Source organism: Arthrobacter sp. zg-Y916 (assembly GCF_020907385.1).
GTDB lineage: Bacteria > Actinomycetota > Actinomycetes > Actinomycetales > Micrococcaceae > Arthrobacter_B > Arthrobacter_B caoxuetaonis.
Genome location: NZ_JAJJOD010000011.1, coordinates 1 through 57,435 on the forward strand (window position 1 = coordinate 1; position 57,435 = coordinate 57,435).

Below are 57,435 nucleotides of genomic sequence, written 5' to 3' on the forward strand. Positions count from 1 at the left end.
AGCACGCCGCCAGCGTTCATCCTGAGCCAGGATCAAACTCTCCGTAAATGTGTTACAGACACACAACCGGAGCCAAGGAAAATTGGCTGCACAGTCATGCACTAAATTCGAAACCAGCTAAAAAAGCTGCTCCAGCCCACGGGGTGGGCCGAACAGCCAGTTCAACCAATCAAAATAATTGGTATCAATAAACTTGGCACACTATTGAGTTCTCAAACAACAGGTACTTCCGGCACCGGGAGAGCTGATATTCCGTGGAATCTTGTGCTCTCCGTCGCTCCGGAGCAACTTTTCTATCTTAGTACCGCTGGCCTGTCGGTGTCAAACCGGCTTCTCGGCCCTGCGGCGCGCTTCCCGATCTCTCGTTCTGCGCGGATATCAACTATAGCACGGTTTTGGCGGGCTCGGATCTACACCCGAACCCGCCAACGGCTGGGGCTGTTCGTCCCCTGCGAGACCCGCTATGCCCGGGGCGTCAGGTAGAGGACGCCCAGCGGCGGCAGCCGGAGTTCCGCCGAAGCGGGCTGCCCTTCGTAGGCGCCCTCAGTTGCAGTAACCGTCCCCATGTTCCCGACGCCCGAGCCGCCGAAGTCGGAGGCATCCGTATTGAGCCGCTCCACCCAGTCACCTGCCCAGGGCAGGCCCACACGGAAGCCTTCATGCGGGTTTCCGGAGAAGTTCGCTATGCAGACGAGCGGGTTGCCCTGATGATCCCAACGGATGAAGGAGAGGACGTTGCGTGCGCCGTCGTTCTCATTGATCCACTGGAACCCGGCCGGCTCGTTATCCCGGTCGTACAGCGCAGGCGTCTGCTGGTAGATCCCGTTCAGCTCCTTGACCAGCAGCTGCACCCCGTGGTGCTGCGGCGTTTCGGTCAGGTACCAGTCCAGTCCGTACTGTTCAGACCATTCGGCTTCCTGGCCGAACTCAGTCCCCATGAAGATGAGCTGCTTGCCCGGGTGGGCCCACTGGAACGCCAGGTAGGCGCGGACGTTGGCGAGCTGCTGCCACCGGTCCCCCGGCATCTTGCGAAGGAGCGAACCCTTGCCATGCACGACTTCGTCGTGGCTGATGGGCAGCAGGAAATTCTCGGTGAAGGCGTAGACCAGGGAGAACGTGAGCTTGGCGTGGTGGTACATGCGGTTGATCGGGTCTTCCGACATGTACTCCAGGGTGTCGTTCATCCACCCCATGTTCCATTTCAGGCCGAAGCCGAGTCCGCCGGTGCTTGTCGGTGCGGTGACACCCGGGAACGCCGTCGACTCTTCTGCGACCATGACGATTCCGGGCACCCGGCGGTAGGCGGTGGCATTGACTTCCTGAAGGAACGAAATGGCTTCCAGGTTTTCGCGGCCGCCAAACGCATTGGGACGCCACTGGTCTGCCGGACGCGAGTAGTCGAGGTAAAGCATGGAGGCGACGGCGTCGACCCGCAGCCCGTCGATGTGGAATTCCTCAAGCCAGTAAATCGCGTTGGCCACGAGGAAGTTCCGTACTTCGTTGCGGCCGTAGTCGAAGATGAGCGTGCCCCAGTCCGGCTGTTCACCGCGCATCGGGTCGGGGTGTTCGTAGAGCGGCTGTCCGTCAAAGTTCGCCAGGGCCCACGAATCCTTGGGGAAATGACCCGGAACCCAGTCGAGGATGACGCCGATGCCCGCCTGGTGCAGCGTATCGACCAGGTAGCGGAAATCGTCCGGGTGCCCGAAGCGGGACGTCGGTGCGAAGTAGCTGGTGATCTGGTAACCCCAAGAACCGCCGAAGGGGTGTTCGGCCACCGGCATGAACTCGACATGGGTGAATCCCTGCCAGTTCACATACTCCGCCAGCTGGGTCGCCAGCTCGCGGTAGTCCAGTCCCAGTCGCCAGGAGCCCAGGTGGACTTCGTAGACGCTCATGGGGGAATTATGCGGATCCCGCTGGGCGCGGGCCTCCATCCAGGCCTGGTCTTCGAAACGGTAGGTGGATTCAACAACCCGGGATCCGGTCAGCGGAGGGGCTTCGGTCCCCTTGGCCATGGGATCGGCCTTCTCGCGCCAGACCCCGTCCCTGCCCAGAATCTCGTACTTGTAGCGCGAACCCGGTTCCACGTCCGGGATAAAGATCTCCCAGACTCCCGTGCTGCCCAGTGAACGCATCGCGTGGATCCGCCCGTCCCAGCCGTTGAAGTCACCCTCCACCCGGACTGCCTGCGCATTCGGAGCCCAGACGGCGAAACTGACGCCGTGGACTTCACCCAGAACCGAGCTGTAATGATGCGGGTTGGCTCCGAGGACCGTCCAGAGCTTCTCATGCCGGCCTTCGCCGATGAGGTGCAGGTCCATTTCGCCGAGGCTGGGCAGGAAACGGTACGGATCATCCACCGTAGTGGCGGGCAGTCCTTCATAGCTGACCTCCACCCGGTAATCGGGAACCTGGCCGGGGGCGGGTGCTGGCAGGGTTCCCGCCCAGATCCCGTTGTACTCGTGGTGCAGCGGCACACGGCGGTCCGGCGTCACGGCCGTGACTTCCCGGGCCAGCGGCCGCAGCGTGCGGATGGTTACCGTGCCGCGGTCGTCAAGGTGGGCACCGAGCACCGCATGGGGCTGGTAATAGCTTCCGTGTGAGACCGCCGCCAGCACGTCCTCCGAGACGGGCAGCGGCGCTTTGGCACCCGCATCGTTCCCGGCTGCTGCGGTATCAGGGACGGCGGGAAGTTCCGCTTCTGCACCTCCCGGTCCGTGGGCGAGCGCCGTGCCGGCTGCGTTGTCGGGCACAGCCGGAAGGGCCGGCTCCGCAGGAGCCGCCGGAAGGGCCTGCTCCGCAGGAGCCGCTGGAAGAGCGGGTTCCCCGGCAGCAGGCTTCTCGGGTTCAGGGTTGTGTGTCGTGTTCACGGGGCTCTCTTCCTGGCCTTTCGTCGGATCCTGCTCCAGCTGGAGTTCTTCCAGCACGTTGCGGGCTGCGGTGGCCGGCACCTCAATCCATGCCGGGCGGTTGCGGATCTCGTAGACAACTTCGTACAGGGCTTTGTCCAACCACAGGGCGAGGAAAAGCGGATCCGACTTGTGGACCGCTGTTCCTGTCTCTTTCTCGTAGCCGCGGAGGAAAGCTTCGGAGGCCGCCTGCGCCCACCGGCCGGCTTTGGCGCGGCGGCCGGAATTGCCGCTCGCTTCTTCGGGGCCGGAACCGGTGCTTCCGATCACGGCCACCGCGGCGGCGTAGTCAATGGACCGGAGCATTCCGACGACGTCGCGCAGGGCAACGTCCGGGACGCTTCGCTCGGCGGCCGGGCGCAGCGGCTCGCCTTCAAAGTCCAGCACCGTCCAGCCGCGCTCTGCCGAATACAGCACCTGGCCCAGGTGGTAATCGGCATGGATGCGCTGGAGATTGGGAAGTGTTTCCAAGTGCTCCAGGCTCTCCAGCAGGCGCTCCACGGTGGCGCCGTAGGGCCCGACGTAGCTTCCTGCTTCTTCCCATTCCCAGCGGATCCTGCGGATCAGGGAAGCAAGGAACTCCGCCCGTTCTGCCGGCGTCGGCTTCCTTGCTCCGAACGCGGCGTCGAGCTGTGAGTGGATCCGGCCGGTGACGGCGCCAAGTTCTTCAGCCTCGGCCGTAAAATCCCGTCCCGCCACGGCCGCGGAGGACGCCGTCCGCCACGCGTCTTCGCTGTTGGGGATGAATTCCCGCAGTACGCTCACGTCTCCGGTGGTCCAGGCAGCAGTTTCGGCGTCGTACACGTCCAGCCAGCTTCCGGTGAGCCATCCCAGGGTTGCCGGGACATCGTGCGAACCGCCTTCGGTGAGTTTGGCGCTGACGAGGACGTCGGGGCTCTCACCGGCTGCCAGCACCCGGTAGAACTTCACGATGACCGGAGCCTGCGGCGTCGAGGCGATGACCGAGGTGTTGGACTGCTCCCCCTTGAGCACCTGGATGGACAGCGGTTCGGTGAACGCGTCCCAGTCGGCGAAGCCGCCCATTGCGTAGCCGTGGGTGCGCCCGTCCAGGGAACTTGCCTGCGACCGCATCGTCTCGAGCCAGGCCGTCACGAAAACCGGGTCCGCTGTCCCGTCATAGAGCCACTGCCGTCCGGCGCCGGCTTGTTCAACCGGGCCGAGCAGCGCAGTTTCCAGTTCGGGTTCCGGCTCGCTCCTCATGGTGATGGGAACACTGATGACGTCGACCCCGCGTCCGGATTCAACGGCGACGAAGTGCACGTGGAGTTCAACGAGTCCCTCTGGATCCTCCAATTCGATGCCGCCGACGCGTTTGAGGGTCACATCCCGTCCCTTGGCCGGGAACCATCGCTGCCGGGGCAGCCAGGCAGTGAGAAGTTCGGGCAGGGTCGGAATGGTCTCTGTCATTTAGGTGCGGCCTCCGAGGCGACGATGAGCGGAAGAGCTTCGGTCTGCGGGGAGCTGGTGTTGGACTTCGCAGAGCGCAGCCGGAGCCAGAAGAAGTCATGGCTCCCGAGCGTGAGGGTGAGCACACCGTCCTCACCGAACGCCGGGAAGGGGGTGCCGCCGAAAGCATCCCGCAGGCCCCTGTTTGCGAACTCCGGGAGCTGGACCGTTGCCGCCACCGGGTGCTGGGAGAGGTTGAAGATGCAGAACATCGTCTCCCCTGCTTCGCCCTCGGGATTGTCCTCCGGCAGTTCGCGGAGGAACGCCAGGACAGCTTCACTGTCGGTCGGCACGTTCCGGTAGGACCCCAGGCCGAACGAAGGATGCACCCGCCGGACCATGATCATCTGGCGCATCCAGTGCAGCAGCGACGACGAGCTGGCGAGCTGTGCTTCAACGTTCACGTGGTTGTAGTGGTACACCAGCGACTGCACCACCGGCAGGTAGACCTTGCCAGGGTCTGCTGTGGAGAATCCCGCATTGCGGTCGGGGTTCCACTGCATGGGGGTACGGGAAGAATCCCGGTCCTCGAGCCAGATGTTGTCACCCATCCCGATCTCGTCCCCGTAATAAAGGAACGGGCTGCCCGGAAGCGAGAGCAGCAGCGCATGGATGAGTTCGATCTCGGAGCGCGAGTTGTCCAGCAGCGGCGCCAGCCGGCGTCGAATACCAATGTTGGCCCGCATCCGGGAGTCCGGCGCGTACCAGCCCAGCATGGCCTGGCGTTCCTCATTGGTCACCATTTCGAGCGTCAGCTCGTCGTGGTTGCGCAGGAATGTTCCCCACTGGCCGCCCTGGGGGATTTCCGGGGTTTCTTCCATGGTCTGCACGATCGGTGCGGCCTTCTGGTCCCGCAGCGCGTAGAACAGGCGGGGCATGATCGGGAAATGGAAGCACATGTGGCATTCCGGGCCGGTCTCGTCGCCGAAGTACTCCACGACCTCATGCGGCATCTGGTTGGCTTCAGCCACGATGACCCGGCCGGGATAGTTTTCGTCCACCATGGTGCGCAGATCCTTGAGGAACCGGTGCGTTGCCGGCAGGTTCTCGCAGTTGGTGCCGTCCTCCTCAAAGAGATAGGGGATGGCGTCCGCACGGAAGCCGTCGATTCCCTGGTCCAGCCAGAAACGGACGACGTCGAACACCGCCTCCACGACTTTGGGGTTCTCGAAGTTCAGGTCCGGCTGGTGGCTGAAGAACCGGTGCCAGTAGAACTGGCGGCGTACCGGGTCAAAGGCCCAGTTCGATTCCTCTGTGTCCACGAAAATGATGCGGGCATCTTCGTATTTCTGATCGGTGTCGGACCACACGTAGAAGTCGCCGTAGGGGCCTTCCGGGTCATTGCGGGATTCTTCGAACCAGGGGTGCTTGTCCGAGGTGTGGTTCAGCGGAAGGTCGATGATGACGCGCAGGCCGCGGGCATGGGCTTCGGCAACCAGCCGCTTGAAGTCGCTGATGGTGCCGAACTCGCTCAGCACGTCGTAGTAGTCGGAGATGTCGTATCCGCCGTCGCGCAGCGGAGACTTGAAGAACGGGGGCAGCCAGAGGCAATCGACGCCGAGCCACTGGAGGTAGTCCAGCTGGGAGATCAATCCGGTGAAGTCGCCGTTGCCGTCTCCGTTCGAATCACGGAAGCCGCGTACCAGGACTTCGTAGAAAACCGCCTTGCGGTACCAGTTCGGGTCATTGGTAAGGCCGGGTGCATGCAGCTGGAATGGATTTACCACTACTTTGCCCTCCGAACCGAAAGGATGTGCGCGGGTTCGTAATGCGCGTCAAGCCGCACATAGTTGTACTGTCCCCAGCGCCAGCTCTGTCCGCTGATCAGGTCGTCAACCCAGAAAGTCCCGTCCTCGTTGAAGTCCTCCGGGTCCAGGTGCAGGGCGTCAAGATCCAGCGTTACGGTGCACTCCCGTGCACTGTGCGGATCGGTGTTCACAACGATGATCAGTGTGTCCTTACTTCTCGGGTCGGATAGCCGTTCCTGTTTGTGCTTGGAGTAGACCACCGTGGCTTCGTCCGTGCTGGAGTGCACGGTCAGGTTCTGGAGGTCGCCAAGCGAGGGGTGCGCACGGCGGATCTGGTTGAGCCGGGTGATGTACGGGGCAAGGCTGCGGTCCTGTGCCTCGGCCAGGGCGAAGTCGCGCTGCTTGAACTCGAATTTCTCGTTGTCCAGGTACTCCTCGGCACCGGGCCGGGCAACGTGCTCGTACAGCTCAAACCCTGCATACATCCCCCAGAGCGGGCTGGCCGTGGAGGCCAGCACCGCACGGATCTTGAACGCGGGCGGGCCGCCGTACTGGAGGAACTCCGTCAGGATGTCCGGGGTGTTCACGAAGAAGTTCGGACGGAAGAACGCGGCGGTTTTCCGCGAGATTTCGTGGAAGTATTCCTCGATCTCGGCCCTTGTGTTCCGCCAGGTGAAGTACGTGTAGGACTGCTGGAAACCGGCCATCCCCAGTGCGTGCATCATGGGCGGGCGGGTGAAGGCCTCCGCCAGGAAGACGACGTCCGGATCTTCCTCGTTGACGGTGGCAATCAGCCATTCCCAGAACCGCAGCGGTTTGGTGTGCGGGTTGTCCACCCGAAAGATCTTGACGCCGTGGCTGATCCACATCCGCACGATCCGCAGGATTTCACGGGACAGGCCTTCGTAGTCGTTGTCGAAGTTCAGCGGATAAATGTCCTGGTACTTCTTCGGCGGGTTTTCCGCGTAGGCGATCGTCCCGTCGATGCGGGTGGTGAACCACTCCGGGTGTTCCTTCACCCACGGATGGTCCGGCGAGGCCTGCAGCGCCAGGTCAATCGCTACGTCCAGTCCCCGGCGCCCGGCAGCGTCAACGAAGTAGTCAAAGTCCTCGAAAGTGCCCAGGTCAGGGTGGATCGCATCATGGCCGCCTTCCGGGGCGCCGATGGCCCACGGCGAACCGGGGTCATGCTCTCCTGCTACCAGGGTGTTGTTCGGACCCTTGCGGTGCGTCGTGCCGATCGGATGGATCGGGGGCAGGTAGATGACATCGAATCCCATGGCTGCCACGCGGTCCAGGCTGTGGGCAGCGGTCCGGAACGTTCCGGATGTCCAGGATTGGGTCGCGGGGTCGAAGGAAGCACCTTCTGAACGGGGGAAGAATTCGTACCAGGCGCCCCGGCCTGCACGCTCCCGCTCAACGTTGATCGGGAACCTGTCTGACGAGGTCACCAGGTCACGAATCGGTTCGCGGTCCAGCACCTGTGTCAGTTCGCTCCGGCCGGCAGCCTCCAGCCGGACGCCCGGGTTCTGGGCTGTGTCGCGCATGGTCCCGGCGGTTTCGCGCAGTATCCGGGCATCCTCTTCGGGCCGCCCGTCAGCTGCGGCATCGAAAAGTGCGGCGCCTTCAGCCAGCATCAGTTCGACGTCGACACCGGCATCGATTTTCACCTCGGCATTGTGGTGCCAGGTGCCGTAGAGATCTGCCCAGCCTTCAACGGCGAAGGAGAAACTGCCCACGGCCTCCGGGCGCAACTGGCCTTCCCACCGGTCAAGCCCTTGTCCCACAGGGTGCATCCGGTGCCGCTGCACCTCGACGCCCGCAGCGTCATACAGTACGGCAGTCGCCCCGACCAGATCGTGGCCTTCGCGGAAGACAGTCGCCCCGATCACGAGGTCCTCCCCCGGGACCGCCTTCGCCGGAAATCGGCCGCAGCCGACTACGGGAGACACATTGAGGATCGGAATCCGGCCAAACCGGAGTTCCTTGGCGGGCTGGACATCAGATGGCAACGCGCTGGAAGTGGTCACAGACTAGACGTTAGCGACAATCAGGACAGATTGCTAAGGGCACATACCTTTTGCCCCCATCGGCACAGGTCAGAGCGGGGTCACGTGAATCCCCGCAGGTGAGGGGCGCAGGCGGAAATCCGGGGTTAATCCGCACTGCTTTTACGTGACACAGAGCACGTTTGAGCTGATCTGCGCTAGCGTAACGTGGGTGAAGGCAATCCGAAGGTTTACCGTCCGTACTGTCCTCCCCGAGAGCATTGCTCCGCTGGCAAGGTTGGCCAAGAACCTCCGCTGGAGCTGGCATCAACCCACGCTGGAGCTCTTCCATGACCTGGACCCGCAGAACTGGGAAGCCAGCGGCCACGACCCGATCCGTGCCCTGGGAGCAGCCAGCCGCCAGACCCTGGAGCGCATCGCTGCCGATCCGGAACTGGTTGAACGCATCCGGACCCTGGACGAGGGACTCGAGCACTATCTGAGCGCCCCGCGCTGGTACCAGTCGCTGGGCGAAGACGCTCCCCGGTCCATCGCTTACTTCTCGCCCGAGTACGGCATCAGCGCTGTCCTTCCCCAGTACTCCGGCGGTCTCGGCATCCTCGCGGGAGACCACCTCAAGGCTGCCTCAGACCTTGGCGTACCTCTGGTTGGCGTCGGCCTGCTGTATCAGGCTGGGTACTTCAAGCAGTCCCTGTCCCGGGACGGATGGCAGCAGGAAACCTACCCGGTCCTGGACCCCAACGGGCTGCCGCTGACACTTCTGCGTGAAGAAGACGGCACACCTTCCCGGATCAACCTTCCGCTGCCCAACGGCCGGCACCTCATGGCGCAGATCTGGCGCGCCGACGTCGGACGCGTCCCCCTGCTGCTGCTGGACGCGGACGTCCGCGGCAACGACGACGCCGCCCGCGGGATCACCGACCGCCTCTACGGAGGCGGCGGGGACCACCGCCTCCAGCAGGAGCTCCTGCTTGGCATGGGCGGGGTCAAAGCGCTCCGGGTCTTCGAACGCCTGACGGGGGCGCCGTCTCCGGAGGTATACCACACCAATGAAGGCCATGCCGGTTTCCTCGGCGTCGAGCGCATCCGGGAGCTGATGGATACCGGGATGGGCTGGGAAGAAGCCCTTACTGTCACCCGCGCGTCGACCGTCTTCACGACCCACACCCCCGTTCCCGCCGGCATTGACCGCTTTGACCAGGCGGAGGTGCGGCACTTCCTCAGCGCCGGCCTCGCCCAGTCCGTTCCTACGGACAAAGTGCTCGCATTGGGGGCAGAGGACTACGAGGGCGGAGATTCCGGCAAGTTCAACATGGCCGTTATGGGACTGCGCCTGGCGCAGCGGGCCAACGGCGTAGCGAAACTCCACGGCGAAGTCTCCCGCCAGATGTTCTCCGGCCTGTGGCCCGGCTTCGATGTCTCGGAGGTTCCCATCACCTCGGTGACGAACGGCGTGCATGTGCCCACCTGGGTTGATCCGCAGCTTACCGAACTGGCCAAGCAGCAGTTTGGCATCGCTTCCGTCCATGACCGGGACTGGGCACGCGCCTATGAAGTTCCCGACCAGGAACTCTGGGACCTGCGGCGCCGGTTGCGCAGCAATTTGATCGAGGACGTCCGCGGCCGTGTCCGCGCAGCGTGGCTCAAGCGCGGCGCCGCCGACGCCCAGCTGGGCTGGACCGACGAGGTGCTCGATCCGGACATCCTTACCATCGGGTTTGCACGCCGGGTCCCCACCTACAAGCGCCTCACCCTGATGCTGCGCGATCCTGCCCGGCTCAAGGCCCTGCTCCTGCACCCGACCCATCCCGTTCAAATTGTCGTTGCCGGTAAATCGCACCCGGCGGACGAGCAGGGAAAGCGGATGATCCAGGACCTGGTGCAGTTCACCGACGACCCGGAGCTGCGCCACAGGATCGTCTTCCTGCCGAACTACGACATCGCCATGGCGCGGACACTGTTCCCCGGCTGCGACGTCTGGCTGAACAATCCGATCCGTCCGCTCGAAGCATCCGGGACGTCCGGCATGAAGTCCGCCATTAACGGCGGCCTGAACGTGTCCATCATGGACGGCTGGTGGGACGAGATGTACGACGGCGACAACGGGTGGGCGATCCCCTCGGCCAACCCGCGGGAAGGGACGCACACCCGCGAGCTCTACACCGCGGACCAAAGGGACGACATCGAGGCTTCGGCCCTGTACGACCTCTTGGAAAACACGGTCGCTCCCCTGTTCTACGGGCAGGAGCCTCCGGGCGACGCCGGTGCTGCCGGGCCGTCGGACGCGCCGGCGGACTCCCTGCCGCGCGAGTGGCTGGAAATGGTCAAGCACACGCTGGCTGAACTCGGGCCCCAGGTGTCTGCCTCGAGGATGCTGAAGGACTACGTGAACCGACTGTACCGGCCGGCCTGCGACTCCGGCCGCACAGCCGCAGCGAACCAGTACCAGGCGGCAAAGGAACTTGCGGCGTGGATCCTGAAGGTCCGGGACGGCTGGTCAGGCGTTTCCGTGGAGCACGTGGATTCGATCGGCATCTCCGACGCACCGCAGATCGGTGACAGCCTCACCATTCAGGCGTACGTCAGCCTGGGCTCGCTCAAGCCCTCGGATGTGGTGGTGGAGGCCGCCTACGGCAAGGTCTCCAGCACGGACAAACTGAGCGATCACCAGTTCCTCGACCTGCAGGTCGCCGAGGATCTCGGCTCGGGCCGGTACCTCTATTCGGGAACACTGCACATCGAGGTGGCGGGTTCGTTCGGCTACACCGTGCGCGTCCTGCCGGAACACTCCGGCCTGGCCTCCAAGGCGGAGCTGGGCCTGGTCGCGAACGCCTGACCGGACTGGCGGAGCCTCAGAGACGGTAGACGCTGATGGAATTGGCAGCGACGCGGTCCTTCTCGCCGCCGGACAGGCGGGCGCCCCTGCGGCGCCCTTCCGGATCCGAAGTGGCGAGCAGCAGGTCGTAGAACTGTCCCTGGTTGGCAGCCGCAACTCCGCTGGCACGCAGCGTTTCCATGTCCGGCAGGACGACGTCGACGGGTTCCGTCTGTCCGTTGATGACCACGAGTCCGACGCGTTCACCCCGCTCCGATCCAAGCAGCAGCTGCAGCACCCGGCAGGATGGGTCGTGCCAGGCGGCGTCGGACATCGGCTCCCCGTCTGCGCTGAACCAGAGCAGCTGCGCAGCCCGGGCGTCGTCGGGGAAGGCATAGGGCTGCCGGGCCAGGAATTCCCGGCGCAGCCGCAGCAGCCGTGCCGTGGCCTCGAACATTCGGCGGGCGTCGTTGCCGTGGTCCCAGGGGAACCACGCGGTCTCGTTGTCCTGGCAATAGGTGTTGTTGTTCCCGTGCTGGGAGCGGCCTACCTCGTCGCCGGCCGTGATCATGGGAACACCGAGGGAAAAGAGCAGGGTAGCCATGAGGTTTCGGGCTGTCTGCGCCCGGTGTTCCTGGATCTCCGGGTCGTCAACCGGTCCTTCGCAGCCGTGGTTCCAGCTACGGTTGTGGTTCGATCCGTCCCGGTTATCCTCGCCGTTGGCGTAGTTGTGCTTGTGGTCGTAGGCAGTGAGGTCGGCCATGGTGAAACCGTCATGGGCCGTGACGAGGTTGACCGAGGAGAGCGGGGTCCGGTCCGAACGGGCGAAGAGGTCGGCGGAGCCGGAAAGGGCACCACCGAGGCGTGCCAGCGATCCGGCGGGTTTCCCGGCGGCCAGCGCCGCCTGGTCCTCCAGCCAGAAATCCCGGACGGTGTCGCGGAAATGGTCGTTCCAGTCGGCCCACCCGGGCGGGAAGTTCCCGGTTTGCCAGCCGTCCGGACCCAGGTCCCAGGGTTCGGCGATGAGCTTGATGTCCTGCATCACGGGATCGGCAGCGAGTGCCACCAGCAGGGGATGCCGGCGGTCAAACCTGTTTTCCTCATCCCGGGCCATCGTGGGCGCCAAGTCGAAGCGGAATCCGTCCACGTGGTATTCGCGGACCCAGTGACGCAGCGAGTCGAGCGTCATCTGGACGACCCGCGGTTCACTGAAATCCAGGGTGTTGCCGCAGCCGGTGGTATCCAGGTAGCGGCCCTCGGCATCGTGGCGGTAATAGACCTTCTCGCCGAGTCCGCGCCAGCAGAGGGCTGGCTCGTCCGGACCGCCCTCGGCAGTGTGGTTGTAGACGACGTCAAGGATGACTTCCAGGCCCGCTGCGTGCAGGGCCTTCACCATGGCCTTGAACTCGTCTTGGACAGCCTGCGGCCCGGCGGCCTGCGCGATCGCAGTGGCATAGCCGGTGTGCGGGGCGAAGTAGCCCAGGGTGTTGTAGCCCCAGTAATTCGCCAGGCCCAGCTCCCGCAGGTGCAGCTCGTCGATGTGGAAGTGCACGGGCAGCAGCTCCACGGCTGTGATTCCGAGGTCCAGCAGGTATTGGATCGTGGCGGGATGCCCCATGCCCGCGTAGGTGCCGCGCAGTTCCTCCGGCAACGCCGGGTTGAGCATCGTCTGGCCGCGGACATGCGCCTCATAGATCACGCTGTCCCGCCACGGCGTGTGCAGCTGTCCGTCGCCGTCCCAGTCGAAGCCGGACTTCGTGGCTACGGAAAAGTACAGCGGACGGCCCTCGGCGTCCTGCTTCGTGTCGATGCCCCGCCCGTACGGGTCCAGCAGCAGCTGGAACTCTCCGGGCGCGGCAGGGAGGGGTTCTCCACCGCCCCAGAACCCATAGCGGATCCCGGGGGTGAATCCTTCCGCCCGGCCGTGGTGGATTCCGGCAGACTTGCTGTCCAGCCGCCGGGACACCCATCCCCCCGGCACCGTCTCGTACCAGATGTCCACAGACTCCAAGCCCGGTGCGTACACCGAGACGTTGACGGCACCCGGAACGTCCGGGACGCCGGCAACGCCTTCATGGACTCCCAGGGGGAATGCCTTGGAAACCCGTTCCGAGGGAATCTGTTTACCCCCAGTGACGACGTGTGCCATGTTGCCTCTCCGTCGCTCCGCAGGGCTTAGGCGGAGCGCTGCCGTGAAACTTCGTAAAGGGTGATCCCGACTGCCATGGAGGCGTTCAGGGATTCCATGGCGGAGTCGATCGGGATGGAAACGATCTGGTCGCAGTTCTCCCTGACCAGCCGGGACAGGCCCTTGCCCTCAGAGCCGACCACGATGCAGACCGGCTCCTTGGCCAGCGCCAGGTTGGGAAGGGAAACGTCGCCGTCGCCGTCCAGGCCCAGGACAAAGATGCCCATCTTTTTGAACGTCTTGAGTGTGTTGTTCAGGTTGCTGGCGCGGGCAACCGGCACACGGACGGCAGCTCCTGCGCTGGTCTTCCAGGCAGAGGCCGTGACGCCGACGGAACGGCGTTCGGGAACGATCACGCCGTGGGCGCTGAAGGCCGATGCGGAACGGATGATCGCTCCGAGGTTCCGGGGATCGGTGATGCCGTCCAGCGCCACGAAGAGCGGCGCGTTTTTGATGTGGCCCTTCTTCCAGGCCTGGATGGTCTCTTCGGCAAGGTCCGTGGGGTCCGCGTACTCGTACGGCGGGATCTGGAGGACGAGGCCCTGGTGCACGGCCTCATTGGTCATCCGGTCCAGTTCCGGCTTGTGCGTTTCCATGACGGGCAGGCCGCGCTCGGATGCCATCTTCAGGGATTCGCGGACGCGGTCGTCCATGTCGATCCGCACGGCCACGTGCAGGGCCTTGGCCGGGATGCCGGCACGCAGCGCCTCAACCACCGAGTTGCGCCCGGTGACCACTTCCTCGGCGACCTTTCCGCGCGCGGGCGCGTTGCGGCCGCCGGTGCGCTGTCCGCCGTGCTTGGCGGCGGAGCGTTCAGCCAGCTGCTTGCTCTTGTATGCCTTGTGGTAGGGGCGGTCTTCAGCCTTGGGCGTCGGTCCCTTGCCTTCGAGGGCCTTGCGTCCGAGGCCGCCGGTGCCCTGGGAAGGGCCCTTTTTGGCTTTGCGAATCGCGCCGGGTCGTCCGTGGTTGGCCATGGGTAATACACCTTAAGTAGAAGAAAGCACTACTTCTAGTCTACGCAGGCCGTCCAATCCCGTGTGCCGGACCCCGTGGGTGTTAGCCGAGAGCTAACGCCTACCCCTGTTCCAGTGACCAAAGGGCGCCGTCGGCGGTGTCTTCCACCACAATCCCGGCAGCCGCAAGGGAGTCCCGGATCGCGTCGGCGCGTGCCCAGTCCTTGGCTGCCCGCGCGTCGCCGCGCTCACGCAGGAGGTCCTGGATCAGGCTGTCCAGGGCCGAGTGCTCAGGCCCGGATGCGGCGGCCGGTGCCTGGACGGCGTCCAGGCCGAGTACACCGGTCATCGCACGGACCTGCGCCAGGGAAGTGCGGGCGGTTTCGAGGTCCGCCGCTGCCAGCGCCGTGTTGCCGGCACGGACAGTGTCATGCAGGACGGCGAGTGCCTGGGGGACGTTCAGGTCATCATCCATTGCCGTTCCGAAGGCTTCCGGCAGGTCTGCTGCACTGCCGCGCACTTCCCCGAACTTGGCTTCTGCCTTGGCGATAAACCCGTCGATCCGTTCCACGGCCGCCGCAGCTTCCTGGAGCGAAGTGGGCCGGTAGTCCAGCACGGAGCGGTAATGGGCCTGGCCGAGGTAATAGCGCACGACGCGCGGGGAGGCCTCGGCGAGCATCTGCGCCGGGCTGATCGTGTTTCCAATGGACTTGGACATCTTTTCACCCTCGAAGGTGACCATGCCGTTGTGCATCCAGAAATTCGCGAAGCCGTCGCCTGCCGCCTGGGACTGGGCCATCTCGTTTTCGTGGTGCGGGAAGCGCAGGTCCAGGCCGCCGCCGTGGATGTCAAAGCGCGGGCCAAGGTACTTCGTGACCATGGCCGAGCACTCCAGATGCCAGCCCGGGCGGCCGCGGCCCCAGGGGCTGTCCCAGGCGGCCGTCTCGGGATCGGTGTCCTTGTGACCCTTCCACAGCGCGAAATCGCGCGGATCCCGTTTGCCGCGGGGATCGGCGTCGGGCGCTGCCTGCATGTCATCGATGTCCTGGCGGGTCAGCGAACCGTACGCCGGCCAGGAGCGTACGTCGAAGTAGACATCACCTGAGTCATCCAAGGCCGGGTAGGCGTGCCCCGCGTCAATGAGCCGCTGGATCAGGGCGTGCATTTCGGGGATGTGGCCTGTTGCCCGGGGTTCGTAGGTGGGCCGCTGGACGCCCAGGACATCGTAGGCCCGGGAGAACTCCTGCTCGAACCGGTAGGCCAGTGCCCACCAGGGTTCATCCGGTATGACGCCGTCCGCGGGTTCGGCACCAACGGAAGCCGCGGCCTTGGCCAGGATCTTGTCATCGATGTCAGTGACGTTGCGGACGGCAGTGACACGGAAACCGCGGGCCTGCAGCCAGCGGGTCAGCTGGTCGAAGGCAATAGCGGAGCGGATGTGCCCAACGTGCGGCAGGCCCTGCACCGTGGCCCCGCAGTAGTACAGGCTGACCTGCCCGGGAACCAGGGGCTCGAAGTCCCGGAGGCGGGCAGTTGCTGTGTCATAGAATCTCAGGCTCACTGCTCTAGGCTACCGCGTGCCGTGTTCCGCCCCTCCCCAGTGTTAAGGCGTCAGGCCTGAACGACGACGGCGGTAGCCACGGCGGCGATTCCCTCGCCGCGGCCGGTGAAGCCCAGGCCGTCCGTCGTGGTCGCCGAGACGCTTACCGGAGCTCCCGCCGCTTCGCTGAGCACTGCCTCAGCCTCGGCCCGGCGCGGGCTGAACTTGGGCCTGTTGCCGATCAGCTGCACCGAAACGTTCCCGATCCGGAAGCCGGCTTCCCGGACCAGCCGGGCCGCCTCAGCCAGGAGAACCGTTCCGGAAGCTCCGGCATATTCCGGCCGGTCCGTTCCGAAGTGCAGTCCCAGGTCGCCGATCCCGGCGGCGGAAAACAACGCGTCTGCTGCGGCGTGGGCCACCACATCGCCGTCGGAATGTCCGGCAAGTCCGCGTTCGCCCTTCCATTCCAGGCCCGCTACCCACAGCGGGCGGGGCGAATCCTCAGGGGCGAACGCATGCACGTCGGTCCCGATTCCGGTGCGGGGCAAGGCAATCACGGTCTAGTCCTCCTGCATGCTGGATCCGCCTGCAAGTACCGCTTCGGCAAGCAGCAGGTCCAGGGGGGTAGTGATTTTCATGGACATGGCGGAACCTTCCACCACGTGCACCCGAACGCCCAGGCTTTCGACCAGCATGGCATCGTCCGTGATGGCTGCTGCCCGTTCTTCGGTGAACTCCGTGGCTGCCGCGTGCGCGCGGCGCAGCAGGTCTGCGTCAAACCCCTGAGGTGTCTGCACCGCCCGAAGCGAAGCCCGGTCCGGCGTAGCCGTCACGCGGGCCGGTGCCAGTGCGGCCTCCTCGGAGGATGTGGCTTCCACGGTTTTCACTGTGTCCGTTACGGGAACGGCTGGAATGACCGCCTGTGCGCCGGCTGTCAGTGCCGACGCCACGCGATGGAACACCTGGGCGGGTGCCATCGCACGAGCCGCGTCGTGCACCAGGACGAAGTCGATGTCGGCGGGCAGCGAGTTCAGGGCAGCGCGGACCGAGTCGGACCGGGTGGCGCCGCCGTCGACCACCGCCACAGGGCAGCTGAGCTGTGACGCTGCGCAGAGAGCACGGAGGACCGTGTCGGCAGCCGGTACGGCAACGCTGATGAAGGAGGCGACGCCGGAGGCATCCACGCCCCGCAGGGCGTGCGCCAGCAGCATTTCACCTGCCAGGGGAACCTGGGCCTTCGGCATGCCGTAGCCCAGGCGCTGGCCGGAACCGCCGGCCACCAGGATGACGCCCACTCGCTGCGGGACGGGATTGGAGTCTGACACGTACCAAGCCTAGTGCCCCGCGGCGTCAGTCCAGCGGGACCGGACCCGTTGACCGGCCCGGGCAGCGCAAACACGTGTCCTTAAACGGCAGAAGCCGGCCCCTTGGGGCCGGCAACTGATAGCCAGGGTCTAGCTTGCCAGGACTTCGTCCAGAACAGCGGCCGCCTGGTCTTCGTCCGTCTTTTCCGCCAAGGCGAGTTCTGAAATGAGAATCTGCCGGGCTTTCGCGAGCATCCGCTTTTCACCTGCGGACAGCCCGCGGTCGTGGTCGCGGCGCCACAGGTCGCGGACGACCTCTGCAACCTTGACTACGTCGCCCGAAGCCAGCTTCTCCAAATTCGCCTTGTAACGGCGGGACCAGTTGGTGGGCTCTTCTGTCAGTTCGGCACGCAGGACATCGAAAACATGCTCGAGGCCTTCCTTGCCCACGACGTCGCGCACTCCAACGAGGTCAACGTTCTCTGCCGGTACTTCAATGGTCAGATCACCCTGTGCCACCTTGAGCTTGAGATACATTTTCTCTTCGCCCCTGATGGTCCGCATCTTGATCTCTTCGATCTTTGCGGCACCGTGGTGAGGGTAAACAACTGTTTCGCCAACCTCAAAAACCATGTGGACTTTCCCCTTTCCCGAACCCTACTTTAGCATGCAAGCGACACGCCGAGAAGAGTTTTCGCAGGTCAGGGGCACGAGCCCAAAAACTGAGTAGTATTCGGCCTCCCGCACGTAGCCTACTGAGTAGTTCCGTAAAGGCCCCTGACGTCGCGAAATCCATGTTTTTAGCTGATTGCCGATAGGCTATGAGCAAACGTTCCCCAGGTCCTCCGACCGCCACACATCAGGAGTTTGTGCTGTGAGATTCACATCCAGGAACCGGACGCGCAGTGCTGCCGCCGCCGGTGTTATCGCGCTGTCGCTGCTGGGCGCCACCGGCTGCAGCGTCGTGAACGATCAGGCAACCACCATGGAGTACTCCCCGTCCGACGGAATCGTCCAGGACCTCGGAGACATCCAGCTGCGCAACATCCTGGTTGTCAGCGACGGAGACGGTGAGCCCGGGCGGCTGCTTGGCACCGTCGTCAACGATTCCTCTGACCCGATGAACTTCGAACTTGAGGTCGGCGGCTCGACCCTGACGTGGAATATCCCCGCCGGCGGCAAGGTCGTTTATGACGACGCCCCGCAGTCCGAGGTCCTCGTCGAAACCGTTGCCGTCCTGCCCGGCACCGGCATCCGCGCCGAAGCCACGGCCGGCACGGAAACTGCCACCCTGAACGTTCCCGTGGTTGACGGCCAGATCGAGTACTACCAGGACTACCTGCCGACTCCTGAACCGACTCCTGCGGAGACCCCGGCCGGCGAACCGACCGAGACTGCTGCTCCGTAGCCAGTACACAGTTTGCATTTGGAAAGGGCCCCGTCCACTGCCGGACGGGGCCCTTTCCATGTTCTCCCACTTGCGCTCCGGCCGGAGCGGTCACGCCTCGAACTTGTAGCCCAGCCCGCGGACGGTGACCAGGTGCCGGGGAACGGAAGGGTCCGGCTCGATCTTGGCGCGCAGCCGCTTCACGTGCACGTCCAGGGTTTTGGTGTCCCCCACATAATCGGCGCCCCAGACTCGCTCGATCAGCTGGCCGCGGGTCAGGACGCGGCCCGAGTTCCGCAGCAGCATTTCCAGCAGCTCGAACTCCTTGAGCGGCATGGGCACGTTGACCCCGTCGACGCTCACCACGTGCCTGTCCACATCGAGGCGTACATGGCCGGCCTGGACGGCAGCTGAGGCGAAGTCCCCGGCGTCGCTGCGGCGGCGCAGGACCGCACGCACCCGCGCCAGAAGCTCTCGCGAGGAGTAGGGCTTGGTCACGTAGTCATCGGCACCCAGCTCCAGCCCCACCACCTTGTCGATCTCGGCATCGCGTGCGGTCAGCATGATCACCGGCACGTCGGAGCGCTGGCGCAGCTGCCGGCAGACCTCGGTCCCGGACTGGCCGGGCAGCATCAGGTCCAGGAGCACCAGGTCCGCCCCTTTCCGGTCAAACTCGGCTACGGCGTCGAGCCCGTTATCCACCACCGCGACCTCGAACCCTTCGCGTTCGAGCAGGTAGGACAACGGGTCGCTGAAGGACTCCTCGTCCTCCACAATCAGGATCCTGGCCAACTTACTCCTTGCCTGCCCGTGCGGGCTCGGCCTCGGTCCGGGGCGGAACCTCCGGACTATCTTCGCTGTCTGCTGCATCCAATTCCGGAAGCTTCACGGTGAAAGTCGATCCCTGGCCCGGCTGCGACCAGAGGTCGACCTCCCCGCCATGGTTCGCTACGACGTGCTTGACGATGCTCAGTCCGAGCCCGTTGCCGCCGGTATTGCGGGAGCGTGCGTCGTCGATGCGGTAGAAGCGTTCGAAAACCCGCTCCTGGTCCTCAGCGGCGATGCCCGGTCCGCGGTCCGTCACCGTGACCTGCGCCAGCCCGTCCCGGGAACGGATTCCGACGCCGATTTGGCTGCCCTCGGGCGAGTACCGGATGGCGTTGTCGATGAGGTTCCGGAAGGCAGTCGTAAGCATGGGCCCGTCCGCGTAGACGGGATTCTCCGCGGCGCCGCCCACAACCACCGTGATGTTGCGCTCTTCGGCGGCAAGCCGGTTCGCCTCCACCGCATCGTTGACGAGCTCATTGATATCCGCCGGCTCGGCGTGGTCCACGACGTCGGTGCCCTGAAGCCGTGACAGTTCGATGATGTCCTGGACCAGGGCGGACAGCCGGACGGTTTCCTTCTGCATGCGCTTGGCGAAGCGGCGGACAGCTTCTTCGTCTGCTGCCGCCTCGTCGATCGCTTCCGAGAGCAGGGAGATCGCGCCGACAGGTGTCTTGAGTTCGTGGGAGACGTTAGCCACGAAGTCGTTGCGCATCTCTTCGGTCCGGGTGGCCTCGGTCCGGTCGTCGGCGAGGATCAAGATGTATTCCTCGGCGATCGGCGCCACGCGCAGCTGCAGGATCAGGCTGCCCTGGCCCAGGGGACCGCGTTGGAGTTCCACGTTGCGTTCCTCGATGACGCCGTCGCGGCGCACCCTGCCGGTCAGTGCCAGGACGTCGTCCTGCACCAGGGTGTGCCCGCGGACCAGCCCAAAGGCGTAGGCGCCCGGGCTGGCCCGCACAACGCCGTCGATCCCGTCCACGACGATGTAGGCACGGCCGAGGACGCCGAGGATTTCGGCAGCACCTTCGGACAGCGCAGGTTCGTCCACCTCAGCGAGTTCGCGGCGGTGGCGCTGGCTGGAGAAGTATGCGACGACGCCGAAGACGCCAACGGCCAGGCCGAGGATGCCTGAGAGCAGGCCCAGCAGTACAGGGTTCACAGTCCTAGCTTAGGCGGACGCCGCCGGACCGGCAGATGCTCCAGTGGCATTCAACCAAGCGTTAAACTAACGTTCACTTCAAGAGGGCCGACCGTTAACCAGAGGCAGGCACCATGAATGGAGCCGTACCGGCAGGTGTGGCGGCCCTGTAAGAGTTCATCGAAAGGACGCATTAAGTGCGCAAGGTTTTCCAGGCCGAGCTTCACCAGATTGGCGAGGAGCTGACCCAGATCTCACAGCTCGTCACGGAGGCAATGAAGAAAGCCACGCAGGCGTTCGAGACGGCAGACACTGAGCTGGCACAGGATGTTATCGCCGCCGATGCCCGCATCGATTTCCTGCAGAATGACCTGGACGAGCGGGCCATCGATGTCCTGGCCCTGCAGGGTCCGGTAGCCAGTGATCTCCGCATGATCGTCGGTTCCCTGCGGATGAGCGCTTCCCTTGAACGCATGGGTGATCTCGCCCGTCACATCGCCCAGCTCGCGAGGCTGCGCTACCCCGCGAACGTGGTTCCCGCCAACATGGTCGAGACGTTCATGGAGATGGCACGCCTGGACATTGCCATCTCCGAGCTGCTCACCGAACTGCTCGAGACCCGCAACCTCGAACTGAGCAAGGACATTTACGCGCACAACACCCGGATCAACGAACTGCACGCCGGTGTGTTCAAGGCCGTGGCTTCTCCCGACTGGGACAACTCCCCCGTCACGACGGTGGACCTCACGCTGGCCAGCCGGTATTTCGAGCGCTTCGCCGACCACGGCGTCTCGGTGACCCGCAAGGTCAACTACCTTGTCACGGGCGAGTGGCAGCCCATCTCTGAGGGATCCGTCTAGCCCTCATCTTCATCGAGATACAGAAACTGCCCGTATGAGAGCTCATACGGGCAGTTTCTGTTATCTCGCGTAATACGGGGCTACTTTTTCTGCTTGCCCTGGTTTGCAACCGCCTTGATCGACGCCGCCGCCGCCTCCGGATCCAGGTAGGTGCCGCCGGCCTTGACCGGCTTCAAGTTCTCGTCGAGCTCGTAGACCAGCGGAATGCCGGTGGGGATGTTGACCGCGGCAATGTCGGCGTCGGAGATGCCGTCCAGGTGCTTGACCAGGGCACGCAGGGAGTTGCCGTGCGCTGCGATCATGACAGTCTTGCCGGACCGGATGTCCTTGGAGATCTCCTCCTCCCAGTACGGCAGGAAGCGCTCCAGGACGTCCTTGAGGCACTCGGTGCGCGGCAGCTCATCCTTGCTGAGGTCGGCATAGCGTGCGTCGTTGGCCTGGGAAAAGTCGCTGTCGTCCGGCAGGGGCGGCGGCGGGGTGTCGTAGGACCGGCGCCAGAGCATGAACTGCTCCTCGCCGTACTCGGCCAGTGTCTGCGCCTTGTCCTTGCCCTGGAGGGCACCGTAATGCCGCTCGTTCAGGCGCCAGCTGCGCTTGACATCGATCCAGATGCGGTCGGCTGCGCCAAGCGCAATGTTGGCCGTGTTGATGGCCCGCTGCAGCCTGGACGTGTAGAGGATGTCCGGGAGGATGCCGTTCTCGACGAGCAGTTCACCGCCGCGGAGGGCCTCTTGCCGGCCCAGGTCCGTGAGGTCCACGTCCACCCAGCCGGTGAAGAGGTTCTTTTCATTCCATTCACTCTGCCCGTGGCGCAGAAGGATCACTTTGTAGGTCATAAAAGCATCGTATCGTCAGTGCGCGGAGCGGGGCAGGGCCGGACGTAACCATTGCACTTGAGGCAGGTTTTTGCGCTGCGCCGGGAGGACACGGGATGCCGGCAGGGAGGCTGAGGGGGATGGAAGCGGTCAGGACCACCGTTCGCCGGACGGTAACATTGTTTGGTGAAAATCCCCCTCAAACCCGTGGGAAATGTGACGCGGGGCACTACAAATCCCAACCGTCTCCGGCGTGTGGACCGTTGGCTTGCTGGTCCTGAAGCATGGCGTTTGAGGCAGGCGGCGGATCCCCTGGTCATCGACCTCGGGTACGGGGCCGCGCCCACTACGGCCGTGGAACTTCATACCCGCATGGGAAGCGTGCGTGCCGATGTCTCGGTCATCGGAATTGAAATCGATCCGAACCGGGTCCGGGCTGCGAAGCCGCTGGAACGGGAGGGCCTGACGTTTCGGCAGGGAGGCTTCGAACTGCCCCTGGACGGCCGGCGCCCCATCATGGTCAGGGCCTTCAACGTCCTGCGCCAGTATGCGGAGCACGAATACACCGCCCACTGGGACATGGTCCGCAGCCGGCTGGCTGAGGGCGGCGTGTTCATCGACGGCACCTGCGACGAGATCGGGAGGCGGTCCACCTGGGTTGTCCTGGACAGGCAGGGGCCGCTGTCCCTGAGCATCTCCCTGCGCTTCGGATCCTTCGAACTGCCCTCTGATGTGGCCGAACGGCTCCCCAAGGCGCTGATCCACCGCAACGTTCCCGGCGAAAAGGTGCACGCCTTCCTGCAGGCGATGGACAAAGCCTGGCTGGACGCCGCTCCGATGGCGTCCTACGGCAACCGGCAGCGCTGGATTGCCATGTGCCGGTCGCTCAAGGACCAGGGCTGGCCGCTGCTGACCGGCCCGGGACGCTGGCGACTGGGCGAGGTCACGGTGGCGTGGGACGCCGTCGAGCCTTCCCGGGACTACCAGGAACCGTAGGCCCCGCCGCGTCCCTTGGACTCGTTGAGGGCCGGGCGCACGTCGGCAAGGTAGACCGAAGCGGCTACGACGGCAGCCAGTTCGAAGAGCAGAAGCGCCAGCGGCCCGAACAGCAGCACCGAGAGCAGGCCGACCGCGGCGGCACCGCCGGTGAGGCCCATCCAGAAACCCTTGGTCCGCTTGTAGGCGCGCTCGAAGTCTGCGGGCTTGCGCCGTACACAGTCGGCAAACGCCCACAGTTCAATTCCCAGCGCCACAATCCCCAGGGCGAGGTAGAGCAGGTTCTGCAGCTCGAAGACAAGTATCACTGGCACAGCCTACCGCGGAAGCGCCTCATCGAGGTCCCTCCACAGGTCCTCGACGTTCTCGATTCCGACCGAAAGCCGCAGCAGGTTCTCCGGAACGGAGACGGGTTCGGCGGGCTGGCGGCGCCGGCGTTCGATCAGTGACTCCACTCCGCCCAGCGAGGTGGCCGGCAGCCAGATCCCGACTTTCTCCGTGACGGCGTCGGCTGCATCGGCGCCTCCCGCCACCTCAATGCACACGATGGAACCGAAGCCGTCCATCTGTTCCGCGGCCCGGAGATGCCCGGGATCGCCGGGAAGCCCGGGATAGCGGACTGCTTCAACGCCCGGATGGTCCTGCAGCCGAAGGGCGAGTTCCATGGCGGTAGCCATGGAACGCTCAACCCGCAGTGCCAGTGTGCGCAGCCCGCGCAGTGCCAGCCACACTTCAAAGGGTCCACCCACCGCGCCGTGCAGGGACCGGTACGTCAACAGCTGTGCGCGCAGTTCGGGATCCGAGGTGACGGCAGCGCCGAGCACCACGTCGGAATGGCCGGAAAGGTACTTCGTGACGGAATGGACGACGACGTCGGCCCCCAGGTCCAGGGGCCGGGTCACCAGCGGCGTCGAGAAGGTGTTGTCCGCTACCACCAGCGCGCCGGCGGCATGGGCGGCATCCGCCAGCGCACGAATGTCCGCTACCTCGAGCATGGGGTTGGTGGGGCTCTCAATCCAGAGCATGCCTGCACCGTCGAGGGCGGCGACCACTTCTTCGGTATTCGCAATGTCCACGGTCCGGATGTTGATCCGCCCGTTCTGTGCCTCACCCGCCGCGAGCACGAGCGAACCCTGATAGGTATGCCGGGGCATCACCAGGGTCCCGCCGGTTGGCAGCAGGGACATCGCTGCGATCACGGCTGCGAGCCCGGAGGAGTAGACCAAAGCGGGCAGCTCGGAGTTCTCCAGGGTGCCAAGTGCTTCTTCGAACGGATCCCAGGTGGGATTTGAGTACCTGCCGTACACCCTGTCCCCCTCGCGGGTTGCCCTGGTGCCCAGGAAGGTGGACGTCAGGACAATGGGCGGGTTGACTGCCGAATCTGCTGTCCGCTCGGGGCGGCCGGCGGACACGACAGTTGTTTCGGGGGACAGTCCGGCGTGCTGGGGACCCGTGGTTGTGCTCATGGCACTTAGCCTAGACCGGAGCGGAGCGCGGACGCCGAGTGTTTCGCCGCGGCCTGTCACGTTCGGACACAGAGGGCGCATGGCACCCCGCAGCCGGTTCCCAGCCTGACTGGGTAGGCTAGGCGGGTGAGTAATTCTGAACCTTCCGCTGGACTCTTCATCGCGTTCGAAGGCGGCGACGGCGCCGGCAAGTCAACGCAGGCAACTTTGCTCACCCAGGCACTGCAGGATGCCGGCCGCACCGTGGTCCGCACCCGTGAACCCGGAGGGACACCCGTCGGGGAAAAGCTGCGCGCGCTCGTCCTTGAACACGGCCACGGCGAGATCGATCCGCGCACCGAAGCCCTCATCTTTGCCGCATCCCGGGCCGCACACGTTCAGCAGGTAATCCGGCCCGCCCTGGAACGCGGCGACGTCGTGGTCTGCGACCGCTACATCGATTCCTCCGTGGCCTACCAGGGTGCAGGCCGCGCCCTGGGCACGGACCCGGTCCGCCACGTCAACGAATGGGCAACCGATGGCCTGGTCCCGGACGTCACGGTGCTCCTGGATGTTGACCCCGAATCGGGCCGGACCCGCCGGACAGCCTCCGCCGGCGCCGAGGACCGGCTGGAGTCCGAGCCGGATGAATTCCACGGCAGCATCCGCGCCGCCTTCCTTGCCCTGGCCGAAGCGTCGCCGGAACGCTATCTGGTGCTTGATGCCAGGGCCCCCGTTGCCGAACTGGCGGACCAGATCCTCGCCCGGATCGGCGCCCTGCTGCCATGACGGTATGGGATGACCTCCAGGGCCAGGCACCGGTTGTCGAGCAGCTGCGCCGTGCCGCCGCCGAGGGCCAGCCGACCCATGCGTGGATTTTCACCGGGCCGCCCGGTTCCGGACGGTCCAATGCTGCCCGCGCCTTCGCCGCAGCACTGTTGTGCGAACAGGCCGACCCCGCCGAGCGTGGCTGCGGTGAATGCCGGGCCTGCCGCACCGCCCTGGCCGGCTCACATGCTGACGTCTCATCCGTGACCACCGAAAAAGTCACCATCAGCATCGAGGAGGCCCGCGAGCTGGTGAAGAAGGCGCAGGACAAGCCTTCCACCGGCCGGTGGCGCGTGATGATCGTCGAAGATGCGGACCGTATGCAGGAACGCAGCACGAACGTCCTGCTCAAGGCGATCGAAGAGCCGCCGCCGCGGACCATCTGGCTGCTCTGTGCACCGAGTCCCGGTGACGTGCTGGTGACCATCCGTTCCCGCTGCCGCCCGGTAGGCCTGCGGCTGCCTCCGGTGGACGACGTCGCCGAACTGCTGGTGCGCCGTGACGGCATCGATCCGGAGGTCGCCATGGGAGCTGCCAGGGCAGCGCAGAGCCACATTGGCATTGCCAAGCGCCTGGCCACCGATGAGGGCGCCCGGGCCCGGCGCGAGAAGATCGTGCGGCTGCCGCTGTCCCTGCGCAGCGTCTCCGGAGCGATGAAAGCTGCTGCGGACCTGGTGGCCCTCGCGGAGGCAGAGGCCTCCAGTTCCTTTGAGCAGCGCGACGCCGCAGAGAAGGCCGCCTTGCTCGCCTCCCTCGGCGCACCGGAGACCGGGACCCTGCCTCCCTCCATGCGCAGCCAGGTCAAACGCCTCGAAGAGGACCAAATCCGGCGGGCCAAGCGTTCCAAGAACGACTATTTCGACCGGGCGCTCACAGACCTGCTCTCCTTTTACCGCGATGCCCTGGTCCTGTCCCTGGACTCGGGCACGGACCTGGTGAACGAGTCCCTTCGCCCGGAGCTGGAGGACTTTGCCTCACGGAACACTGCAGAAGTGATCCTGGCCCGCATGGAGGAGATCAACGACGTCCGGCGTCGGCTGGTCACCACCAACGTCGCCCCGCTGCTGGCCATCGAAGCGATGGCCGTCAGCCTGCTGTAACACTTGTTTCGCACCAGACCCGCCCAGGACCCAGGAGCCGCACCCATGACCCCAGCACGACGCCGTCCCAGGGATCTGTCTGCCCGCAGCCTGCGCCGCGCCGCGGCAGCCGGATCCGCCGCCGTCGTGCTCGCTTCCCTGGTGGCTTGTGTTCCCGGTGAGTCCGCAGGGCCGGAGCGGGGCACCCAGTCCGCGGCGCCGGAAGTCATCGGGGACGTTCCCGCGGAGCTTGAGTCCTACTACATGCAGGAGGTGGTCTGGGATTCCTGCGAAGACTCCTACCTCTGCGCCTCCATCGAGGTTCCCCTGGACTATTCGAATCCCGGGGACAACAGCATCGAACTCGAAGTGATCCTCTCCGAGGCAGGCGGAACCGCGGAGGGAACCATCCTGGTAAACCCCGGCGGGCCCGGCGGCTCGGGATATGACACGGTGCTCGAATCGCTCGAAGGCGTGACAACCAGCCGGCTGCGCGATGACTTCAACATCCTCGGCTTCGATCCGCGCGGCGTCGGACGTTCCACCCCGGTGGACTGCCTCACCGATGAAGAACTGGATGCCTCCCGCAACGAGACGTTTGATCCCTCGACTGATGCCGGATTCGAGGAGGCGCGGGCGAATGCGGCGGACTACGCGGCACAGTGTGCCGAGGAATCCGGGGACCTGCTGGGCTTCGTCGACACGGCCAGCGCCGCACGGGACATGGACATCCTGCGGGCCGTCGCCGGGGACTCGAAACTGAATTACCTCGGGTTCTCCTACGGCACCTTCCTGGGCGCCACCTATGCCGAACTGTTCCCGGAGACGGTGGGACGGATGGTGCTCGACGGCGGAATCGACCCCTCAGCCAGCAATGAGGAGATCACCCTGGGACAGGCCCGTGCCTTCGAAAAGGCCATCCGCGCCTATGTCGAAGACTGCCTGACTTCCTCGAACTGCCCGCTCAGCGGCACTGTCGACGACGCCGTGGAAACGATCCGCGACCTGATCGCCTCGGTCGAGGTGAGCCCGATGACTGCCGCGGACGGCCGGACGGTCACTGCCTCCACCTTTGTCAGCGGGTTCATCCTTCCGCTCTATAACGACGCCAACTGGCCGGCACTGACGCAGGCGCTCTCTTCCGCGCTGCGGGGCGACCCGACGACCATCCTGATGCTGGCCGACCTGGGCGCCGAGCGTGAGGAAGACGGCTCCTACGCGTCCAATTCCTTCGAAGTCTTCAGCGCCGTGAACTGCCTGGACTATCCCATGGAAACCGACCGGACCCAGATGGACCTCGACGCCGCCGAACTGGAAGCTGCCTCCCCCACGCTCGGACGTTTCCTCGCCTACGGCGGGTTGACCTGTGAAGCCTGGCCGCATGAGCCCACCGGCGAACCGCACCGGATCGCTGCCGAAGGAGCAGCTCCGATCCTGGTCCTCGGCACCACCGGCGACCCGGCGACTCCGTACGAGTGGTCCCAGGCCCTGGCCGGCCAGCTGGACTCAGCAGTGCTGGTGACGTGGGAGGCCGAAGGACACACCGCGTACGGACGGGGCAACCAGTGCATTGCCGATGCCGTGGATGATTACTTCATCGACGGCACGGTCCCCCAGGACCGGCTGGTCTGCTCCTAGCCAGGAGGCAGACCCCGGCGTTTTGACCCGGGTGCTCCCGCCGTATAAAGTTGTTCCTTGTGGATTCTGGCCGTTGACGGACAGATGAAGCTTGCCTCCTTAGCTCAGTTGGTAGAGCGTCTCACTCGTAATGAGAAGGTCGCCAGTTCGATTCTGGCAGGAGGCTCACGATTCGAAGCCCCCGGAAACCACGGTCTCCGGGGGCTTCGCTGCACCACCATCTGCTGTATTTTCCGGGGAGCCACCATCAGGACCGTCGCCGCGGCATTCAAGAAACGTTCCGGGCCCGTGCAGGCCGCGGGGTACGGACTCCATGTGTTTTTCGGCATCAGCATCCTGTTGTTCGTCAGTGATCCCGTAGCCGGCATCATCGCGCTGATGCCCCTGGTTTTTGGGCTTGCCGGCCTGGCCCGCCTGCTTCGGCAGGCCGCCCGGCTGCGGCGGCACAGGGATCCCAGCCCGGCGGACGGCGTGCCCTGACCCGGATGCTTCTGGGATAATTCCTTGCCTAGGCACCAACCGACAGCTAGGAATCCCATGGCATTGCTCGACCCGTCGATCTGGACAGACAACATTTACGTAAACGGCTGGCGAAAGGGCGGCGCCGGTTCAGCCGATGCCGTCGAACCCGCGACCGGCAACACGCTGGGCAGCTACGGCGTGGCCTCGGTCGAAGACGTTCAGGAAGCCGCACGCATTGCCGCCGCGGCGCAGCGGGAATGGGCACCGCGCAAGCCTGAAGAGCGCGCCGCAGTCCTTCGCCGGGCAGGCCTGCTCTGGGAGGAGCATGCCGAAGAAATCGGCACCTGGATTACCCGCGAATCGGGCAGCATTCCCACCAAGGCCGGGCTGGAAACGCACAGCGCCGCGAACGAGTGCTATGACGCTTCGGCGCTCCCCGCACTCCCCGCGGGCGAGGTGCTGACGTCCAACGAACGGCGCTGGTCGATGGCCCGCCGGCGGCCCGCCGGCGTCGTCTCCGTGATTGCCCCCTTCAATTTCCCGCTGATCCTCTCCATCCGGGCCGTGGCCCCGGCTCTGGCCCTGGGCAACGCCGTCCTGCTGAAGCCGGACCCCCGCACTGCCGTGTGCGGGGGCGTGGCGCTGATGCGCATCTTTGAAGAGGCCGGGCTCCCGGCGGGCCTGCTCTCCCTGCTTCCGGGCGGGGCGGAGATCGGCGCTGCCGTAGTCCAGGCTCCCGAAGTCCGGGTCATCGCCTTCACCGGATCCACGGCTGCCGGACGCAAGATCGCGGAATCGGCCGGACGCCTGCTCAAGCGCGCGCATCTTGAACTGGGCGGGAACAACGCCATGATCGTGCTGCCCGGCGCGGATGTGGCCAAGGCTGCCTCCGCGGCCGCGTTCGGTTCCTTCCTGCACCAGGGCCAGATCTGTATGACCACAGGGCGCCACATTGTCCACGAGGACATCTACGACGCGTACGTTGCGGCCCTTGCCGAGAAGGCGTCCAACCTGCCGGTCGGAGATCCGGCCAGCGGACAGGTGGCCCTGGGGCCGATCATCGACGAGAACCAGCTGAAGAAGATTGACGGCATTGTCCAGGACTCCGTGGCGGCAGGTGCCCGGCTCATGGCCGGCGGCACCAGCGAGAACCTGTTCTACCGGCCCACCGTGCTGGCGGACGTGACCCCGGACAACCCGGCCTGGGCGCAGGAAATCTTCGGTCCCGTGGCGCCGGTCATGAAGTTCAGCACCGTGGATGAAGCCGTCGAACTGGCGAACGGCAGCGAGTACGGGCTGTCCCTGTCCATCCTCGGCGACGTCGGCATGGCCATGAAGATCGCCGACCGCGTGGAATCCGGCAAGGTCCACATCAATGAACAAACCGTCAGTGACGAATCCAACGCACCATTCGGCGGCGTGAAGGACTCCGGCAACGGCGGACGCGTTGGCGGCGCCGCAGCCAACATGGAGTCCTTCACGGAAATCCAGTGGCTCACCATGCGCCCGGAAATCGCGTCCTACCCCTTCTAGGACAAATCCCCTCCCTGCCGGGAATCAAAAAGGGGCGGCCTCCACTGGCGGCCGCCCCTTTTCGCTGCCTGGAGCAAAGCTCACTGTTGGCTCAAGATTTGCTCAAGGGAATCTTCAGGAAACATTGCGCCTGGTGCGCGCCGAACTTGAGCGTTTACCGGGGTGTGGCTCTATATCGTCATACCATCAGCAATTCGGCACATGGTCCGCAGGGACCGCGAAGACATTGGGGGGACACCGTGAACGCATGGAACGCCGGCACCGAGGTTTTGGTAAAGCGGTACACAGATGTTCAGCGGGATTCCCACGTCGCCGCGCTCTGCGGTGAGTGCAACCGCCGCCTCGTCCCCGAATGGGCCAGCGATACCCGTCCCACCGATAAGACCGGCTACTGGGTCATCCGCGGCTACCGCTACCCGGGAGTCCGCTGCTCCACCCATGAGCGCCGCGTGCTGCAGGACTACTACGGCACCCGCGTTGACAAGGGCCAGGCACAGCGTCACGTAGCCGGCTCCCGCCGCAAGATGGAAGCCCCCGCGCGCCGGACCCTGCGCCTCTTCGCCACCAAGGTGCGCGCAGGCAGCTAAAACAGACTTTCCCCTGGAAGGAACTGCAGTATCCCCTCGTAAATACTGCAAAGACGAGCCGCACAGTTGCATGTGCTGTACCGGCCGCCCGTCCGCGGACGGTACTGGCTCGCCACCCCGGCACTTACCCCAATGAGTGCCGGGGTTTGGCATTTAAAGATTTAAAGGATGGAAGCATTCGCCTGCACGCCGGAGCATTGCACTCTGGGAAGCACCCTGGAAAAGGACTATTTATCGGCGTCGGGCCGGCGGCTGCTGAGCAGCGCCTTGATGCGCTCTTCGGCGTCGGGGATTTCGGCGGTGGCCGCGACATTCGCTTCTTCAACGGCACGCACCACTTCGTGGCGCTGGATTTTCACGCCGCGCGGGGCGTCAATGCCAATGCGGACTCCGTCGCCGCGGGAATCGAGCACAGTAATGACAATGTCATCACCAATCAGGATCTGTTCTCCTGATTTCCGCGTTAGCACGAGCATTTGTTCACTCTATCCCAAGCACGCCGGGCATTAACCTTGTCCGGCCTTCCGCAAGGAAATAGTTACAACACGGATGCCTGTGCGGGGGCCCCGTCGACCCAGCCGACGGGCAGTCCCAGGACATTAACGCTCTGCGGCGTGGCGGTCCCTTCAAGTCCTTCGACGGCAACTGCGTCCACCGCGCAGGCGGTCCGGACGGCATTCACCCAGGCAGCAGTGTCTTCGGGTTTGCGTCCGGCATCTACGGCGACCCAGAGCTGGTCCGGCGCCAGAGCTGCAATGAGCGTGGTGTGGCGCGCGATCTCGCTGACGCCGCGGCCTGCCCCGTAAGCCAGGAAAATGGGATGGCCGGCCAGGACTCCGGCCGCCCTCGCTGTCGCGACGGCCCTCCGGTCACCGGCGCGGCCCACACCCGGGCCGTCAACGGTGCCGGCTGCCCGCAGCGCCTGGGCACTGAAGCCGGCGGCCGCGGCCATCGACTCGCACACCAGCATGGCGTCCTGTCCCAGCCCCACCACGATGATGAGGTCGCCTGCCCCTTCCAGCGGCGCCGGCACGTCCTGGGTGCCGGCGCGGGCTGGCTGACCCGGTTCCGGAGCCTCAGGGAACAGCTGCGGAAACGAAACCGGTGCCGGCAGCGGTTCAGGGGTACGCGGCGTCTGAGGGGCCTGGGCCGGCGCGCCGGTATTCTGTGAGAGATCCGCGATCAGTTCCGCAAAGGCGTTGGTTTCTGTTGAGAGACCGGGCAGCGGCGGAGACTGGGGGCGGAAGTCGCTCTCCGCCTCTTCGGCGCTCGCCAGCAGCGCTCCGATGCCTGCCCGGCTGGGCAGGTCGGCGTCCACGGGAGCAGCCCGGCGCCCCCGCGGCGGCAGCTCCACGGTGACCTCGTAGTGCTGCCGGGCCAGGAACCCGCCGATACCGCCTACCGTGACCTTTTCGGCGGCAACGATCCGGGCCCGCGGACCGTGTTCCGCAAGGATCTTCGCCTTCAGCGCATCAAGGGAAGGGCCCTCAAGCTGAAATCGTCTCGGTTCCACGGAGCACTCCTACTGTTTCAATATTGACGTTGGCTGCCGTGGCTTCCTGGTAGGACAGCACGGGCAGCCCGTTGGCCTGCGCCGATACCAGGCGCCGGATAGCCGGACGGAGCGCCGGGGCGCAGACCAGCACGGCACTGTGCCCAGCGTTCTCCACAGTGGCAACAGTAGTCTTAAGTGACGCAATTATATTCTCGATGCGAGTGGGATCGAGGAGGATCTGCGTCCCCTGGTCGGAAGGGCGCAGGTTCTCCAGCATCGACTGCTCCAGCGACGGATCGATCATGATCACGCGCAGCACGCCTGAGTTGATGTACTGGGCGGCCAGGGCCGGTCCGAGAGCCTGCCGCGCCGCTTCGATCAGCCCTTCGGGTTCCGGCGAGGACTTCGCTTTCAGCAGCAGCGACTCATAGATGCGGGGCAGGTCGTTGATCGGAATCTGTTCGGCCAGCAGGCCCTGCAGCACCCGCTGGACCTCGGCCAGCGAGAGCACGTTCGGCACCAGTTCATCCACGGCCGACGGGTTGACCTGCTTGACCCCTTCGGTGAGCACGCGGACGTCTTCACGGGTGAGCAGGCGCGCAGCGTTCGCGGTGATGATCGCCGAGAGATGCGTGACCAGCACCGAGACGCGGTCGATCACGGTGGCGCCGGCCATCTCCGCGGCATGCCGCATCTCCGCCGGCACCCATTTGCCGGCCAGGCCGAACACCGGTTCCACGGTGGCAACGCCCGGCAGCCCGTCCAGGAAGTCGCCCAGGGCGAGCACCTTGCCTGCGGGCGCCTCTCCCCGGCCGGCTTCGACGCCGGCAATCCTGATCACATAGGTGGAGGCCGGAAGGTCCACACTGTCGCGGGTGCGCACCGGGGGAACCACGACGCCGAGTTCCAGCGCAATCTTGCGCCGCAGCGCCCGCACGCGGGCCAGCAGGTCATCCGAGCCTCCGGTCACGATGCCGACAAGGTCCGGCGAGAGCATCACTTCCAGGGCGTGGACGCGCATCTGCTCGATAAGGTCCTCGGTGGTGTCCGAGGCTGGTGCACCGGTGAGCTGTGCAACCGGATCCGCCGCGGCCGCTTCTTCTGCAGCCTCCCGTGCCTTGACCCGCTGGCTGGCAAAGATCAGGAGGGCGCCAATCACAATGAAGGGAATTTTGGGCATGCCGGGAATCAGGGCCATGACGATCGCCGCCGCTCCGGCGATCATCAGCGCATTACGGGACTGGCTCAGTTCCGCCGAGGCGGTGGAGGCCATATCCGATTCGGCGTTGGACCGGGTTACGATCATGCCCGTGGAGACGGCCATCAGCAGGGCCGGAATCTGGGTGACCAGGCCGTCACCAATGGTCAGCAGCGTGTAGGTGTCGATCGCCTCGCCGGCGGACATGCCGCGCTGCAGCATGCCGATCGCGATGCCGCCCACGATGTTGATAATGATGATGATCAGGCCGGCAATTGCGTCGCCCTTCACGAACTTGGAAGCACCGTCCATGGCGCCGTAGAAGTCGGCTTCCGCGGAAACCTCGGCACGGCGTTCACGGGCCTGGATATCCGTGATGAGACCGGCGTTGAGGTCGGCGTCGATTGCCATCTGCTTGCCCGGCATCGCGTCCAGGGTGAAGCGGGCGCCGACTTCGGCCACACGCTCCGCACCCTTGGTGACCACTACGAACTGGATCACGACCAGGATCAGGAAGATCACCGCGCCGATGATCAGGGATCCGCCGACGGCCACATGCCCGAAGGCTTCAATGACCTGCCCGGCATACCCGTCGCCCAGCACCAGGCGGGTGGACGCAACGTTCAGGCCTAGCCGGAACAGGGTTGCGACCAGCAGCATGGAGGGGAACACGGAGAAGTCCAGCGGCTTCTTCACGAACATGGTGGTCAGCAGGATCACCAGTGCCAGCAGGATGTTGATGATGATCAGCACGTCCAGCAGGCCGGCGGGCACGGGGACCACCAGCAGCAGGATAATTCCGATCACGCCCACGGGGATGGTGAGCTTCAGGAGGTTGCGGTTCACGGTGCTGCCTTACGGTGTTGTGGGGCGGGAGCGGGGGCGGTAGCAGAGGGGTCGGGGGCCATGGTGTGCACCCCGGCGGCGGCGCCGCGGTTCTTCAGTGCCATGACGAAGGCCAGGACGCGGGCCACGGCGTTGTACAGTTCCACCGGGATTTCCTGGCCCAGTTCGCAGGCCGAGTGCAGGGCACGGGCCAGGGGAATATCGCGCACCATGGGTACGCCCTTGGCTTCGGCTTCCTCACGGATGCGGGCGGCAATATTTCCGGCACCCTTGGCCACGACCCGGGGCGCGGACTTGCCCGGTTCGTATTTCAGGGCCACGGCAACGTGGGTGGGGTTCAGCAGTACGACGTCGGAGTCGCCTACAGCGGCCATCATGCGGTTCCGGCTCATGGCCAGCTGGCGTGAACGGCGCTGGGACTTCACCAGGGGGTCGCCGTCGGTGTTCTTGTTTTCGTCCTTGACCTCTTTTTTGGTCATGCGGGTCCGTTTCCGGTTACGCCGCATCACCATGAGGATGTCCGCTCCCGCCAGCGCGAGCCCGGCCGCAACAGCGAACTGCAGCAGCGTGGCAACTCCCCCGCCGGCTTCAGCCAGCAAGGCGGTAATCGACATGCCGCCGGCGGTCATCAGGACGGGCATCAGGTTCTGGATCACGAAGTACAGGACAAGGCCGACGACGGCGGTCTTCAGGAGCGCCTTGACGCCGTTCCAGATCGCCTGGCCGCCGAAGACCCGTTTCATGCCCTTGACCATGTCGAACTGTTCGTACTTGCCCTTGAACTTCTTGAAGTGGATACCGCCCTGCAGCGCTGCCGTGGCCAGGACTGCGGCAACGACCACTGACAGCAGCGGCCCCATGATGTAGACCAGTCCACCCAGCGAGTCCTGGAACATCCGCAGCGCTGCCAGCGGATCGGGATTCCCGGTAATTGAATCCACCCGCATCAGCGTTTCTGCGCCTTTGTCAGCGCCCCGGCTGATGGTTGTGGGCATCATGACCGCGGCTGCGCCCACGCCTACCCAGGCGGTGAGGTCATCCGAGCGGGACAGCTGGCCCTTGTCCCGGACCTCTTTCATCCGTTTCGGTGTGGCGGCTTCTGACCGCTCTCCGGAGTCCTGTTCCGGCATTTATCCCACCCCCGCCAGCGTGCGCACGATTTCCTGGACCAGCACCGAAACAACGCGGGGCAGGGCCAGGAAAACAATGGAAATGAGGCTCAGCGTGAGCAAGATCTTCAGCGGGAAGCCCAGCGCGAAGGCGTTCAGCGCCGGGGCCACACGCGTGAGCAGGCCCAGTCCGGCGTCAGCCAGGAAGAGGACCACCAGCAGCGGTCCGGCGATCTGGACGGCAGCAACGAACATATTGCTCACGCCGGAGATCATTGCCTGCGCGGGGTCCGCCAGGTCGATCCCGCCCGCCAGCGGCAGGGCCGTGAAACTGCGCGAAAGTCCCATGATGATCAGCTGATAGCCGTCCGAGGCAAACAGCAGGGCCAGTGCCGTGATCTGGAACATCCTGGTGAACTGGGCGCCGTTGACCATGGACTGCGGATCGAAGCCCTGGGCCAGGGAGAATCCGCCAAAGAGGTCGATCAGCTGGCCGGCGGACTGCACTGCGGAGAAAACCAGCAGGACCAGGAAGCCCAGGACGGCACCAACCACGAACTCCAGCACCAGGCTGGTGATGTAGGCGGCGGTGCCAAGGTTTACGTACCCTTCGGACACCTGAGGTGCGACCGCGAGGGCAAGGCCGATGGCAAGCATTGCCTTTACCCGTCCCGGGAAGGCGTTGTAGGAAAACGGCGGAGCGATGATCAGGAACGCCACCATCCGCACACCGGCAAGCATCACCGCTTCCAGCCATGCCTGGTCGATGGTGATGTTCATATCATCCCCCGCCGAGCAGTGACGGGATCTTCTCGAACAGCTGCTGCGTGAAGGTAATCATTTCGGTGATCATCCAGTGTCCGCAGACCAGCAGCGCAATGCAGACGGCCAGGGCCTTCGGCACGAAGGACAGCGTCACTTCCTGGATCTGGGTGATCGACTGGACCAGGGACACCGAGAAACCAACCACCAGCGCGGTCAGCAGCACCGGTGCCGCGAGCTTGGCCGCAACCCACAGTCCCTGGAGGCCTATGTCCAGGACGGCACTGGTATCCATCAGCCGCCGCCCTGGTAGCTGTTGACCAGCGAGGTGATGATCAGTCCCCAGCCGTCCACGAGCACAAAGAGCAGGATCTTGAACGGAAGGGAGATCATGACCGGGGGAAGCATCATCATGCCCATGGACATCAGTGCTGCGGCGACCACCAGGTCGATGATGAGGAACGGAATGAAGATGACGAAGCCGATGATGAACGCAGCCCGGAGTTCGGAAATCATGAACGCCGGGATGAGGGTGGTCAGCGGGACGCTTTCCGGGTTCTCCGGGTTCGGCTGGTCAGCTGCCCGGGTCATGAGCGCAATATCCTCTTCGCGGGTGTGGGCCAGCATGAACTGCTGCAGCGGGCCGGATCCGGCGGACAAGGCATCGTTGAACGTGAAGTCACCGTTGAGGTAGGGCTGTACGGCCAGGGAGTTTATCTCGGTCAGGACCGGCGCCATGATGAAGAGCGAGAGGAACAGTGCCAGCCCGGCCAGCACCTGGTTGGGCGGGATGGACGGCAGGGAGAGAGCGTTCCGGGTCATCGCCAGGACCACGAAGATCTTGGTGAAGGACGTCATCATCAGCAGCAGGGCAGGTGCCACGGAGAGCAGCGTGATGCCGATCAGGGTGACGACGGCGGTGGACGGCGTTCCGTCTACACCGTTGATGTCCACCGAGAATCCGCCGGTCTCTTCAGGGTCCGACGGCGCGCCGGGGGCGGTGGGTGCCGCCGGCGGAGCGGGGTCAAAAGTAGTGGCGTGTCCGGCGGTGGCACCGGCCAGCAGGAGCGCGAAGGCAGCCGCCAGGATCAGCACAGTGCCCAGGATGACCCTGCGCAGCTGGGGGGCCCACGGCGCGGAGCCGGGCGCAGGGGCGGCGGGCAGCGCCGTCGTCATGGTCTTCAACTGTTCCTCCCGCGGCGTAGGAAGGCCGCGCTCTGGCGCCAGGTATCCGGTGAAAGGATCGAACCGTTGAGCACGGAAGTACCTTGCGCCGGGGCGGCGCGCCGGGTATCGCGGCGGCGCGGCAAGTCGCCTTCGGCCATGGTGCCCTCCGCTGCGCCCGCGGATTCCCGGGCGCCCTGCAGGGAGTCGGCGAAGGCCGAGTCCGCAGCGGGCTCTGGATCGGCGTCCGTGGTGTTGAGTACGTTGACGGAGGCTTCGGTCACGCCGAGGAGGAAGCGCTGGCCGCCGGTTTCGACGACCACCACGGATGCTTTCGGGCTGATGGCCTGCCGGCTGATGACCCGGATGGGGGCCTCGGCACCGGTAGAGCTGCGGCCCCGCACAAGCCGGCGCTGGAGCCACCACAGGAGCCCCAGGACCACACCGAGCGATACCAGGACCCGCAGCGCCAGGACTGCGGATTCATCCATTTAGCCCAGGCCCTCAGCTACGTCCATAATCTTGGTGATGCGCACGGCATAGTCCTGGTCCACAACGACGATCTCGCCGTTGGCGATCAGGCGCCCGTTGAGCAGGATGTCAGCCGGCGCACCTGCTGAACGGTCCAGTTCGACGACGCGGCCGGGTTCGAGGTTCAGCACATCGCGGACTGCCATGCGGGTGCGGCCGATCTCGACCGTCAGCGCCATTTCAACGTTGTTGATGCGGCCGAGCTTGCCGACAACTGACTGTTCGGCCCCGGCCCCTGCACCACTGCCCGAACGCAGCCGTACGGCGAACCAGCCGGCTGTGCCTTCCGGGCCGCGCAGTTCGAAAACCGAGCTGTCCATGTGGCCAAACAGCGCCGAAGCATCTTCGGTGCGTGCTTCGCCAAGGACGCCGGCGCCCAGGCATGCGCTGGCCGCTTCGAGGGCCGGGCGCAGGACATCGGCATTGGAAATGACCGGTGAGTCGGTTCCCGCCACCGCTGAAACACCCGGGCCTGCGGACAGCAGCACGACGGCGAGGTCAGCCGAGACAGCACCGACGAAGGACGCTGTCACTGCCTGCCCCATCTGCTCCAGGGGCAGGCCCAGGGAGGAGTGCGGCGCCGGCTGGAGCGGCGTGGGGGTGGGCAGCAGGCGGACTAGGGCGTTGGCGGCTTCGGTGTGCTGGGCCAGGGTGGTGCTCATCAGTTGTTCTCCTCGGTGCGTACGATGACTCCGGCCAGCCGGTTGCCGCTGGCTCCCACGGCAGCCTGGGCCAGCGTCTGGCCGTCGACTGCGACGTTGAGGGGTCGGTGCTGCGGATGGTCAAGATTTAGGACGTCGCCAACGGCCAGGTTCAGCACCATGCCCGGCTTAACCCAGATGGGGTTCAGCTGCAGCGAGACGTCGACAGGCAGGTTCGCCAGCTGTTCGGTGATCAGTTCTGCGGGCGTGGCGTCGGACATGTTCGGCCGGACCGGGCCGAGCTGGGGCAGGATCGCTTCGGCCGGAAGGGCTACGGTGGCAGGCGCCGAGGCGTCCCCGACCACCATTTCGAAACGTGCCACGATCATGGGCACGGTGGAACCGGCGGCCTGCGCAAACTGCGAGTTGTACTGGATGGACGACGGCGAGAGCGGGGCTGCAAGCAGGCTGCCCAGCGCGTAGTGGAGGTCTTCGAGGGCCTCGTCCATGATCCGGCTCAGCAGGGCCTGCTCAATGTGGGTCAGCTTGCGTTCCGGAACGGGTTCGTTGCCGGTGCCGCCGAGCATGTGGCGGACCCAGGACAGCGCCGCTGCCATCGGGAACTGGATGACCGCCTTGGCAGAGATGTTCGGCATGGAAAACAGCACCATGCCGGTGTTCTCAGGCAGGGAGGCAACGTACTCGTCGTACGTCATGGTCTGCACCTGCTCCGAGGTGACCTGGGAGAGGACCCGGACCTTGGCGGTCAGCTGGGTGCCCCACTGGCGGCCGAAGGTATCGAACGCCATTTCCAGGACACGCGCGTGCTCGCGGGCAAGCGTCGTCGGACGGCGGAAATCATAGATTTCCACCTGCCGGGAGGCTTTTGGGAGTATGCCAAGGGGTATATCTTGCTGGACCGTCACAGGAGAAACTATCGGCCGCTCCGGTGGTGCGGTTAGTGGTTGGAGGCCGGTAATACTTCCTCGTCGCCCTTATCTTCGGGGGCTGCATCAGTATCCGGTTCGGGGAAGACAATCTCTCCCGCGACGACGGCGGGCATCAGCTGCCGGACCGCCTCGGACTGGCCCGAAAGAACCACAATGTCCACGCGCCGGTTCTGCGCCAGTTCGGCTGCGCTGGTCCCCGCTGTCAGGGGCCGCGATTCGCCGAAACCGACGGCCTTGATGCGGCTGTAGTCGATCCCGCCGGGCTCCATCAGGTAACGCAGCACGTTTACTGAACGTGCTGTCGACAGTTCCCAGTCCAGTGCGGAGTCCGTGTACTGGCGGACCTGGGCGGTGTGGCCTTCCACGGAAAGTTCATATTTGGTGGGCTGCAGGACCGGACCGATCACGTCCAGCACATCGAGTGCCTCACCGGTCAGTGCTGCGAGGTCCGGCTCGAAGAACATCTCGGAGCTGACCAGGCGGATGGTCAGCCCGCGTTCGTCGATCTCGAAGCGGACGTCGTCCTGCATTCCTTTTTCCTCAAGACCGTCCTGGAGACGGTCGCGAAGCGCCGTAAGATCCTCTACCTCCATGGCTGCCAGCATCGCCAGATCGGCGTCAGGATCAAGGATTTCCTCCGCCTCCACCATGGCCGGAGGCACCACTACCCCTTTGGCGGTGTCCACCGTGTTGGTTTCCACCTGGCCGAACCCAGTGGCGAGGGATGCTTTCAGCTGCTCGAACTTTGCCTGGTCAACGGTGGACATCGCGAAGAGGACGATGAACATGCACATCAGCACGGTGACCATGTCCATGTAGGAAGCCATCCAGCGTTCGTCCGGGTGCTCGTCTTCCTCGTCCCTGCGCGGCCGGCGGCGGTTTGGGCTGCTCATGCCGCTTCGCTGGTCTCGCGGGCCCGGGAGGTGAGTTCATGGGCGGGAACCATAGCGCGCAGCCGCTCGCCCAGAAGGCGGGGCTGGCTGCCTGCCTGGAGGGCCAGGACGCCCTCCATGAGCAGGGTCATCTGCTCGACTTCGAGATCGCTGAGGCGCCGAAGCCGGGCACTGATGGGGAGCCAGATGAAGTTTGCCGACAGCAGGCCCCACAGCGTCGCCACGAAGGCGGTCGCAATCATCGGGCCCAGGGTGTCGGGGGTGGAGAGGTTCTCGAGCACGTGGGTCAGGGAGACCACGGTGCCGATGATGCCGATGGTCGGTGCGTAACCGCCCAGGCTGTTGAAGAACTTGATGGCGATCTTGTCGCTGGAGGCCTTGGTGTGGATCTCGTCTTCGAGGAGCACCCTCAGCTCGTCCCCGTCGGTTCCGTCGGCAATGTTCTGCAGCGCAACCTGGAGGAAGGGATCGTCCACTTCGGCGGCGTCGCGCTCGAGCGAGAGCAAACCTTCAGAACGGGCCTTTTCGGCCAGGGCCACGACGTTGTCGATGGTCTCCTCCGGGTTGGGCTTCTTGCCCATGAAGGCACGGGGCAGGGCCTTGAAGGAGTAGATGAAGTCCTTCAGGGTGCCTCCGGCCAGGCCTACCGCAATGGTGGCGCCGAAGACCAGGATCATGGGGGCAGGCAGCAGGAGTGCGCTGAGGTGCGCGCCTTCGAGGGTGATCATCGCGTAAAGCGAGCCGAAGGCGAGTACTAGGCCGATTATTGTTGCCGGATCCATTATTTGTTCCTCGGACGAAGGGGCACGGTCTTGGTACTGCTGTCATTCTCTGCCGGCTTCCCCCCGGAGCCTGCAGCTGGAACCAGTCCCAGCCCGGCGCCGTGGCGAAACGGAACCGCAGGCACGTCCCGGGCCATGGAGATCACCCGGGCACGGAACTGGGCTATCAGGGCGATCACCTCATCCATGGATTCAGTGACGATGAATTTGGCTCCGTCAACCATGACCAGCGTGGTATCCGGATTGGAGTGGATGCGTTCAATCAGGTCAGGGTTGATCGCAAACTGAGCATCGTTCAGTCGCGTAAGAACAATCATTGGCCCGTCCCGGTTGCAGCGTCCGGCTTGAGTAAGCCGTCACCCCTACTTTCGGCCGGTTGCCGCTATCCGTAAGGAAATGGGGCCCGCGGCCCCCGCCCCGTCCTCCCGAAGACGCTTGGTCCGGCACTCATCTTCCCGCAGGGACGCAGCAGGGCCCCCGCACGGTTTCGTGCGGGGGCCCTGCTGCGTGGAGTGCTAGCGCTTGAGGTTGGTCAGTTCCTGCAGCACTTCGTCCGAGGTGGTGATGATGCGGGCATTGGCCTGGAAGCCGCGCTGCGCGACGATCAGGTTGGTGAATTCCTGGGAAAGGTCAACGTTGGACATTTCCAGCGAACCGGCAATGGCGTTGCCCATTCCGGGATCGCCCGGACCGCCCAGGACCGGGTTGCCGGAGTTCACCGTGGCGGTGTAGCCGGAGTTGCCGGCCTTCTCCAGACCCGCAGGGTTGGTGAAGGTGGCGACGGCGATGCGGGCCAGGGACTGCTTGGCACCGTTGGTGAAGGAGCCGATGATGGTGCCGTCCTTGGAGATCGAGAACGACTCCAGGGTTCCGGCCGCTCGGCCGTTCTGGCCGGTCACCGAAGCGGTGCTGACTCCGGCGTAGCTGGTCAGTCCGCTGAGGTTCACGGCCACGCCGCCAGCAGTCAGTACGGGATTGGCGGCGGCGGCCTGCTTGCCGTCGGTGAAGGTCAGCGGGACGGCCGTTGCGTTGGGGGCAGACACGTCCCAGCCGCCGGCGGTGCGCGTGAAGGTCAGGGAGACGACAGTTGCGTTGCCGTTGGCGTCGTAGACGTCCATGTCACGGACGATCGTGCCGCCAGCCGGGGTTTCGGAGGGCAGGTTTCCGCCCACCGTGGCGGCGCTCGTCGCGACGGCCGGAGCGATCGCGCCGTCGGGCAGCTGCACGTTGCCCACGGCACCGCCGGTGTTGATGACTCCGTCGACGCCGGTCCAGCCCTGGACGATCTTGCCGTCGGTGGTGACCAGACGGCCGTCGGCATCGAGGTCGAAGGCGCCGGCGCGGGTGTAGGTGGTCTGGGTTCCCTGCCGGGTGATGAAGTAGCCGTCGCCGGAGATCATCATGTCCGTGGCGCGGCCGGTGGACTGTGCGGAGCCCTGCGTGAAGTTGGTGGTGATGCCGGAGACCAGCACGCCCAGGCCGACCTGTGCGGGGTTGCCGCCGCCGTTGTTGGCGCCGGGCGCCGTTGCGCCCTGCGTCAGCTGGGAGAGGGTGTCCTGGAACTGGACGGCGGTGGCCTTGTAGCCCGTGGTGTTCACGTTGGCGATGTTATTGCCGGTGACATCGAGCATGGTCTGGTGCGAGCGGAGTCCGGAGATTCCGGAGTACAGGGAGCGAAGCATGGGAGGCGCCTTTCAGCTGGTGGGTTCGGAAAGTCTCAAAAAATCTGGAGGGTTTGCAGTGCCTGGGTGGCCGGGCTACGCCGTCGTGCCCGGGGTTCCGGCACCGGCGTTGCCGCCGGGGGCGGGAGCGGCTGTGCCTGCCGCTACTACGCCGGAAACGGCATCGAGGAGGACATCCACGCCGTCAACGTTTACTGTCGGCACGCCTTGGAGATAGGAAACCGATCCGGCAGTTCCGGTTACGGCTTCCCCGGCGGCATTGGTGTACGTCACCGTCTGGCCAATGAGTCCCGCTGCGGCCATCCGCATCTGCAGGGAGAAGTTCTCCTCGCTCATGTTCGCCATGTTGGTGAGCTGTTCCATGGTGGCCAGCTGGGTGGTCTGGCCGATCATCTCATTGGTGTCCATGGGCGAACTGGGGTCCTGGTTGCGCAGCTGGGTGACCAGCAGGGTCAGGAAAAGTTCGCTGTCCATGACCTGCTTGGGCGCACGGACGGCCTCCGTGGCGGTGGCCCCGCTGGTTGGTGCTACTGCTTCTACCGGCATGGGTAGTTCTCCTTCTCAGGCCAGAATGTCGAGGGTAGTTACCGCACCGTGGGCCACGGGTCGGAAAATCTGCTGTACGGGAATCGGGGCGGCATCTGCATCTGCGCGGTGGCGGCCAGTGCCGGTGCCGGGTTCAGCGGCTTCCCCGTGCCCGTCCGCTTCTGCACCAGGCTGGTCCTGGGAAGAGAGGGAGAGCGAGGTGTTCAAACCCGCCCCCGAAAGGTCCCGCCGCAGGTCAGTGAGGATGGTCCGCAAAGCCTCGCGGCCGGCGTCGTTCGGGGCGAAGAGTTCCACCCGGATCCCGTCGGCGCTGACATGGGCGCGGACCGTGACCGGACCGAGGTTCTCCGGAGTGACGCTCAGGGTCATGACGTGTTCGCCGGCAGCGGCGGAGTTCAGGTTGAACAGCGGCTGGGCGACCTGCGTGAGCAGCGGGGCCGGCTGCGCCGGTGCCTGCGCGGCAGCAGGGGCCGGTGCCTGGACCGTCACCGGGACGGCCGGTGCCTGAAGCGGCAGTGCGGGGGCCGCAGAGGCGGTCCCTGGGGCGGCGGCAGGTGCCGCGCCGGCGGGTTCGGCACCGTCTGCCACGGGAGCCGCGGCCACCGGGGTGACCGGGGTGCCTTCCGGATGCGCTCCGGCTGCCGGTACGGCAGCCGTCCGGGCAGCCGCAACAGCTTCCGCTCCCCCAGCGCCCTGCGGCGTTCCGGCGGAAAGCGGGTTTCCGGGGGCTGGCTGGACAGGAGTGGGGAGAACAGTTCCGAGGGCCGGTTCCGCGGCTGTTGCGGAAGTCCCCGAAGCTGTCGCGGCAGCTGCAGCGGCTGCGGTTGCCGGTGCTGCTGCGTGGAACCGTGCCGCCTCAGCGGTGTCCTGCCCGGCGTCCTGCACCACGGTGCCGCCGTCGGGCTGGATCGCAGGCATGCCGGTTGCCGACAGCTGCGCAGCGGCCGCCCCCGGCTCCACGGATAGGATGCCGCTGCGGGCCGCTGCCGCAGCAGCCGACTCCGCATCCGGGACAGCGCCTGGGTTGGGAACGGTTCCCGCCGGCAGCGTTTCGGCGAATCCGAAGCCGGCGGCAGCCAGGGCTGCTTCGGCGTCGGTACCCGCGGCTGCTTGGTCTGAATCACCCGCGGAGGCACCGGACCCGGAACCGTGCTGCTGAACGGGGAGCGTGCCGGAGGAGGCCGCCTCCAGGGCGGAACCAAACCCGGCACCGCCGTCAGAGGTAGCTGATTCAGGCCGTCCGCCTGCCGGGGCGGCCGGCCGGGGTGCCAGGAAAGCTGCTGGAATACTCACTGGGCCGCTCCCATCAGGGATGCCTGCATGGCCCGCGCGGAGGCAACCATGTCAGTGATCGCTGCAGCCGTGGAAGGCGCGGACGCGCCCTGGACGGCAGCAGTTTCGGTGGGCAGGATGCGCCGGATAGTGGTGATGTTGGCATCGGTTTCCCAGGCGTCGCGGACCTGAATGGTCTTCCCCGGCTGCGGGGCATCCACCACCTTGCCGTCGCCAAGGTAGATGGACACGTGGCCGCCGTCGTGGGTAAACAGCAGGTCGCCTGCCTGTGCCTGCGCCAGGGAATCGACCTTGGTGCCGCTGTTCATCTGGTCCCAGGTGACGCGCGGGAGGCTATGGCCCAGGTCCTTGAAGACGTTCTGGACAAAGGAGGAACAGTCCAGTCCAACGGCCGGATCGTTCCCGCCCCAGACATAGGGCAGGCCAACATATTTCTCCACGGAGGCCATCAGCGCCTCGTTGGAGGCACCCCCGGGAGCCGCAGTGCTGCCGCTTACTGCTGAGAGCGCGGCTGCAAAGCCGGTATCGCCCCCGAGGGATGCGGAACTGGCCGCAGGAGCGGAGGCCGCAGAAGTTGCGGACGTCCCCGCAAGTGCGTCGATCGTGGACCGGATCTCCTGGATCCGGCCGATCGCGTCGGTCATGCTCATTTACAGGGCTTCTTTCTGCCGGCGGTGCCACGTGGTGCCGGCAAGTTCATCCAGGACAGTCTGTTCGGCACGAAGATCCTCGACGGCGAGGGCTTCGGCATGTTTGTCTTCGAGCTTTTCCAAGCCCACCGACCGTGCCCGGGCGGCGTGGAACTCGGTCTGGGCACTGCTGGCTGCAGCACTGTCCAGGGCTTCTGCGGAGAGCAGGTCAGCGAGCATGCTGCGGGAGGAAGCACGGGCCGCGGCAATGGCATTCAGGGTTGCCGGGTCAGCGGCCTCGAGCGGGGTCGCCGCGAGCGAGTCGTAGGCTTCGCTCCGGGCGGCGGAGGTCCGCCGCAGCTTGGCGTTGGCAGCCGCCAGCTCCCCGGCAGCACTGTCCTGCTGCAGCCGGCGCAGCCTCAGCAGCCCGGCCAGCGGAAAGTCACGTCCCATACCTAGACCCCCAGGTTCCGTGTGAGTTGGTGCAGTTGATCCCACGCAGCATCCGCCGGAGTCTGTTCATCCATGCGCTGCTGCAGGAAAGCGTTGATGGCGCCCTCATGGTCCACGGCCGCGTCGACCAACGGATTGGTTCCGCGCTGGTAGGCGCCGACGTCGATCAGGTCCTGGGCCGACCGCCGCGCGGCAAGCACGCGGCGCAGTCCAGACGCCGCCTGGCTGCGTTCGCGCGGATTGACGCGGGAGGCGACACGGGAGATGGAACCGAGGGCGTCCACGGAGGGAAAATGGCCGGCGACGGCGAGCTTGCGGTCCAGGACCACGTGGCCGTCCAGGATCGAGCGGGCCGAGTCCGCGATCGGTTCGTTGTGGTCATCGCCGTCCACCAGCACGGTGTACATGCCGGTCACCGAGCCGGTCTTGTCCGTGCCGGCACGTTCGAGCAGCTGGGCCAGCAGGGAGAAGGTCGAGGGTGGATAACCGCGGGTCGCCGGGGGTTCCCCAACGGACAGGCCGATCTCGCGCTGGGCCATGGCCACGCGGGTCAGCGAATCCATCATCAGCATGACGTCTGCGCCGCGGTCGCGGAAGGACTCAGCAATGCGGGTCGCGACGAACGCGGCGCGCAGGCGCATCAGGGCGGGCTCGTCAGAGGTGGAGACGATGACGATGGACCGGGCCAGGCCCTCCTCACCCAAATCGTCTTCGAGGAATTCCCGGACCTCGCGGCCACGCTCCCCCACCAGGGCAATGACTGAAACTTCAGCATTGGTGCCGCGGGCAATCATGGACAGCAGGGAGGACTTTCCGACGCCGGAGCCGGCGAACAGGCCCATGCGCTGTCCCTTGCCCACGGTCGTGAGGGTGTCCAGCACCCGCACGCCCAGCTGCAGGGGTTCGGTGATCCGGGAGCGCTGCATGGCGGATGGAGTTTCATGGTCCAGGGACACGAACGCTTCCACGTCCAGCGGTCCCTTGCCGTCGATCGGACGTCCCAGCCCGTCCAGGACCCGGCCAAACAGCCCGTTTCCGGTAGGAACACGCATCGGTGCCCCCTTTGAGCGGGCCGGGCTGCCGGAGGTCAAACCTGCCAGGCGGCCGAACGGCATGCAGCGGATGCCGTCGCGCGTCGCGGCGACCACTTCCGCATCCACGGAGGCTTCAGGCGCGCCCAGGCTCACCAGGTCTCCGACGGCGCAGTCCAGGCCGGTTACTTCAACGCTCAGTCCGAGGACGGAAGAGACTTTGCCAACCCGCTGCGGGCGCGCAGCGGCAAGCGCCAGGGCGAAGGCATCGGGCTTCGGCCGCCAGGTGACGGGCTGCGTTTCGCGTGCCTCGGCGCGGCGCCGGTCGCGGCGGCTGGTCAGGGCCGGGGTCTGGGCCTGGGGTTCGGCAGTAAGCGTCATGCGCCGTCTCCCAGCAGGGCCGCCCGGGCGCGGGACAGGGCGCTGGAAAGGGCGGCGTCCAGGAAGCCGTCGGGGAACTCCGTGACAGCGTCTCCGCGCTTCAGGCCGGGGTCCGGGGTGAAGACCACGCCGGCGTTATTCAGGGTGTCGTTGTCCAGGAGCTGCAGATCGTCCGGGTGCATGCGCACGGTTTGGACCAGCCGGACGTCGACGCCGTTGAGGGCCCGGTCCAGTGCTGCGCGTGCCGAGGATTCGCCGTTGGCCAGTTCCCGGCCCAGCAGTGCCTCTGCCAGTTCGAGTGCTGCGGCGGCCAGCGAGTCCTGGACCTGGGCAACCACGGGAACGGTCAGCTGCGCCACGCTCTGTTCGGCGGCATTCAGCAGTGCCAGGGCGTGGTCCGCGCGGGCACGCAGGGCGGCCCGCTCGGCGTCGAACCGCGCTTTGAGTTCTTGGCGGACCCGGGCAGTCTCAGCCGCGGCTGCATGCAGGCCGGCGGCGTATCCCGCGGCATGCCCGGCGGCCCGGCCGCGTTCCGCGGCACGCTCAACGTCATGGCCGCCCAGGGTGGGGTAGGCCATGCGCGCGAACGTGCGCTCCGCAGACTCAGTAGACATACTCTTCCTCGTCCGCATGGTGGATGGTGATCGCGCCCTGGGCCTCGAGGTCGCGGATGGCACGGACGATCGTCGCCCGTGCTTCCTCGACCTGGGACAGGCGGGCCGGTCCGGATGCGGCAATTTCGTCGTCGAGGATCTCCCGGTTGCGCTCGGACACGTTGCCCCGAACGGTTTCCAGCACGGTCTCGTTGGCGCCCTTCATGGCCAGTGCCAGGACTGCCACGTCGATTCCGCGCAGTACCAGCTGCACATCGCGGCGTTCGAGCTTGGTGAGGTCGGCGAAGGTGAGCATGCGCGAACGCACTTCTTCAGCCAGTTCCGGGTCGCGGGCGTCGAGGGCTTCGAGCAGCGCACGCTCGGTGGCGGCGTCGGCCCGGTTGATGATGTCCACCAGCGGCTGGATGCCGCCAATCTGGTCCGCGGCCTCGCGGGCTGCACCCACGGCGGTGGCACGGGCCTTGAGCGTCTCCGCGACAATCCGAATCGCTTCGGGAGTCGCGCGGGACATGTTGGCAATGCACTGTGCGACGTCGGTGCCCAGCTTCTCCGGGAAGCCGCCGATCACGGCAGAGGCACGCTGCGGCCGCATGTGTGCCAGGACCAGGGCGATGGTCTGCGGCAGTTCGTTTTCCAGCAGGCTGACAATCTGGACGGCTTCGGCGCGTTCCAGGAACTCGAAGGACTTTCCTGCCATGGAGGAGGCCAGCCGGTCCATCACGCCGGAGGCGCGTTCGGTGCCGAAGGAGGCTTCCAGCAGGCCCATGGCGACGTCACGGCCGCCGTGGGCACGGCGCCTGCCGTCCACGGTCATGTCGTAGAACTCGTTAATGACCGCTTCCACCAGCGCCACGTCAACGCGGCGGAGGTTCACGATCTCGGCTGCCAGTTCCTGGGCTTCCGCCTCGGTGAACTGCTGCAGCACGGTGGCGGCCCGGGAGGTTTCAAGCTGCATCAGGATGACTGCTGCCTTCTGCATGCCGGTCAGCTTGGGCAGGACAGGCTTGGGGACCGTCGGACGGATGGCCGGGACGGCCGCTGTCGGGGCGTCGGACTGGGATTCCCCGGGATTCGGCTTGGTGGCCAGTGCTGTTCCGGAACTCTGCTCGCTCATACGCGCTGCCCCTCATCCATGAAGTTGCGCAGGTAGTCCGCGGTGCGGCTGGGGTCCTGCAGGGCGAGGTGGTCCAGTTCTTCGAGCTTGCGCTCGGAGCTCGCGGCGTTGGCCACTATCCGCAGGGAAGCGGTGTCCACCGGCGGTTCCAGCGCGCTGCGGCCGGAATCCTGTCCAATCAGGGCGAGGCTTGCCGGCGGGGCAAGCGGATCAAGCTCGGGCAGGACGCCGATGTCCACGGCTTCGCGGTTTTGGCGGCGTGAGCGCATGGCGTAGGCGATCAGGGCCAGGATGACTGCCAGGACAATTCCGGCGGCAAGGATGCCGGTCCTCAGCAGCTCGGCCCGGCGCTCAGCTTCTTCGGCGGCTTCGGCCGCTGCCAATGCTTCCTGGGCAGCTTCGGCTCCGGTGGCGTTGAAGGCAACCATTTCCACGGTAAGTTCGTCGCCGCGGGCTTCGCTGATGCCGGCAGCGTTGGAGACCAGCGCCCGGATATCGGCAACGTTCATCCCGGCGGCCGTCGCGGAGTTCAAGGCTACCGAGACGGTCTGGCGGTTCAGGGCACCGGCGGGGATCTCGCGGGTTTCGGTGACCTTGTTGACCGCGTTGTTCTTCGTGGTGGACTCAGAGGTGTAGTTGCCGTCGTCGTCGCCTCCGTTGGGAACAGCGATGTTGTCCGGGCCCAGGATTCCGGCGGCGGTGTTGCCGTTGCCGCCGGCGTATTCCTCGGTGGTGGTCGCTTCGTTCAGGGCGGGCGTGCCGTCGGGATTGGTGAAGGTTTCCTCCACCCGGTTCGCGGACTCGTAGCTCATGTCAGCGGCCACGGCGACCGTGGCATTGCCCGGCCCCACAACCTGGTCCAGCATGGTCTGCACGGACGCGGCCACGCGCTCTTCGTAGTCGGTGGCCTGCTTGTTGGCCGAGCCGGTGGCGCCCACGCCAACAGCAGAGAGCACGGTTCCGGCGGAATCGATCACGGCCACGTTGGTGGCCTTCATGCCGTCGATCGCAGCCGAGGCCAGATGCACAATCGCCTGGACCTGGTCGCCGCTGAGGTTCACGCCGGTTTCGGTGTCGATGAAGACCGACGCGGTGGGATCCACTTTTTCGGAAACGAAGACCGTTTCTTCCGGAAGCGCCAGCTGGACCGAAGCAGTCTTCACGCCTTTGAGCGCGCCGATGGTCTTGGCGAGTTCGCCTTCCAGCGCCCGCTTGTAGGTCACTGACTGCTGGAACTCGGAGGAGGTCACGCCCATGTCATCGAGCAGCGAGTAGCCGCCCGTGGAAGAAGCGGGCAGCCCGGCGCCGGCGGCCTTAAGCCGCTGGTCATACACGTTCTGCTCCGGCACCATGATGGTGCCGCCGCCGTTGGCGATCTCATACGGGACACCGTCGGCCTGCAGCTGCTCCACGATGGTGTTCGCATCGGAGGGCTGGAGGCCTGAGAACAGCGGTGAGTAGGAGGGCTTGGCGGCCCAGCTGGCCAGGGCGAAGATGCCCAGGGCCAGCACAGCGATGCCAATCAGCGCAAGGGTCTTCTGCGCCAGAGTGAACTGGCTGATGGTCTTTCCCAAACGGCCAAATGCCGCGTTCACCTGTGTCATTAGGCCTGCATCCGCATGATCTCGTTGAACGCGTCAACGCTCTTGTTACGCACGGCGGCCACCAGTTCCAGCGTGACGGAGGCACGGGTGGAAGCGATCGTGGCGGCGTGGATGTCATCCAGGTCCCCGGTGACGGCCTTGACGGCCAGTTCCTTGGAGGTGGAGGAGAGCTGCTGTGCGTTATCAACGGCGCCTGCGAGCTGTGTCGCGAACCCGGAGCCGTCCGTGGCCGGTGCAGCGGGTGCGGTGTTCTCGAGGTAACCGGTGGGCAGGGTACTGACAACGGCGCCGACGGCGGGAACGGGCATTAGGAGCGTCCAATCTGGAGAGCGGCTTCGTAGGTGGCCTTGGCGCGGTCAACGACGGCGGCGTTGGCTTCGTAGCCTCGCTGCGCCATGATCAGGGCGCTCATTTGTTCGGCCATGTCGATGTCCGGGTAGCGGACATATCCGTTTTCGTCTGCGAGGGCATGGTTCGGTTCGTGGACCATCCGGCCCTCGCCGTCGCCGTATTCAACGCCTGAAACAAAGACTCCGGTGTTCTCCGCTCCTTCGCGGGCGATCACGTAGCGGGCCTGGAAGGCGGTGCCGTCGGTAGCCGAGGCGTTGTTCATGTTGGCGAGGTTGTCCGAGACGGCGTCCAGCCACTTGCGGTGGACGGTCAGGGAGGTACCGGCAATGCCGATGGCGTCGAAGGTCATTACTGTGTCCTCATCGCGGTGCGGAGAGAGTTGGCTTCTCCGCCAACTGCTTGGGAGGCGAACTGGAAGCGCAGCACCGTATCGATGTTGGAGAGCGTCTCGGTGTCCAGGTTGACGTTGGAGCCGTCGAGGCGGGTCGGTTCCAGCGAACGGGCGGTAGCTGACTCCGTGAAGGACTTGTTTCCGGCCCTGACCGACTTTGCCAGGGCATCTTCAAAGCTCACCCGCTGGGCGTGGTAGCCGGGGGTGTTCACGTTGGCGATGTTGTTGGCAATGGTCCGCTGGCGCAGGGCCAGGCCATTGAGAGCGCTTTGCAGCGCCACCGAGGACACGGAGTCGAACACAGGAAAACCCGCTTCTTATGGGGGAACAGAGCGGCCGATCCGTGGCCTGTTGCGTGAGCTATCCATGCTCACTGCTTGCTATCGGCGGTTTGGCGGCAAGCGTAAGTATTTTTCGAGGTATCGCGCGGGGATAAAGCAAGTAGAAGGGTGGTCGGAATTAAAGAAGCATGCCTTCCCGCAGCGCGGGTAACGTGGCACACCACAGATGCAGGACATCCCAGGGAGCAACCATGAGCACAGCCACGGATCCTTCAGCGCAGTCCCCCTCGGCTCATCCCGCCGACCGCCACGAGATGATCCGGGTGCTGGGCGCCCGGGAAAACAACCTCAAGGACATCAGCCTCGACATTCCCAAGCGGCGGCTCACGGTCTTCACCGGGGTCTCGGGATCAGGCAAGAGCTCACTGGTCTTCGCCACGATTGCCGCGGATTCCCAGCGCATGATCAACGAGACCTACAGTGCCTTCGTCCAGGGGTTTATGCCCAGCCTCGCCCGGCCCGACGTCGACCGGCTGGAAGGACTCACCACGGCGATCATCGTGGACCAGGAGCGGATGGGTGCCAATCCCCGTTCCACGGTGGGGACCGCCACCGACGCAAACGCCATGCTGCGCATCCTCTTCAGCCGGCTCGGCGACCCGCACATCGGCTCCCCCAACGCCTACTCCTTCAACGTTCCCTCCGTGAGGGCCAGCGGGGCCATCACCGTAGAACGCGGCGGAAAGACCAAGGCGGAGAAAGCCACGTTCAACCGGCTGGGCGGCATGTGCCCGCGCTGCGAGGGCATGGGGAACGTCAGCGACTTCGACCTCACCGTGCTCTTTGATGATTCCAAGTCCATCCTGGAAGGGGCACTCACCATCCCCGGCTACAGCATGGACGGCTGGTACGGGCGGATCTTCAGCAACACCGGCCTCTTCGATCCGAACAAGCCCATCGCGAAGTTCACCAAGAAGGAACTCCACGCCCTGCTGTACGCGGAACCCACCAAGCTGAAGGTCGAGGGTATCAACGTCACCTTCGAAGGGCTGATCCCCAAGATCCAGAAGTCCATGCTGTCCAAGGACCGCGAAGCCATGCAGCCGCACATCCGGGCGTTCGTGGACCGGGCCATTACCTTTTCCGCCTGCCCCGAGTGCGGCGGCACCCGGCTGGCGCAGGAGGCTCTCGCCTCCAGGATCAGGGGAAAGAACATCGCCGATTTGTGCTCCCTCCAGATCAGCGACCTCGCGGAGTGGGTGCGGGAGTTGGACGAACCGTCAGTGGCTCCCCTGCTGGCCGGACTGCAGCACCTGCTGGACTCCTTCACGGACATCGGGCTTGGCTACCTGTCCCTGGACCGCCCGTCAGGCACCCTGTCCGGCGGTGAATCCCAGCGGACCAAGATGATCCGGCATCTGGGATCCTCCCTGACGGATGTGACGTACGTGTTCGACGAACCAAGCATCGGGCTGCACCCGCATGACATCGAGCGAATGAACCAGCTGCTGATCCAGCTCAGGGACAAGGGCAACACCGTACTGGTGGTGGAGCACAAGCCGGAAATGATCGCGATCGCCGACCATGTGGTGGACCTGGGACCCGGTGCCGGTTCCGGAGGCGGCGAAATCTGCTTTGAGGGCACACTGCACGGTCTTCGCGCCTCGGAGACGGTGACCGGCCGTCATCTGGATGACCGGGCCCGGCTGAAGGACACTGTGCGGACCGCTTCGGGGGTGCTGGAGGTTCGCGGCGCTGAGATGAACAACCTGCAGGACGTCGACGTCGACATTCCCCTCGGTGTCCTCTGCGCCTTTACCGGGGTGGCGGGATCCGGCAAGAGTTCCCTGATCCGCGGCTCGGTGGCCAAGCGCGACGGCGTCGTGGTGATCGACCAGGGCGGGATCAAGGGTTCGCGGCGCAGCAACCCTGCGACCTACACCGGCCTGCTGGAGCCGATCCGCAAGGCGTTCGCGAAAGCCAACGGGGTCAAGCCGGCGCTGTTCTCCTCCAATTCCGAGGGCGCCTGTCCGGTCTGCAACGGTGCCGGTGTCATCTACACCGACCTTGGAGTCATGGCCACCGTAGAGTCCACGTGCGAGGAGTGCGAAGGCAGGCGGTTCCAGTCCGCCGTGCTGGAGTACAGGCTGGGGGGCCGGAATATCGCTGAGGTGCTGGCCATGTCCGTGACGGAAGCAGCGGCGTTTTTTGCCGCAGGCGATGCGAAAACCCCTGCGGCCCAGAAGGTCCTGGAGCGGCTGGCGGATGTGGGGCTCGGGTACCTCAGCCTGGGGCAGCCGCTCACCACGCTGTCCGGCGGCGAACGCCAGCGGTTGAAGCTTGCCGCCCAAATGGCGGACAAGGGCGATATCTACGTTCTCGATGAACCCACCACGGGACTGCACCTGGCAGATGTGCAGCAGCTGCTGGGGCTGCTGGACCGGCTGGTCGACTCTGGAAAGTCCGTGATCCTGATCGAGCACCATCAGGCGGTTATGGCCCACGCAGACTGGATCATCGACATGGGTCCGGGAGCAGGGCACGACGGCGGCCGGGTGGTGTTCGAGGGGACGCCGGCGGACCTGGTGGCCGGGCGTTCAACCCTGACCGGCGAACATCTGGCCGCCTACGTGGGCAGCTAGCACCGCCCGGCAGGAACGGACCTAGCCCGCGACGTCGAGGTAGACCGCGCCGCCGGAGGAGGCAGTGGGAACGCTGCGGATCAGTTCGGCCTGCTGCCGGATCATCCTGGATTCGTTGCGCAGCTGCGCGTACGCACGCTGCTGGGCCATGGACAGCAGCCGGGCACGGGTGGCGTATTCGGCGGGCAGCGGTCCCAGCGCATGCGGCGGATGCCAGGCACTGGCGACGGTGCGCGCCTGGTCAAGGACGGTTGTGCCGTCCATGAAGGCTTCAAGATTGTCCTCGAGCTGGGTCAGCACTTCGTCCCAGCGTTCAAGGTTCTCCTGGTGCGGCGTCAGGTACTCTTCCACTGGTTCAGCCGACACCGAGAGTACCTCCGGTTCCTACCGGTGCCGCGGCGGGCAACTGGGCTGCGGCTTCATGCCAGGCCGCGCGGAGCGGTTCCAGCAGGTTGATGCACTCGCGGGTCATGGCTGCACTGTGCTGCAGGTTGGCTTCCACCATGGCCTTCATGACGTAGCCGTAGATGGCCTGGAGGTTCTCGCCGCCCTCCCATTCGTCCACCTTCAGCGTGCCGCTGAGTTCTGCCACAATGCTCTGGGCATGGATGAGCTGTTCTGAGGCAGCCTTCCAGTTGCCGGCCTGCTGGGCAGCTTCGGCCCGGTTCAGGTCCAGCAGCATCCGGTCGTACAGCATGGTCAGCAGGCGCACCGGGGATGCGGACATCACGGCGTCCCGGATGTACTCGGCACGTTTGGCCTGCAGCCCGTAGCTCACGGTCACTTCTTTCCTGAGCTGGAGGTGTTCAGCGAGGCGAGCTGGCCGGTGAGCCAGTCCTGCTGGCTCTGCAGCTGGCTCAGCTTGACTTCCAGGTTGCTCCAGACCATTTTCAGCGTCGACTCGCGGCTGGCCAGGCGCCTGTCCCAATCTTCGATCTGAGTGTTCAACGCCTTGAGCGTGGACTCCTGGCCGGTGATGCGCTGGGTGATCAGGCCGTCGTATTTATCCGAAGCCACCTTGCCGGCGGCTTCCACACGTCCGGCTATGGTCTGCAGCGTTGCTTCGGTCTTGGCGGGGTCAGCGGCCATCGCTGCGGCAAACTTCTCCGCGTTGAACTCAACGGTGCCGTCCTTGGTGATCACGATCCCGATTTCCGACGGCGAACGGCCATCGATCGGCGACGTCGCAGCGTCCATGATCTGGCGTTTGATGTCGCGGACCCCGGCGTCGCCGGTGAAGAGTCCGCCGGAGGTGCTGGTGCTGCCGGAAGACGTTGAAACCGTCACCGCACTGTTCTTATTTATATACGCGAAGACATCCGCCAGCCCGGCCACGAGGTCCGAAGCGACCTTTGAGATTGCTTCGTCGTCGCGTGCAACGTTGATGGTCAGCGCGGTGTTGGCCGGTGTATCGGCGGCCAGCGTGATGTCCACACCCGGCATCAGGGCTTTAAAGGTATTGCTGGAAGAAGTGATCTCCTGTGCCGCGGGTGTGCCGGCCCACAGGGTGAGCTTGGCATCCTGCGCCGTCTTGAGGACGTCCATGTCCGTGCCGCCGAGGCTGGCCGTGAATGCGCCTTCGGAGCCGGTTTTGGCAGCAGTGAACTGGACCCGGTACTGCTGGACGCCGTCCACGCTTCCGGTGGCAATCTTCACGCCGGTGACGCCGAGGTTGGCTTTGTTGACTTCGCTGATGACCTGGTCCAGGGACTTGTCCGTGGTGTCAAAGGAAGTAACAGTGCCGTTTGCCGAGATGGCCAATACGCTGTTCGAGGGCCAGGCTGCCATCGCGGACGACAGCGAAACCTGTGCTGTAGCGGTCTGGGAAGCAGAAATGTCCAGGGAACCCGCTGCGGCGCCGGCTGTCGTTGCTGCAGTCACCTTCTCGGAGGTGGTGCTGGCTTTGAACAGATCCGTGCCGGCGGGCTTGGCGGTTTTCGCGGCGGCTTCGGCCAGCGAGGCGATCTTGGCGTTCAGGTTCTGCAGGGCGGTCGCAAAGAGCTGCGTGGTGCTGACTTTGTTCTTCAGCAGGGTCTGGGGCCGAGCTTCGATCTCCATGAGCTGTTTGATCATGGAGGTCGTATCGATACCGCTGATCAGTCCGTCAATGCCTAGCGCCATGCGAATGCTCCTTGTACGTTTCCCTCAGGATCTGGCCCGCTGCTGCGGAGGGAAGATGCCGGTTGGTCTAGCAGAACGAATTGTCTCCAGCCGAGGCCGGTAAAACACCGCAGGCAGGGAATGGGCTGGCAGGAAAAGTGTGAGGTCCAAGTCATTCTTTTCCCGCCAGCGGCCATTCACCTGCCGGTTAAGCGGTTACTGCTGGTTGCGGTACAGCGGAAGCCGTTCCGCGGATGAAACCGTTATTACTGCAGGAGCTGCATAACGCCGGAGTTCATCTGGTTGGCCTGGGCCAGCATGGCCGTGGCAGCGCTGGACAGGATCTGGGACTTCGTGAAGTTGCCCATTTCCGCAGCCATGTCCGTGTCGCGGATACGGGAGTTGGCAGCCGAGAGGTTCTCGATGGAGACCGCGATGGAGCGGGCGGTGGATTCCATCCGGTTCTGCTGTGCACCAAGATCGGCGCGGGCGGTGGAAACAGACTTGATCTGGGTATCCAGCGTGGTGATCGCGTTGGAAGCGGCAGACTGGTTGTCCGCCTGGGTTGCACCCGTGGCAACGTTGATGTTGCCAACCGCGGTTGCAACGAGCGTGATGTCGGTGAGGCTGACAGCGATTTCGTTGTTTACCGCACCGGCGTTGGATCCAACCTGGATCTTGAGGTCGGTAGCAGCAGCTGCGGTGGTCAGCAGCTCAATACCGTTGAAGTTGGTGCTGGTGGCGATACGGGAAAGCTCAGCGGCCTGAGCCGTGATTTCCGCCTGGATAGCCGTGCGGGAATCAGCATTGTTCGTATCGTTGGCTGCCTGGACAGTCAGGTCACGAACGCGGTTCAGGATGTTGTGGACCTCGGTCAGGGCGCCTTCAGCGGTCTGGATGAGGCTGATGCCGTCCTGGGCGTTGCGGCCGGCGACGGTCAGGCCGGAGATCTGGTTCTTCAGACCTTCGGAGATGGCCAGGCCGGCAGCGTCGTCAGCTGCACGGTTGATGCGCAGGCCGCTGGAGAGGCGCTCCACCGACTTGGACTGAGCCGTCTGGTTCAGGGTCAGGTTACGCATCGCATTGAGCGAAGAGACGTTAGTTGCAATTGTGAAACCCATGATGAATTCCTCCGTGATTGGGCGATAACTACCAGGCCCGTCCGTGGGCCTGTACCCCTAGTTATCGGCCCCCATCACGGGCGTGTTAGGAATTTGGAAAAGAATTTTGCAGTTTTTTGAGAGTTAGGACACGGCGGCGTTCAGCGGCCCATGTCCACCCGGTGCACGGAAGGCAGCGGGGTTGAAATGAGGATCCTGGCGGGTGAGTCCGCCGGCCGTCCACTCCGCCACCGAGGCGAGGTAAGCATTGCGCCTGGCCGGCGAAATCCGCGACTCGATCGGCGCCGGAGTATCGGCGTCGG

General features: G+C 65.2%; 55 protein-coding genes and 1 tRNA gene (1 of these 56 only partly in view). 12 read left to right on the forward strand and 44 right to left on the reverse strand.

Features of this window, described 5'->3' with window-relative positions; genetic code table 11:
* Window positions 1-461: 461 nt before the first annotated feature.
* From glgB to LOC59_RS15275, 3 genes are read right to left on the reverse strand one after another with little or no spacing between them, the layout of a single operon-like run.
* Window positions 462-4,337: a 1,4-alpha-glucan branching protein GlgB gene (gene glgB, locus LOC59_RS15265; RefSeq protein ID WP_229972915.1), complete on the reverse strand. Its 3,876-nt coding sequence runs from the start codon at window positions 4,335-4,337 to the stop codon at window positions 462-464.
* Window positions 4,334-6,103: a maltose alpha-D-glucosyltransferase gene (treS, locus tag LOC59_RS15270; protein WP_227896112.1), complete on the reverse strand. Its 1,770-nt coding sequence runs from the start codon at window positions 6,101-6,103 to the stop codon at window positions 4,334-4,336. Before treS ends, glgB begins: the two co-directional genes overlap by 4 nt.
* Window positions 6,103-8,154, reverse strand: coding sequence for an alpha-1,4-glucan--maltose-1-phosphate maltosyltransferase (locus LOC59_RS15275; protein ID WP_227896113.1), 2,052 nt, complete (start codon window positions 8,152-8,154; stop codon window positions 6,103-6,105). Before LOC59_RS15275 ends, treS begins: the two co-directional genes overlap by 1 nt.
* 190 nt (window positions 8,155-8,344) lie before the next feature.
* Here LOC59_RS15275 and glgP point away from each other — a divergent pair, with 190 nt between their 5' ends.
* Window positions 8,345-10,969, forward strand: a complete 2,625-nt coding sequence (gene glgP, locus LOC59_RS15280; RefSeq protein WP_227916815.1) for an alpha-glucan family phosphorylase — start codon at window positions 8,345-8,347, stop codon at window positions 10,967-10,969.
* Window positions 10,970-10,985: 16 nt separating this feature from the next.
* Here glgP and glgX read toward each other — a convergent pair whose 3' ends face one another.
* The 6 genes from glgX to LOC59_RS15310 form a co-directional block, all read right to left on the reverse strand.
* Window positions 10,986-13,097 (reverse strand): glycogen debranching protein GlgX, encoded by a 2,112-nt coding sequence (glgX, locus tag LOC59_RS15285; protein WP_229972924.1) that lies wholly within the window; start codon window positions 13,095-13,097, stop codon window positions 10,986-10,988.
* A gap of 26 nt (window positions 13,098-13,123) precedes the next feature.
* Complete coding sequence (gene rlmB, locus LOC59_RS15290) at window positions 13,124-14,110, reverse strand: 23S rRNA (guanosine(2251)-2'-O)-methyltransferase RlmB (RefSeq protein WP_227896116.1); 987 nt, start codon at window positions 14,108-14,110, stop codon at window positions 13,124-13,126.
* Between the two features lie 100 nt (window positions 14,111-14,210).
* Entirely contained in the window at window positions 14,211-15,650 is a 1,440-nt protein-coding gene (cysS, locus tag LOC59_RS15295; protein WP_229972927.1) for a cysteine--tRNA ligase, read from the reverse strand.
* A gap of 50 nt (window positions 15,651-15,700) precedes the next feature.
* The gene (ispF, locus tag LOC59_RS15300) at window positions 15,701-16,183 is read right to left on the reverse strand and encodes a 2-C-methyl-D-erythritol 2,4-cyclodiphosphate synthase (RefSeq protein WP_227896352.1); all 483 of its coding nucleotides are present in this window, start codon (window positions 16,181-16,183) and stop codon (window positions 15,701-15,703) included.
* A gap of 6 nt (window positions 16,184-16,189) precedes the next feature.
* Entirely contained in the window at window positions 16,190-16,954 is a 765-nt protein-coding gene (gene ispD, locus LOC59_RS15305; RefSeq protein WP_229972929.1) for a 2-C-methyl-D-erythritol 4-phosphate cytidylyltransferase, read from the reverse strand.
* A 129-nt stretch (window positions 16,955-17,083) separates the two neighbouring features.
* Entirely contained in the window at window positions 17,084-17,566 is a 483-nt protein-coding gene (locus LOC59_RS15310) for a CarD family transcriptional regulator (protein ID WP_227896119.1), read from the reverse strand.
* 241 nt (window positions 17,567-17,807) lie between these two features.
* On the opposite strand from LOC59_RS15310, the gene LOC59_RS15315 reads away from it, so the two are divergent.
* The gene (locus LOC59_RS15315; protein ID WP_227916819.1) at window positions 17,808-18,341 is read left to right on the forward strand and encodes a hypothetical protein; all 534 of its coding nucleotides are present in this window, start codon (window positions 17,808-17,810) and stop codon (window positions 18,339-18,341) included.
* Between the two features lie 90 nt (window positions 18,342-18,431).
* Here LOC59_RS15315 and LOC59_RS15320 read toward each other — a convergent pair whose 3' ends face one another.
* Complete coding sequence (locus LOC59_RS15320) at window positions 18,432-19,112, reverse strand: response regulator transcription factor (protein ID WP_227896121.1); 681 nt, start codon at window positions 19,110-19,112, stop codon at window positions 18,432-18,434.
* 1 nt (window position 19,113) lies between these two features.
* Entirely contained in the window at window positions 19,114-20,307 is a 1,194-nt protein-coding gene (locus LOC59_RS15325; protein ID WP_229972931.1) for a sensor histidine kinase, read from the reverse strand.
* 176 nt (window positions 20,308-20,483) lie between these two features.
* On the opposite strand from LOC59_RS15325, the gene phoU reads away from it, so the two are divergent.
* A complete protein-coding gene (gene phoU / locus LOC59_RS15330) occupies window positions 20,484-21,146 on the forward strand; it encodes a phosphate signaling complex protein PhoU (protein WP_227896123.1) in 663 nt (220 codons plus the stop codon).
* Window positions 21,147-21,226: 80 nt separating this feature from the next.
* Here phoU and LOC59_RS15335 read toward each other — a convergent pair whose 3' ends face one another.
* The gene (locus LOC59_RS15335; RefSeq protein ID WP_227896124.1) at window positions 21,227-21,982 is read right to left on the reverse strand and encodes a phosphoglyceromutase; all 756 of its coding nucleotides are present in this window, start codon (window positions 21,980-21,982) and stop codon (window positions 21,227-21,229) included.
* A gap of 186 nt (window positions 21,983-22,168) precedes the next feature.
* On the opposite strand from LOC59_RS15335, the gene LOC59_RS15340 reads away from it, so the two are divergent.
* Entirely contained in the window at window positions 22,169-22,957 is a 789-nt protein-coding gene (locus tag LOC59_RS15340; protein WP_229973223.1) for a class I SAM-dependent methyltransferase, read from the forward strand.
* Here the strand turns inward: LOC59_RS15340 and LOC59_RS15345 are convergent.
* Together LOC59_RS15345 and LOC59_RS15350 are read right to left on the reverse strand one after the other, a co-directional pair.
* Window positions 22,942-23,265, reverse strand: a complete 324-nt coding sequence (locus LOC59_RS15345; protein ID WP_227896125.1) for a DUF2516 family protein — start codon at window positions 23,263-23,265, stop codon at window positions 22,942-22,944. The genes LOC59_RS15340 and LOC59_RS15345 overlap by 16 nt on opposite strands.
* A 9-nt stretch (window positions 23,266-23,274) precedes the next feature.
* The gene (locus LOC59_RS15350; RefSeq protein WP_227896126.1) at window positions 23,275-24,423 is read right to left on the reverse strand and encodes a trans-sulfuration enzyme family protein; all 1,149 of its coding nucleotides are present in this window, start codon (window positions 24,421-24,423) and stop codon (window positions 23,275-23,277) included.
* Between the two features lie 126 nt (window positions 24,424-24,549).
* On the opposite strand from LOC59_RS15350, the gene tmk reads away from it, so the two are divergent.
* The 7 genes from tmk to LOC59_RS15385 all read left to right on the forward strand — a co-directional run bounded on the left by tmk (window position 24,550) and on the right by LOC59_RS15385 (window position 30,529).
* Window positions 24,550-25,191, forward strand: coding sequence for a dTMP kinase (gene tmk, locus LOC59_RS15355; RefSeq protein ID WP_229972933.1), 642 nt, complete (start codon window positions 24,550-24,552; stop codon window positions 25,189-25,191).
* Entirely contained in the window at window positions 25,188-26,330 is a 1,143-nt protein-coding gene (locus LOC59_RS15360; protein WP_229972935.1) for a DNA polymerase III subunit delta', read from the forward strand. Before tmk ends, LOC59_RS15360 begins: the two co-directional genes overlap by 4 nt.
* 45 nt (window positions 26,331-26,375) lie before the next feature.
* Complete coding sequence (locus LOC59_RS15365; RefSeq protein ID WP_229972937.1) at window positions 26,376-27,947, forward strand: alpha/beta hydrolase; 1,572 nt, start codon at window positions 26,376-26,378, stop codon at window positions 27,945-27,947.
* Window positions 27,948-28,040: 93 nt separating this feature from the next.
* Window positions 28,041-28,113: transfer RNA gene (locus LOC59_RS15370), tRNA-Thr, on the forward strand.
* 122 nt (window positions 28,114-28,235) lie between these two features.
* Window positions 28,236-28,427 carry a hypothetical protein gene (locus tag LOC59_RS15375; protein ID WP_227916824.1) on the forward strand — a complete coding sequence of 64 codons (192 nt, stop codon included), beginning with the start codon at window positions 28,236-28,238 and terminating at the stop codon, window positions 28,425-28,427.
* A gap of 57 nt (window positions 28,428-28,484) precedes the next feature.
* Window positions 28,485-29,942 carry a benzaldehyde dehydrogenase gene (locus tag LOC59_RS15380; protein WP_229972939.1) on the forward strand — a complete coding sequence of 486 codons (1,458 nt, stop codon included), beginning with the start codon at window positions 28,485-28,487 and terminating at the stop codon, window positions 29,940-29,942.
* Window positions 29,943-30,181: 239 nt separating this feature from the next.
* Entirely contained in the window at window positions 30,182-30,529 is a 348-nt protein-coding gene (locus LOC59_RS15385) for a hypothetical protein (protein WP_227896132.1), read from the forward strand.
* 227 nt (window positions 30,530-30,756) lie between these two features.
* Here the strand turns inward: LOC59_RS15385 and csrA are convergent, their stop codons facing one another.
* The 25 genes from csrA to LOC59_RS15510 form a co-directional block, all read right to left on the reverse strand.
* Entirely contained in the window at window positions 30,757-31,005 is a 249-nt protein-coding gene (csrA, locus tag LOC59_RS15390) for a carbon storage regulator CsrA (RefSeq protein ID WP_227896133.1), read from the reverse strand.
* A gap of 62 nt (window positions 31,006-31,067) precedes the next feature.
* A complete protein-coding gene (locus tag LOC59_RS15395) occupies window positions 31,068-32,042 on the reverse strand; it encodes a hypothetical protein (protein WP_227896134.1) in 975 nt (324 codons plus the stop codon).
* Window positions 32,017-34,068 carry a flagellar biosynthesis protein FlhA gene (locus tag LOC59_RS15400; protein ID WP_227896135.1) on the reverse strand — a complete coding sequence of 684 codons (2,052 nt, stop codon included), beginning with the start codon at window positions 34,066-34,068 and terminating at the stop codon, window positions 32,017-32,019. Before LOC59_RS15400 ends, LOC59_RS15395 begins: the two co-directional genes overlap by 26 nt.
* Window positions 34,065-35,198, reverse strand: coding sequence for an EscU/YscU/HrcU family type III secretion system export apparatus switch protein (locus LOC59_RS15405; protein WP_227896136.1), 1,134 nt, complete (start codon window positions 35,196-35,198; stop codon window positions 34,065-34,067). Before LOC59_RS15405 ends, LOC59_RS15400 begins: the two co-directional genes overlap by 4 nt.
* Window positions 35,199-35,957 (reverse strand): flagellar biosynthetic protein FliR, encoded by a 759-nt coding sequence (locus LOC59_RS15410; protein WP_227916826.1) that lies wholly within the window; start codon window positions 35,955-35,957, stop codon window positions 35,199-35,201.
* Window position 35,958: 1 nt separating this feature from the next.
* Entirely contained in the window at window positions 35,959-36,234 is a 276-nt protein-coding gene (gene fliQ / locus LOC59_RS15415) for a flagellar biosynthesis protein FliQ (RefSeq protein WP_227896138.1), read from the reverse strand.
* Window positions 36,234-37,115, reverse strand: coding sequence for a flagellar type III secretion system pore protein FliP (gene fliP / locus LOC59_RS15420; protein ID WP_227896139.1), 882 nt, complete (start codon window positions 37,113-37,115; stop codon window positions 36,234-36,236). Before fliP ends, fliQ begins: the two co-directional genes overlap by 1 nt.
* Window positions 37,116-37,120: 5 nt before the next feature.
* On the reverse strand, window positions 37,121-37,594 hold the full coding sequence (locus LOC59_RS15425; protein WP_227896140.1) for a FliO/MopB family protein: 474 nt from the start codon (window positions 37,592-37,594) through the stop codon (window positions 37,121-37,123).
* Window positions 37,595-38,296: a flagellar motor switch protein FliN gene (gene fliN, locus LOC59_RS15430; protein ID WP_227896141.1), complete on the reverse strand. Its 702-nt coding sequence runs from the start codon at window positions 38,294-38,296 to the stop codon at window positions 37,595-37,597.
* Window positions 38,296-39,147 carry a flagellar motor switch protein FliM gene (locus tag LOC59_RS16805; RefSeq protein ID WP_227896142.1) on the reverse strand — a complete coding sequence of 284 codons (852 nt, stop codon included), beginning with the start codon at window positions 39,145-39,147 and terminating at the stop codon, window positions 38,296-38,298. Before LOC59_RS16805 ends, fliN begins: the two co-directional genes overlap by 1 nt.
* An 86-nt stretch (window positions 39,148-39,233) precedes the next feature.
* A complete protein-coding gene (locus LOC59_RS15440; protein WP_227896143.1) occupies window positions 39,234-40,118 on the reverse strand; it encodes an OmpA/MotB family protein in 885 nt (294 codons plus the stop codon).
* The gene (locus LOC59_RS15445) at window positions 40,115-40,900 is read right to left on the reverse strand and encodes a motility protein A (RefSeq protein ID WP_227896144.1); all 786 of its coding nucleotides are present in this window, start codon (window positions 40,898-40,900) and stop codon (window positions 40,115-40,117) included. Before LOC59_RS15445 ends, LOC59_RS15440 begins: the two co-directional genes overlap by 4 nt.
* Complete coding sequence (locus LOC59_RS15450; RefSeq protein WP_227896145.1) at window positions 40,900-41,217, reverse strand: flagellar FlbD family protein; 318 nt, start codon at window positions 41,215-41,217, stop codon at window positions 40,900-40,902. The genes LOC59_RS15445 and LOC59_RS15450 overlap by 1 nt, the downstream gene beginning before the upstream one ends.
* A 198-nt stretch (window positions 41,218-41,415) precedes the next feature.
* Complete coding sequence (locus LOC59_RS15455) at window positions 41,416-42,582, reverse strand: flagellar hook protein FlgE (RefSeq protein WP_229972941.1); 1,167 nt, start codon at window positions 42,580-42,582, stop codon at window positions 41,416-41,418.
* Window positions 42,583-42,657: 75 nt separating this feature from the next.
* Window positions 42,658-43,128 (reverse strand): flagellar hook assembly protein FlgD, encoded by a 471-nt coding sequence (locus LOC59_RS15460; protein WP_229972943.1) that lies wholly within the window; start codon window positions 43,126-43,128, stop codon window positions 42,658-42,660.
* Between the two features lie 15 nt (window positions 43,129-43,143).
* Window positions 43,144-44,421, reverse strand: a complete 1,278-nt coding sequence (locus LOC59_RS16700; RefSeq protein WP_229972945.1) for a flagellar hook-length control protein FliK — start codon at window positions 44,419-44,421, stop codon at window positions 43,144-43,146.
* Window positions 44,418-45,071 (reverse strand): C40 family peptidase, encoded by a 654-nt coding sequence (locus LOC59_RS15470; RefSeq protein ID WP_227896149.1) that lies wholly within the window; start codon window positions 45,069-45,071, stop codon window positions 44,418-44,420. The genes LOC59_RS16700 and LOC59_RS15470 overlap by 4 nt, the downstream gene beginning before the upstream one ends.
* On the reverse strand, window positions 45,072-45,503 hold the full coding sequence (locus LOC59_RS15475) for a flagellar FliJ family protein (protein ID WP_229972947.1): 432 nt from the start codon (window positions 45,501-45,503) through the stop codon (window positions 45,072-45,074). It lies immediately after the preceding gene.
* A 2-nt stretch (window positions 45,504-45,505) separates the two neighbouring features.
* Window positions 45,506-46,915: a FliI/YscN family ATPase gene (locus LOC59_RS15480; protein WP_227896151.1), complete on the reverse strand. Its 1,410-nt coding sequence runs from the start codon at window positions 46,913-46,915 to the stop codon at window positions 45,506-45,508.
* On the reverse strand, window positions 46,912-47,529 hold the full coding sequence (locus LOC59_RS15485) for a FliH/SctL family protein (RefSeq protein ID WP_227896152.1): 618 nt from the start codon (window positions 47,527-47,529) through the stop codon (window positions 46,912-46,914). Before LOC59_RS15485 ends, LOC59_RS15480 begins: the two co-directional genes overlap by 4 nt.
* Window positions 47,519-48,643, reverse strand: coding sequence for a flagellar motor switch protein FliG (gene fliG, locus LOC59_RS15490; protein ID WP_269440088.1), 1,125 nt, complete (start codon window positions 48,641-48,643; stop codon window positions 47,519-47,521). Before fliG ends, LOC59_RS15485 begins: the two co-directional genes overlap by 11 nt.
* Window positions 48,640-50,247: a flagellar basal-body MS-ring/collar protein FliF gene (gene fliF, locus LOC59_RS15495; RefSeq protein WP_227896153.1), complete on the reverse strand. Its 1,608-nt coding sequence runs from the start codon at window positions 50,245-50,247 to the stop codon at window positions 48,640-48,642. The genes fliG and fliF overlap by 4 nt, the downstream gene beginning before the upstream one ends.
* Window positions 50,247-50,555, reverse strand: a complete 309-nt coding sequence (gene fliE, locus LOC59_RS15500; RefSeq protein WP_227896154.1) for a flagellar hook-basal body complex protein FliE — start codon at window positions 50,553-50,555, stop codon at window positions 50,247-50,249. Before fliE ends, fliF begins: the two co-directional genes overlap by 1 nt.
* The gene (locus LOC59_RS15505; protein WP_227896155.1) at window positions 50,555-50,947 is read right to left on the reverse strand and encodes a flagellar basal body rod protein FlgC; all 393 of its coding nucleotides are present in this window, start codon (window positions 50,945-50,947) and stop codon (window positions 50,555-50,557) included. The genes fliE and LOC59_RS15505 overlap by 1 nt, the downstream gene beginning before the upstream one ends.
* Window positions 50,947-51,291, reverse strand: a complete 345-nt coding sequence (locus LOC59_RS15510) for a flagellar basal body rod protein FlgB (protein ID WP_227896156.1) — start codon at window positions 51,289-51,291, stop codon at window positions 50,947-50,949. The genes LOC59_RS15505 and LOC59_RS15510 overlap by 1 nt, the downstream gene beginning before the upstream one ends.
* Before the next feature lie 230 nt (window positions 51,292-51,521).
* Here LOC59_RS15510 and LOC59_RS15515 point away from each other — a divergent pair, with 230 nt between their 5' ends.
* On the forward strand, window positions 51,522-53,912 hold the full coding sequence (locus tag LOC59_RS15515) for an ATP-binding cassette domain-containing protein (RefSeq protein WP_229972949.1): 2,391 nt from the start codon (window positions 51,522-51,524) through the stop codon (window positions 53,910-53,912).
* 21 nt (window positions 53,913-53,933) lie between these two features.
* On the opposite strand, the gene LOC59_RS15520 is transcribed toward LOC59_RS15515, so the two are convergent.
* From LOC59_RS15520 to LOC59_RS15540, 5 genes are all read right to left on the reverse strand, one after another.
* Entirely contained in the window at window positions 53,934-54,278 is a 345-nt protein-coding gene (locus tag LOC59_RS15520; protein ID WP_229972951.1) for a hypothetical protein, read from the reverse strand.
* Entirely contained in the window at window positions 54,268-54,696 is a 429-nt protein-coding gene (gene fliS / locus LOC59_RS15525; RefSeq protein ID WP_229972953.1) for a flagellar export chaperone FliS, read from the reverse strand. Before fliS ends, LOC59_RS15520 begins: the two co-directional genes overlap by 11 nt.
* Window positions 54,693-56,033 (reverse strand): flagellar filament capping protein FliD, encoded by a 1,341-nt coding sequence (gene fliD / locus LOC59_RS15530; RefSeq protein ID WP_229972967.1) that lies wholly within the window; start codon window positions 56,031-56,033, stop codon window positions 54,693-54,695. The genes fliS and fliD overlap by 4 nt, the downstream gene beginning before the upstream one ends.
* A gap of 245 nt (window positions 56,034-56,278) precedes the next feature.
* Window positions 56,279-57,133, reverse strand: coding sequence for a flagellin N-terminal helical domain-containing protein (locus tag LOC59_RS15535; protein ID WP_229972970.1), 855 nt, complete (start codon window positions 57,131-57,133; stop codon window positions 56,279-56,281).
* A gap of 123 nt (window positions 57,134-57,256) precedes the next feature.
* Window positions 57,257-57,435, reverse strand: partial view of a sigma-70 family RNA polymerase sigma factor gene (locus tag LOC59_RS15540; RefSeq protein WP_227896162.1) — the final stretch only. 670 nt of this gene lie beyond the right edge of the window; only the last 179 of its 849 coding nucleotides appear in the window; the start codon falls outside the window, past its right edge; the stop codon is at window positions 57,257-57,259.

Bases quoted from the DNA above. Each gene is read 5' to 3' on its own strand.
- LOC59_RS15480 (WP_227896151.1), bottom strand. From the start codon at position 46,915: ATGACGCTTACTGCCGAACCCCAGGCCCAGACCCCGGCCCTGACCAGC.
- LOC59_RS15335 (WP_227896124.1), bottom strand. From the start codon at position 21,982: ATGACCTACAAAGTGATCCTTCTGCGCCACGGGCAGAGTGAATGGAAT.
- glgB (WP_229972915.1), bottom strand. From the start codon at position 4,337: ATGACAGAGACCATTCCGACCCTGCCCGAACTTCTCACTGCCTGGCTG.
- LOC59_RS15460 (WP_229972943.1), bottom strand. From the start codon at position 43,128: ATGCCGGTAGAAGCAGTAGCACCAACCAGCGGGGCCACCGCCACGGAG.
- LOC59_RS15350 (WP_227896126.1), bottom strand. From the start codon at position 24,423: ATGAGCACAACCACGGGTCCCCAGCACGCCGGACTGTCCCCCGAAACA.
- fliE (WP_227896154.1), bottom strand. From the start codon at position 50,555: ATGCCCGTTCCCGCCGTCGGCGCCGTTGTCAGTACCCTGCCCACCGGT.
- LOC59_RS15515 (WP_229972949.1), top strand. From the start codon at position 51,522: ATGAGCACAGCCACGGATCCTTCAGCGCAGTCCCCCTCGGCTCATCCC.
- fliQ (WP_227896138.1), bottom strand. From the start codon at position 36,234: ATGGATACCAGTGCCGTCCTGGACATAGGCCTCCAGGGACTGTGGGTT.
- LOC59_RS15310 (WP_227896119.1), bottom strand. From the start codon at position 17,566: ATGGTTTTTGAGGTTGGCGAAACAGTTGTTTACCCTCACCACGGTGCC.
- LOC59_RS15380 (WP_229972939.1), top strand. From the start codon at position 28,485: ATGGCATTGCTCGACCCGTCGATCTGGACAGACAACATTTACGTAAAC.
- LOC59_RS15485 (WP_227896152.1), bottom strand. From the start codon at position 47,529: ATGTCTACTGAGTCTGCGGAGCGCACGTTCGCGCGCATGGCCTACCCC.
- LOC59_RS15455 (WP_229972941.1), bottom strand. From the start codon at position 42,582: ATGCTTCGCTCCCTGTACTCCGGAATCTCCGGACTCCGCTCGCACCAG.
- LOC59_RS15505 (WP_227896155.1), bottom strand. From the start codon at position 50,947: ATGACCTTCGACGCCATCGGCATTGCCGGTACCTCCCTGACCGTCCAC.
- fliF (WP_227896153.1), bottom strand. From the start codon at position 50,247: ATGACACAGGTGAACGCGGCATTTGGCCGTTTGGGAAAGACCATCAGC.
- fliD (WP_229972967.1), bottom strand. From the start codon at position 56,033: ATGGCGCTAGGCATTGACGGACTGATCAGCGGTATCGATACGACCTCC.
- LOC59_RS15475 (WP_229972947.1), bottom strand. From the start codon at position 45,503: ATGGGACGTGACTTTCCGCTGGCCGGGCTGCTGAGGCTGCGCCGGCTG.
- LOC59_RS15535 (WP_229972970.1), bottom strand. From the start codon at position 57,133: ATGGGTTTCACAATTGCAACTAACGTCTCTTCGCTCAATGCGATGCGT.
- LOC59_RS15440 (WP_227896143.1), bottom strand. From the start codon at position 40,118: ATGAGCAGCCCAAACCGCCGCCGGCCGCGCAGGGACGAGGAAGACGAG.
- fliP (WP_227896139.1), bottom strand. From the start codon at position 37,115: ATGACGACGGCGCTGCCCGCCGCCCCTGCGCCCGGCTCCGCGCCGTGG.
- LOC59_RS15360 (WP_229972935.1), top strand. From the start codon at position 25,188: ATGACGGTATGGGATGACCTCCAGGGCCAGGCACCGGTTGTCGAGCAG.
- LOC59_RS15405 (WP_227896136.1), bottom strand. From the start codon at position 35,198: ATGCCGGAACAGGACTCCGGAGAGCGGTCAGAAGCCGCCACACCGAAA.
- glgX (WP_229972924.1), bottom strand. From the start codon at position 13,097: ATGGCACACGTCGTCACTGGGGGTAAACAGATTCCCTCGGAACGGGTT.
- LOC59_RS15445 (WP_227896144.1), bottom strand. From the start codon at position 40,900: ATGGATCCGGCAACAATAATCGGCCTAGTACTCGCCTTCGGCTCGCTT.
- LOC59_RS15425 (WP_227896140.1), bottom strand. From the start codon at position 37,594: ATGGATGAATCCGCAGTCCTGGCGCTGCGGGTCCTGGTATCGCTCGGT.
- csrA (WP_227896133.1), bottom strand. From the start codon at position 31,005: ATGCTCGTGCTAACGCGGAAATCAGGAGAACAGATCCTGATTGGTGAT.
- fliG (WP_269440088.1), bottom strand. From the start codon at position 48,643: ATGAGCGAGCAGAGTTCCGGAACAGCACTGGCCACCAAGCCGAATCCC.
- LOC59_RS15365 (WP_229972937.1), top strand. From the start codon at position 26,376: ATGACCCCAGCACGACGCCGTCCCAGGGATCTGTCTGCCCGCAGCCTG.
- rlmB (WP_227896116.1), bottom strand. From the start codon at position 14,110: ATGGCCAACCACGGACGACCCGGCGCGATTCGCAAAGCCAAAAAGGGC.
- LOC59_RS15410 (WP_227916826.1), bottom strand. From the start codon at position 35,957: ATGAACATCACCATCGACCAGGCATGGCTGGAAGCGGTGATGCTTGCC.
- fliN (WP_227896141.1), bottom strand. From the start codon at position 38,296: ATGAGCACCACCCTGGCCCAGCACACCGAAGCCGCCAACGCCCTAGTC.
- LOC59_RS15470 (WP_227896149.1), bottom strand. From the start codon at position 45,071: ATGAGCATGACCGACGCGATCGGCCGGATCCAGGAGATCCGGTCCACG.
- LOC59_RS15450 (WP_227896145.1), bottom strand. From the start codon at position 41,217: ATGATTGTTCTTACGCGACTGAACGATGCTCAGTTTGCGATCAACCCT.